Annotated in this window: 54 protein-coding genes and 1 other RNA gene (1 of these 55 running past the window's edge); 38 read left to right on the top strand and 17 right to left on the bottom strand. The window is 32.1% G+C overall.

Annotated elements, in window-relative coordinates:
* The 7 genes from C8N26_RS08675 to C8N26_RS08635 form a co-directional block, all read left to right on the top strand.
* On the top strand, positions 1 to 669 hold the 3' portion of the coding sequence (locus C8N26_RS08675; RefSeq protein WP_120187198.1) for a type I restriction endonuclease. Its footprint begins 408 nt before the window's first position; 669 of the gene's 1,077 nt are visible here — the last part of the coding sequence; its start codon lies beyond the left edge, outside the window; the stop codon is at positions 667 to 669.
* A gap of 35 nt (positions 670 to 704) precedes the next feature.
* Positions 705 to 1,196 carry a thermonuclease family protein gene (locus C8N26_RS08670; RefSeq protein WP_120186956.1) on the top strand — a complete coding sequence of 164 codons (492 nt, stop codon included), beginning with the start codon at positions 705 to 707 and terminating at the stop codon, positions 1,194 to 1,196.
* Positions 1,197 to 1,208: 12 nt separating this feature from the next.
* Positions 1,209 to 1,442, top strand: a complete 234-nt coding sequence (locus tag C8N26_RS08665) for a hypothetical protein (protein WP_038005973.1) — start codon at positions 1,209 to 1,211, stop codon at positions 1,440 to 1,442.
* Between the two features lie 91 nt (positions 1,443 to 1,533).
* The gene (locus C8N26_RS08660) at positions 1,534 to 3,390 is read left to right on the top strand and encodes a DNA topoisomerase IV subunit B (protein WP_120186954.1); all 1,857 of its coding nucleotides are present in this window, start codon (positions 1,534 to 1,536) and stop codon (positions 3,388 to 3,390) included.
* A 433-nt stretch (positions 3,391 to 3,823) separates the two neighbouring features.
* Positions 3,824 to 6,535: a DNA gyrase/topoisomerase IV subunit A gene (locus C8N26_RS08645; protein WP_120186951.1), complete on the top strand. Its 2,712-nt coding sequence runs from the start codon at positions 3,824 to 3,826 to the stop codon at positions 6,533 to 6,535.
* Positions 6,535 to 7,221: an aspartate/glutamate racemase family protein gene (locus tag C8N26_RS08640; protein ID WP_120186950.1), complete on the top strand. Its 687-nt coding sequence runs from the start codon at positions 6,535 to 6,537 to the stop codon at positions 7,219 to 7,221. The genes C8N26_RS08645 and C8N26_RS08640 overlap by 1 nt, the downstream gene beginning before the upstream one ends.
* Positions 7,221 to 8,087: a mechanosensitive ion channel family protein gene (locus tag C8N26_RS08635; protein WP_120186949.1), complete on the top strand. Its 867-nt coding sequence runs from the start codon at positions 7,221 to 7,223 to the stop codon at positions 8,085 to 8,087. The genes C8N26_RS08640 and C8N26_RS08635 overlap by 1 nt, the downstream gene beginning before the upstream one ends.
* Positions 8,088 to 8,097: 10 nt before the next feature.
* On the opposite strand, the gene C8N26_RS08630 is transcribed toward C8N26_RS08635, so the two are convergent.
* The 3 genes from C8N26_RS08630 to C8N26_RS08620 all read right to left on the bottom strand — a co-directional run bounded on the left by C8N26_RS08630 (position 8,098) and on the right by C8N26_RS08620 (position 10,246).
* Positions 8,098 to 9,063: a hypothetical protein gene (locus C8N26_RS08630; RefSeq protein WP_120186948.1), complete on the bottom strand. Its 966-nt coding sequence runs from the start codon at positions 9,061 to 9,063 to the stop codon at positions 8,098 to 8,100.
* Positions 9,064 to 9,198: 135 nt separating this feature from the next.
* The gene (locus tag C8N26_RS08625; RefSeq protein WP_120186947.1) at positions 9,199 to 9,510 is read right to left on the bottom strand and encodes a DUF6787 family protein; all 312 of its coding nucleotides are present in this window, start codon (positions 9,508 to 9,510) and stop codon (positions 9,199 to 9,201) included.
* An 85-nt stretch (positions 9,511 to 9,595) separates the two neighbouring features.
* Positions 9,596 to 10,246 carry a DUF937 domain-containing protein gene (locus tag C8N26_RS08620; protein ID WP_120186946.1) on the bottom strand — a complete coding sequence of 217 codons (651 nt, stop codon included), beginning with the start codon at positions 10,244 to 10,246 and terminating at the stop codon, positions 9,596 to 9,598.
* 121 nt (positions 10,247 to 10,367) lie between these two features.
* Here C8N26_RS08620 and C8N26_RS08615 point away from each other — a divergent pair, with 121 nt between their 5' ends.
* From C8N26_RS08615 to C8N26_RS08595, 5 genes are all read left to right on the top strand, one after another.
* Entirely contained in the window at positions 10,368 to 11,693 is a 1,326-nt protein-coding gene (locus tag C8N26_RS08615) for a dicarboxylate/amino acid:cation symporter (protein WP_120186945.1), read from the top strand.
* A 73-nt stretch (positions 11,694 to 11,766) separates the two neighbouring features.
* Positions 11,767 to 12,798, top strand: a complete 1,032-nt coding sequence (gene gshB, locus C8N26_RS08610; protein WP_028892493.1) for a glutathione synthase — start codon at positions 11,767 to 11,769, stop codon at positions 12,796 to 12,798.
* Positions 12,788 to 13,627, top strand: coding sequence for a sulfurtransferase (locus C8N26_RS08605; protein WP_245962545.1), 840 nt, complete (start codon positions 12,788 to 12,790; stop codon positions 13,625 to 13,627). The genes gshB and C8N26_RS08605 overlap by 11 nt, the downstream gene beginning before the upstream one ends.
* A gap of 7 nt (positions 13,628 to 13,634) precedes the next feature.
* A complete protein-coding gene (locus tag C8N26_RS08600) occupies positions 13,635 to 14,465 on the top strand; it encodes an N-formylglutamate amidohydrolase (protein ID WP_120186944.1) in 831 nt (276 codons plus the stop codon).
* A 26-nt stretch (positions 14,466 to 14,491) separates the two neighbouring features.
* On the top strand, positions 14,492 to 15,649 hold the full coding sequence (locus C8N26_RS08595) for a flavohemoglobin expression-modulating QEGLA motif protein (protein ID WP_120186943.1): 1,158 nt from the start codon (positions 14,492 to 14,494) through the stop codon (positions 15,647 to 15,649).
* 29 nt (positions 15,650 to 15,678) lie between these two features.
* On the opposite strand, the gene C8N26_RS08590 is transcribed toward C8N26_RS08595, so the two are convergent.
* The 3 genes from C8N26_RS08590 to C8N26_RS08580 are packed head-to-tail and all read right to left on the bottom strand — an operon-like array spanning position 15,679 to position 17,508.
* Complete coding sequence (locus C8N26_RS08590) at positions 15,679 to 16,191, bottom strand: DUF7935 family protein (RefSeq protein WP_028892488.1); 513 nt, start codon at positions 16,189 to 16,191, stop codon at positions 15,679 to 15,681.
* A complete protein-coding gene (locus C8N26_RS08585) occupies positions 16,181 to 16,894 on the bottom strand; it encodes a DUF3307 domain-containing protein (protein ID WP_120186942.1) in 714 nt (237 codons plus the stop codon). Before C8N26_RS08585 ends, C8N26_RS08590 begins: the two co-directional genes overlap by 11 nt.
* On the bottom strand, positions 16,891 to 17,508 hold the full coding sequence (locus C8N26_RS08580; protein ID WP_120186941.1) for a SatD family protein: 618 nt from the start codon (positions 17,506 to 17,508) through the stop codon (positions 16,891 to 16,893). Before C8N26_RS08580 ends, C8N26_RS08585 begins: the two co-directional genes overlap by 4 nt.
* A 229-nt stretch (positions 17,509 to 17,737) precedes the next feature.
* On the opposite strand from C8N26_RS08580, the gene C8N26_RS08575 reads away from it, so the two are divergent.
* From C8N26_RS08575 to murA, 3 genes are read left to right on the top strand one after another with little or no spacing between them, the layout of a single operon-like run.
* Entirely contained in the window at positions 17,738 to 20,065 is a 2,328-nt protein-coding gene (locus tag C8N26_RS08575; RefSeq protein ID WP_120186940.1) for an ATP-dependent helicase, read from the top strand.
* Between the two features lie 48 nt (positions 20,066 to 20,113).
* Positions 20,114 to 20,746: a DUF4290 domain-containing protein gene (locus tag C8N26_RS08570; RefSeq protein ID WP_120186939.1), complete on the top strand. Its 633-nt coding sequence runs from the start codon at positions 20,114 to 20,116 to the stop codon at positions 20,744 to 20,746.
* Positions 20,747 to 22,057, top strand: coding sequence for a UDP-N-acetylglucosamine 1-carboxyvinyltransferase (gene murA, locus C8N26_RS08565; protein ID WP_120186938.1), 1,311 nt, complete (start codon positions 20,747 to 20,749; stop codon positions 22,055 to 22,057). It begins immediately after the preceding gene.
* 91 nt (positions 22,058 to 22,148) lie between these two features.
* Here the strand turns inward: murA and C8N26_RS08560 are convergent, their stop codons facing one another.
* The gene (locus tag C8N26_RS08560) at positions 22,149 to 22,328 is read right to left on the bottom strand and encodes a hypothetical protein (protein WP_120186937.1); all 180 of its coding nucleotides are present in this window, start codon (positions 22,326 to 22,328) and stop codon (positions 22,149 to 22,151) included.
* Positions 22,329 to 22,497: 169 nt separating this feature from the next.
* Between C8N26_RS08560 and C8N26_RS08555 the strand changes: the two genes are divergently transcribed.
* The 8 genes from C8N26_RS08555 to C8N26_RS08525 all read left to right on the top strand — a co-directional run bounded on the left by C8N26_RS08555 (position 22,498) and on the right by C8N26_RS08525 (position 31,576).
* Positions 22,498 to 23,058 (top strand): nucleotide exchange factor GrpE, encoded by a 561-nt coding sequence (locus C8N26_RS08555; protein WP_120186936.1) that lies wholly within the window; start codon positions 22,498 to 22,500, stop codon positions 23,056 to 23,058.
* 73 nt (positions 23,059 to 23,131) lie between these two features.
* Positions 23,132 to 24,256, top strand: coding sequence for a molecular chaperone DnaJ (gene dnaJ, locus C8N26_RS08550; protein WP_120186935.1), 1,125 nt, complete (start codon positions 23,132 to 23,134; stop codon positions 24,254 to 24,256).
* 174 nt (positions 24,257 to 24,430) lie between these two features.
* An RNA gene (rnpB, locus tag C8N26_RS08545) (RNase P RNA component class A) lies at positions 24,431 to 24,740 on the top strand.
* Between the two features lie 381 nt (positions 24,741 to 25,121).
* Positions 25,122 to 27,899: a bifunctional aconitate hydratase 2/2-methylisocitrate dehydratase gene (locus C8N26_RS08540; RefSeq protein WP_120186934.1), complete on the top strand. Its 2,778-nt coding sequence runs from the start codon at positions 25,122 to 25,124 to the stop codon at positions 27,897 to 27,899.
* Between the two features lie 105 nt (positions 27,900 to 28,004).
* On the top strand, positions 28,005 to 30,272 hold the full coding sequence (locus tag C8N26_RS08535; RefSeq protein ID WP_120186933.1) for an aconitate hydratase: 2,268 nt from the start codon (positions 28,005 to 28,007) through the stop codon (positions 30,270 to 30,272).
* A 60-nt stretch (positions 30,273 to 30,332) separates the two neighbouring features.
* Positions 30,333 to 30,509: a hypothetical protein gene (locus C8N26_RS13690; RefSeq protein WP_317124624.1), complete on the top strand. Its 177-nt coding sequence runs from the start codon at positions 30,333 to 30,335 to the stop codon at positions 30,507 to 30,509.
* 24 nt (positions 30,510 to 30,533) lie between these two features.
* Positions 30,534 to 31,043 carry a peptidoglycan DD-metalloendopeptidase family protein gene (locus C8N26_RS08530; protein WP_317124623.1) on the top strand — a complete coding sequence of 170 codons (510 nt, stop codon included), beginning with the start codon at positions 30,534 to 30,536 and terminating at the stop codon, positions 31,041 to 31,043.
* A 59-nt stretch (positions 31,044 to 31,102) separates the two neighbouring features.
* A complete protein-coding gene (locus C8N26_RS08525) occupies positions 31,103 to 31,576 on the top strand; it encodes a DUF6495 family protein (protein WP_099216638.1) in 474 nt (157 codons plus the stop codon).
* 15 nt (positions 31,577 to 31,591) lie between these two features.
* Here the strand turns inward: C8N26_RS08525 and C8N26_RS08520 are convergent, their stop codons facing one another.
* Positions 31,592 to 32,275 (bottom strand): SIR2 family NAD-dependent protein deacylase, encoded by a 684-nt coding sequence (locus C8N26_RS08520; RefSeq protein ID WP_028892475.1) that lies wholly within the window; start codon positions 32,273 to 32,275, stop codon positions 31,592 to 31,594.
* A 395-nt stretch (positions 32,276 to 32,670) separates the two neighbouring features.
* On the opposite strand from C8N26_RS08520, the gene C8N26_RS08515 reads away from it, so the two are divergent.
* Together C8N26_RS08515 and C8N26_RS08510 are read left to right on the top strand one after the other, a co-directional pair.
* Positions 32,671 to 33,318 (top strand): hypothetical protein, encoded by a 648-nt coding sequence (locus C8N26_RS08515; protein ID WP_120186932.1) that lies wholly within the window; start codon positions 32,671 to 32,673, stop codon positions 33,316 to 33,318.
* Positions 33,319 to 33,492: 174 nt separating this feature from the next.
* Positions 33,493 to 34,164 carry a TrmH family RNA methyltransferase gene (locus C8N26_RS08510; RefSeq protein ID WP_028892472.1) on the top strand — a complete coding sequence of 224 codons (672 nt, stop codon included), beginning with the start codon at positions 33,493 to 33,495 and terminating at the stop codon, positions 34,162 to 34,164.
* Here the strand turns inward: C8N26_RS08510 and C8N26_RS08505 are convergent.
* On the bottom strand, positions 34,157 to 36,493 hold the full coding sequence (locus C8N26_RS08505) for a type IA DNA topoisomerase (protein ID WP_120186931.1): 2,337 nt from the start codon (positions 36,491 to 36,493) through the stop codon (positions 34,157 to 34,159). The two genes, C8N26_RS08510 and C8N26_RS08505, sit on opposite strands and share 8 nt — an antisense overlap.
* 227 nt (positions 36,494 to 36,720) lie before the next feature.
* Between C8N26_RS08505 and C8N26_RS08500 the strand changes: the two genes are divergently transcribed.
* Entirely contained in the window at positions 36,721 to 37,587 is an 867-nt protein-coding gene (locus C8N26_RS08500; RefSeq protein ID WP_120186930.1) for a DJ-1/PfpI family protein, read from the top strand.
* Positions 37,588 to 37,785: 198 nt separating this feature from the next.
* Here C8N26_RS08500 and C8N26_RS08495 read toward each other — a convergent pair whose 3' ends face one another.
* Together C8N26_RS08495 and C8N26_RS08490 are read right to left on the bottom strand one after the other, a co-directional pair.
* Positions 37,786 to 38,397 carry a hypothetical protein gene (locus C8N26_RS08495; protein ID WP_120186929.1) on the bottom strand — a complete coding sequence of 204 codons (612 nt, stop codon included), beginning with the start codon at positions 38,395 to 38,397 and terminating at the stop codon, positions 37,786 to 37,788.
* Positions 38,398 to 38,625: 228 nt separating this feature from the next.
* Positions 38,626 to 39,654: a DUF6414 family protein gene (locus tag C8N26_RS08490; protein WP_120186928.1), complete on the bottom strand. Its 1,029-nt coding sequence runs from the start codon at positions 39,652 to 39,654 to the stop codon at positions 38,626 to 38,628.
* 308 nt (positions 39,655 to 39,962) lie between these two features.
* Here C8N26_RS08490 and C8N26_RS08485 point away from each other — a divergent pair, with 308 nt between their 5' ends.
* Both C8N26_RS08485 and C8N26_RS08480 read left to right on the top strand, forming a co-directional pair.
* Positions 39,963 to 41,396, top strand: coding sequence for an ATP-grasp domain-containing protein (locus tag C8N26_RS08485; protein WP_038005294.1), 1,434 nt, complete (start codon positions 39,963 to 39,965; stop codon positions 41,394 to 41,396).
* An 11-nt stretch (positions 41,397 to 41,407) separates the two neighbouring features.
* Entirely contained in the window at positions 41,408 to 42,370 is a 963-nt protein-coding gene (locus C8N26_RS08480) for a succinylglutamate desuccinylase/aspartoacylase family protein (RefSeq protein WP_120186927.1), read from the top strand.
* Positions 42,371 to 42,443: 73 nt separating this feature from the next.
* On the opposite strand, the gene C8N26_RS08475 is transcribed toward C8N26_RS08480, so the two are convergent.
* Complete coding sequence (locus tag C8N26_RS08475; RefSeq protein WP_120186926.1) at positions 42,444 to 43,286, bottom strand: DUF2911 domain-containing protein; 843 nt, start codon at positions 43,284 to 43,286, stop codon at positions 42,444 to 42,446.
* 121 nt (positions 43,287 to 43,407) lie between these two features.
* On the opposite strand from C8N26_RS08475, the gene C8N26_RS08470 reads away from it, so the two are divergent.
* The 3 genes from C8N26_RS08470 to C8N26_RS08460 are packed head-to-tail and all read left to right on the top strand — an operon-like array spanning position 43,408 to position 45,324.
* Positions 43,408 to 43,902 carry a DinB family protein gene (locus C8N26_RS08470; RefSeq protein WP_120186925.1) on the top strand — a complete coding sequence of 165 codons (495 nt, stop codon included), beginning with the start codon at positions 43,408 to 43,410 and terminating at the stop codon, positions 43,900 to 43,902.
* A gap of 11 nt (positions 43,903 to 43,913) precedes the next feature.
* Entirely contained in the window at positions 43,914 to 44,579 is a 666-nt protein-coding gene (locus tag C8N26_RS08465; RefSeq protein WP_120186924.1) for an MIP family channel protein, read from the top strand.
* Positions 44,566 to 45,324 (top strand): Rossmann-fold NAD(P)-binding domain-containing protein, encoded by a 759-nt coding sequence (locus tag C8N26_RS08460; RefSeq protein WP_120186923.1) that lies wholly within the window; start codon positions 44,566 to 44,568, stop codon positions 45,322 to 45,324. Before C8N26_RS08465 ends, C8N26_RS08460 begins: the two co-directional genes overlap by 14 nt.
* Before the next feature lie 14 nt (positions 45,325 to 45,338).
* Here C8N26_RS08460 and gldG read toward each other — a convergent pair whose 3' ends face one another.
* Genes gldG through C8N26_RS08435 form a run of 5 tightly spaced genes read right to left on the bottom strand, consistent with a single transcriptional unit; the run spans position 45,339 to position 49,386 of the window.
* Positions 45,339 to 46,979, bottom strand: coding sequence for a gliding motility-associated ABC transporter substrate-binding protein GldG (gene gldG, locus C8N26_RS08455; protein ID WP_120186922.1), 1,641 nt, complete (start codon positions 46,977 to 46,979; stop codon positions 45,339 to 45,341).
* Positions 46,972 to 47,691: a gliding motility-associated ABC transporter permease subunit GldF gene (gldF, locus tag C8N26_RS08450; protein WP_120186921.1), complete on the bottom strand. Its 720-nt coding sequence runs from the start codon at positions 47,689 to 47,691 to the stop codon at positions 46,972 to 46,974. The genes gldG and gldF overlap by 8 nt, the downstream gene beginning before the upstream one ends.
* A 6-nt stretch (positions 47,692 to 47,697) precedes the next feature.
* Positions 47,698 to 48,225 carry a GNAT family N-acetyltransferase gene (locus C8N26_RS08445; RefSeq protein WP_120186920.1) on the bottom strand — a complete coding sequence of 176 codons (528 nt, stop codon included), beginning with the start codon at positions 48,223 to 48,225 and terminating at the stop codon, positions 47,698 to 47,700.
* Complete coding sequence (locus tag C8N26_RS08440; protein ID WP_120186919.1) at positions 48,225 to 48,521, bottom strand: putative quinol monooxygenase; 297 nt, start codon at positions 48,519 to 48,521, stop codon at positions 48,225 to 48,227. Before C8N26_RS08440 ends, C8N26_RS08445 begins: the two co-directional genes overlap by 1 nt.
* A 4-nt stretch (positions 48,522 to 48,525) precedes the next feature.
* The gene (locus C8N26_RS08435) at positions 48,526 to 49,386 is read right to left on the bottom strand and encodes an SAM hydrolase/SAM-dependent halogenase family protein (RefSeq protein WP_120186918.1); all 861 of its coding nucleotides are present in this window, start codon (positions 49,384 to 49,386) and stop codon (positions 48,526 to 48,528) included.
* Positions 49,387 to 49,505: 119 nt separating this feature from the next.
* Between C8N26_RS08435 and C8N26_RS08430 the strand changes: the two genes are divergently transcribed.
* From C8N26_RS08430 to C8N26_RS08400, 7 genes are all read left to right on the top strand, one after another.
* The gene (locus C8N26_RS08430) at positions 49,506 to 50,459 is read left to right on the top strand and encodes a PhoH family protein (protein ID WP_028891157.1); all 954 of its coding nucleotides are present in this window, start codon (positions 49,506 to 49,508) and stop codon (positions 50,457 to 50,459) included.
* Positions 50,460 to 50,503: 44 nt separating this feature from the next.
* The gene (locus C8N26_RS08425; RefSeq protein WP_120186917.1) at positions 50,504 to 51,040 is read left to right on the top strand and encodes a hypothetical protein; all 537 of its coding nucleotides are present in this window, start codon (positions 50,504 to 50,506) and stop codon (positions 51,038 to 51,040) included.
* 109 nt (positions 51,041 to 51,149) lie between these two features.
* Complete coding sequence (locus tag C8N26_RS08420) at positions 51,150 to 52,100, top strand: phosphoribosylaminoimidazolesuccinocarboxamide synthase (RefSeq protein WP_120186916.1); 951 nt, start codon at positions 51,150 to 51,152, stop codon at positions 52,098 to 52,100.
* 101 nt (positions 52,101 to 52,201) lie between these two features.
* Positions 52,202 to 52,663: a (2Fe-2S)-binding protein gene (locus C8N26_RS08415; protein WP_120186915.1), complete on the top strand. Its 462-nt coding sequence runs from the start codon at positions 52,202 to 52,204 to the stop codon at positions 52,661 to 52,663.
* A gap of 12 nt (positions 52,664 to 52,675) precedes the next feature.
* A complete protein-coding gene (locus tag C8N26_RS08410; RefSeq protein ID WP_120186914.1) occupies positions 52,676 to 54,892 on the top strand; it encodes a xanthine dehydrogenase family protein molybdopterin-binding subunit in 2,217 nt (738 codons plus the stop codon).
* 129 nt (positions 54,893 to 55,021) lie between these two features.
* Positions 55,022 to 56,275, top strand: coding sequence for an aminotransferase class I/II-fold pyridoxal phosphate-dependent enzyme (locus C8N26_RS08405; protein WP_120186913.1), 1,254 nt, complete (start codon positions 55,022 to 55,024; stop codon positions 56,273 to 56,275).
* 105 nt (positions 56,276 to 56,380) lie between these two features.
* Positions 56,381 to 57,109 (top strand): DUF4294 domain-containing protein, encoded by a 729-nt coding sequence (locus tag C8N26_RS08400; RefSeq protein WP_120186912.1) that lies wholly within the window; start codon positions 56,381 to 56,383, stop codon positions 57,107 to 57,109.
* Positions 57,110 to 57,671 lie beyond the last annotated feature (562 nt).

Below are 57,671 nucleotides of genomic sequence, written 5' to 3'. Positions count from 1 at the left end.
ATAACGAAATTAAAGGAGCCTACAATAAATGAAATAGTGAAATTTCATAAAACAAAATTTGATATCGATCAAATAGTGAATAACGCAAGTTCTTTAAAGTATTCGAAAGAGATTAAAAAGATTTTTAGTTCACAATTAATAGACCCAGAAAATGATTTTATTCGATTTTTTACTTCAAGAGTTTATTCAGGAAGACAGACAGAAAAAGTATTAGAACAATTTAAAGAGTTAGTATCAAAATCTATTAATCAATTTATTAGTGAAAGAGTAAATGATAGATTACAAAATGCGTTGAACAAAGAAGAAGAGAAAATGGTAGAAGAGCAAAAAGAATCTGAGCCAAAAAGTGAAAGCAAAATAGTAACCACAGAAGAAGAAATGGAGGCTTACAGAATTGTTAAGGCTATTTTGAGAAGAAAAATACCTTTAACTAGAATAGCTTTTAGGGATACACAGTCATATTTTGGAATTTTATTAGATGATAATAATCGTAAACCATTATGCAGGCTTCATCTAAATGGAAAAACTAAATATATAGGACTGTTCGATGTAAATAAAAAAGAAGTAAGAGAAAGAATAGAGAGTATTGATGATATCTATAAACTAGATACCTTACTTTTAAGAACTGTAGATTATTACGAGGAGTCTGAAGTAGAAAAAGTTAATTAAAATCTTAAATTAGGTTCTGAATTATAGATTAAACTATGTACCTAAAAACAATACTATTATTTTTATTAATAACTCTAACAGGGGCAAAAGTACCGAAAGAATTTAGTGCAAGAGTAATTGGAGTAGTAGACGGAGATACCGTAAAAGTACTATATCAAAACAAGCCAATTCAAATTAGACTAGAACATATTGATTGTCCAGAAAAAGGACAAGCTTATAGTACTAGAGCAAAACAATTTGTATCCAACAGTATATTTGGGAAAACAGTTAAAGTAGTTAACAAGGGTAAGTGGCATTGGAAACGTTTAATTGCCGAGATTTATTATGATAAGAATCAAAATCTAAATAAAAGTTTGGTTAAAAATGGGTTAGCAATGCATTTTATAAAGTATTCAAAAAGTAAAGAATATAGTAAGCTAGAACAAAAAGCTAGAATCAACAAAGTAGGAGTTTGGTCATTATCAAAAGTAATAGCTCCTTGGGAATACAGAAAAGCAAAAAAGAATAAAACTTTTATTGAAAAATAAAAAATCAGAATAATGAAATATATACTACTCATATTTGCGACATTAATGTTAATGGCTTTTCAAGAAAAGAAAGATAAAAACGTATTTATTTGTAAAAGTGTAGCAAGTGAACGTTATCATTTAAAGAAAACATGTAGAGGACTTTCTACTTGTAAAACAGAAATAAAAACGATTGTAAGGAAGAAAGCCGAAAGTTATGGTCGGACTCTGTGTAAAATAGAAGCTAAACAATTAAAGGGAAAATAACTCAAACTCTGTTAATAATTAAATTAACAGAGTTTTTTGTTTTTACGTTGTAAACACTATTTTAGCAGAGACTTCAATTGCTTTTATTTTTATGACTCAAGAAACAAAATATACCGAAGATAATATTCGTTCGCTCGATTGGAAAGAACATATCCGTATGCGTCCTGGGATGTATATTGGAAAATTAGGAGACGGTTCTTCACCCGACGATGGTATCTATATTTTGGTAAAAGAAGTACTCGATAACTCTATTGATGAGTTTGTTATGGGTACAGGAAAAACGATTGAAGTTTCAGTACAGGGCGAAAAAGTAATTGTGCGCGATTATGGTCGTGGTATTCCGTTAGGAAAAGTAGTAGATGTAGTATCGAAAATGAATACTGGGGGTAAATACGATTCGCGTGCCTTTAAAAAATCGGTAGGATTAAACGGAGTAGGTACCAAAGCGGTAAACGCCTTGTCTACTTACTTCAGAGTTGAGTCTACTCGTGATGGTAAATCAGCAGCAGCAGAGTTTGAAAAAGGAAATTTAACGAATGAAGAATTTCTTGAAGAAACATCGCGTCGAAGAGGAACCAAAGTAACTTTTATTGCGGATGATAGTATTTTTAAGAACTATAAGTATCGTCCAGAATACATTATTAAACTCCTGAAGAACTACGTATATCTTAATCCAGGATTAACCATTGTTTTTAATGGTGAAAAGTTTTATTCTGAAAACGGATTAAAAGATTTATTAGAAGATAACAACAATCAAGATGATATGTTGTATCCGATAATTCATTTGCGTGGTGATGATATTGAAATTGCGATGACGCACAGTAAAACGCAATATTCAGAGGAATATCACTCATTTGTTAATGGACAAAATACCACGCAAGGAGGTACGCACCTAAATGCTTTTAGAGAAGCAGTAGTAAAAACGGTACGTGAGTTTTTCGGAAAGAATTTTGATGCATCTGATGTGCGTAAATCTATCATAGCAGCGATTTCTATCAAGGTAATGGAACCTGTTTTTGAAAGTCAGACCAAAACTAAGTTAGGTTCTACTGAAATGGGAGGTGATTTACCAACCGTTCGTACTTATATCAACGATTTTGTAAAAACGCAGTTAGACAACTTTTTACATAAGAATACGGAGATAGCTGATAAACTTCAAAAGAAGATATTACAAGCTGAAAAAGAGCGTAAGGAGTTATCAGGTATTCGAAAATTGGCTCGTGAACGTGCTAAAAAAGCAAGTTTACACAACAAAAAATTACGAGATTGTCGCGTTCACTTTGGAGATACTAAAAAAGATGGGTATTTAGACACAACATTGTTTATTACCGAGGGAGATTCAGCAAGTGGATCGATAACTAAATCACGTAACGTAAACACCCAAGCAGTATTTAGTTTAAAAGGTAAGCCTTTAAATTCGTACGGATTGTCAAAGAAAATCGTGTATGAAAATGAAGAGTTTAACTTGTTGCAAGCAGCCTTAAATATTGAAGACGGATTGGAAGATTTGCGTTACAACAATATTGTAATAGCTACCGATGCCGATGTAGATGGAATGCACATACGATTGTTATTAATTACCTTCTTTTTACAATTCTTCCCAGAAGTTATTAAAGAAGGACATCTCTATATTTTAGATACTCCACTTTTTAGGGTTCGAAATAAAAAAGAAACGATTTATTGTTATTCAGAAGAAGAAAAACAAGCCGCAATAAATAAGCTGAGAGGAAAACCAGAAATAACTCGATTTAAAGGACTAGGGGAGATCTCTCCTAACGAGTTTGTCCATTTTATTGGAGATGATATTCGTTTAGATCCGGTTATGCTAGATAAAGAAATGTCGATAGAACAAATGCTAGAGTTCTATATGGGTAAAAATACTCCAGACAGACAAAAGTTTATCATCAATAACCTAAAAGTAGAATTAGACTTAGTGGAAGAAAATTAAAATGAAAGAATTAAAGAAAGTAATTATAATAGTGTCATTGATAATGATTCTCGCAAGTGTTTTAATGATTTATTTTGGTAGTTCATCTAGTCAAAATTCATATATAGAAACATTATTAATACTGATTTCAGCTTTATTATTAGGTTTATCTATGAAATTGTCTAAAAAAGCATCAGATAAATAAATTAGCTTGTAACGAAGTACAAGAAAAAATAATGGATAGAAACAGAAGAGCTAGAATATATTTATTAATAGCATTTTCAATTTTTTTTGTCAATGTATTTAATCTAGATTTTGATAATTTAAGTTGGGAGGAAAATAAGGCGCCTTATATAAATATGATAGTTGCAGCCTTAGTTTTTATAGCTATTTTTTTACTAATTAAGAAGAAACAAAAGGACTCTTAAACGAATAAACGTTTAAACATTCATACATGAGTGAAGAAAACAACAATTACGAACACGACGAAGAATTAACAAATGAAAATCATTCAGAAGTAACCGAAACCATTACTAAGGTAACGGGTATGTATAAAGAATGGTTTTTAGATTATGCTTCCTATGTAATTTTAGAACGTGCAGTACCATCGATTGAAGACGGATTTAAACCCGTACAACGTCGTATTATGCATTCGATGAAAGATTTAGATGATGGTCGTTATAACAAAGTAGCGAACATTGTTGGGCATACCATGCAGTATCACCCGCATGGAGATGCTTCTATTGCCGATGCCATGGTACAAATGGGGCAAAAAGAACTGTTGATAGATATGCAAGGTAACTGGGGTAATATCCTAACAGGTGACCGTGCTGCAGCCTCACGTTATATTGAAGCTCGTTTGTCTAAGTTCGCGTTAGATGTTGTTTTTAATGCTAAAACTACCGAGTGGCAAGCATCGTATGACGGACGTAAAAAAGAACCTGTAAACTTACCTGTAAAGTTTCCACTGTTATTAGCACAAGGAGCAGAAGGGATTGCTGTAGGTCTTTCTACGAAAATACTTCCACATAACTTTAATGAGTTAATAGATGCCTCTATAAAATATTTAAAAGGAAGAAGTTTTACCATCGTTCCCGATTTTTTAACTGGAGGTATTGTAGATGTAACCGATTATAAAGATGGAAAAAGAGGTGGGAAAATTCGTGTGCGTGCTAAAATTTCAGCATTAGATAAAAAAACACTAGTTATTAATGAAATTCCTTTTGGAACGACTACCTCATCATTAATTGACAGTATTTTAAAGGCAAATGAAAAAGGGAAAATTAAAATTAAAAAGATAGAAGATAACACAGCTGCTGAGGTAGAAATTTTGGTGCATTTACCACCTAATGTATCGCCAGATAAAACAATTGATGCGTTATATGCTTTTACCAATTGTGAAAACTCAATATCTCCTCTATGTTGTATTATTGAAGACAACAAACCTATTTTTATAGGAGTAAGTGAAATTCTAAGAAAATCAACAGACTTTACGGTTGAATTACTTAAGCGTGAATTAGAAATTCAGTTACACGAGTTAGAAGAACAATGGCACTTTGCCTCGTTAGAACGTATATTTATTGAAAATAGAATTTACCGTGATATTGAAGAAGTTGAAACTTGGGAAGGTGTAATTGAAGCGATTGATAAAGGGTTACAACCGCATATCAAACATTTAAGACGCGAAGTAACAGAAGAAGATATCGTGCGTTTAACAGAAATTCGAATTAAAAAGATTTCTAAGTTTGATATTGACAAGGCGAAACAATTTATTGAAAGCTTAGAAGAAAAAATAGCAGAGGTAAAGAATTACTTAGCAAACCTTATCGATTTTGCGATTGATTATTTTAAAGAATTAAAAACGAAATACGGAAAAGGTAAAGAGCGAAAAACAGAAATCCGAATTTTTGATGATATTGTAGCTACTAAGGTAGTTATGCGTAATTCTAAATTATACGTAAACAGAGAAGAAGGGTTTATTGGAACATCGTTGAAAAAAGACGAATATGTTACTGATTGTGCCGATATTGATGATGTTATTGTTTTTAGAGAAGATGGGGCAATGATTGTTACAAAAGTAGATTCTAAAACCTTTGTGGGTAAAGGAATTATACATGTTGCTATTTTCAAAAAGAAAGACAAGCGCACTGTTTATAACATGATTTATAGAGATGGAGCTAAAGGGGCTTCCTTTATGAAACGCTTCAATGTAACTTCGGTAACTCGTGACAAAGAGTACAATTTAGCAAATGACGATTCTAAATCGAAAGTATTGTACTTCTCAGCAAACCCTAATGGAGAAGCAGAAGTAGTAACTATTTTACTGCGTGCTGTTGGAAGCATTAAGAAGCTTAAGTGGGATATTGATTTTGCTGATTTAGCAATAAAAGGACGTAGTGTTCGTGGTAATCAAGTAACTAAATATGCGATTAAAAAAGTAGAGTTTAAAGAAGCAGGTGTATCTACTTTAAAACCGCGTAAAGTTTGGTTTGATGATACGGTTCAACGTTTAAATGTAGATGGAAGAGGAGAGTTGTTAGGAGAGTTTAAAGCTGAAGATAAAATTTTAATTGCGACACAATCAGGTAAAATTAAGGCTGTAACTCCAGATTTAGCAATGCATTTCGAAGATGACATGATTGTTTTAGAAAAATGGAAACCTAATAAACCTATTTCAGTAATTTATTTTGATGGAAATAAAGAACGTTATTTTGTAAAACGTTTTTTAATAGAAACTCCAGATAAGGAAGAGGTTTTTATTTCTGAACATGAAAAGTCGAAACTAGAAATTATAGCAACAGATTATCGTCCGATGGCTGAAGTTGTTTTTTCGAAACGTAGTTTGGAAAATATAGAAGTAAATTTTGAAGAGTTTATAGCGGTTAAAGGAATTAAAGCTTTAGGAAATCAGTTAACAGCGGAAAAAATTAAAACGGTTAATTTGCAAGAATCACTTCCGTATGAAGAACCAGAGGAGGATAAAGTAGAAGATATTGAGGTAAATGAAGAGGAAGAAATAGTTGAAGAGTCTTTAGATTTAGATGTTCCTGAGGTAAAAAAAGAATTCGAAGAGTCGAAAGAAGATAAGGCAAAAAAAGCTTTAGAAAGAGCACTTCAAAAGAAGAAAAAAAGTAAAGACGACGAAAGTCAAACAGCATTGTTTTAATGAAAAAAATAGGTCTCATAGGAGGTATTACACCACAGTCAACTATTATGTACTATCAAGTGTTAAATGATTTAGCACAACAAAAATATGGCGGAGGACATACAGCAAAAGTATTAGTGAATTCTGTTGATTTTGGTGAAATATCTGCATTACAAGTAGCTGGTAAATGGGACGTTTTAGGCAATATCATGGCTAATGCAGCTATAAGTTTAGAAAGAGCAGGTGCTAGTTGTATTATAATTTGTGCAAATACAATGCATTTATGTGTTGATGCTGTGAAGAATAAAGTTAGTGTACCCATAATTCATATTGCTGAAGCCACTGCAGAAGCAATTATAGAAAAACAATTGAAAAAAATTCTATTGTTGGGAACTAAATATACTATGGAAAAAAAATTTTACACCGATGTGTTAAAAAGTTTTGGTATTGAGGTAGTTATACCTAATGAAGAAGATAGAGATGTAGTTCATCAGATTATTTATGATGAGTTAGCAAAGGGAATTATAAATAAAAAATCGAAAGAAACATATCTTGCCATAATAAAAAAAGCACAAGCAAAAGGTGTTGAAGGTGTCGTCTTAGGATGCACAGAAATACCTTTATTAGTAAAACAAGAAGATGTGTTAATTCCTATTTTTGATACAACCACAATTCACGCAATCAAAGCATTTAATCTTTCTGTATAATGAAAGAATTGTTAACATATGAGTTCAATTTAAATTCCTTTTTTGGAATTGTAGGGTATATCTTACTTGTAATCCTCATTGCTTGGGGAGTTTCAAGAGTGGTGCGAGCCATAATTTGGCAACTAATCAAACATAAAAAAGAAGATCGCTTTGGTAGAACAAGTATTCAGTTTTTACGTAATTCTGTAACTTTTATCATAGGTCTTTTAACTGTTATATACATTATTATGACAGTACCTGCTTTTAGAAGTAAGGCAACATTAATTTTTTCTGGAGCAGGTATTATTGCGGCGATTATAGGTTTTGCTGCGCAAGCAGCGCTCTCTAATTTAATTGCAGGAGCTTTTATTGTTATTTTTCGTCCGTTTCGAGTTGGTGATTATATTAAATTAGACGAAACACGTGTAGGAATTGTAGAAGACATCACGCTACGTCATACAGTAATAAATAATTTTGAAAATAAACGGTTGATTATACCAAATTCTGTAATTAGTACCGATTCTATCTTAAATCATACTATAGAAGATTCTCATATTCTAAGTTTTAATAATTTTAAATTAGGAATAAAAGCAGATATAGATTTAGCACGAAAAATTATTCAAGATGAGGCGGTAAAGTTACCAACAGTAATAGATTATCGTACACCAGAGCAAGTAATGGCAGATGTAAATCAAGTAGATGTTCGTGTTATTGATATACATCCAGACCATATACATATGCGTGCATACGTATGGTTGAATGAACCTTTTCAGGAATTTAAAACAAAATGTAACCTAAAAGAAGCGGTGCATAAACGTTTTTTAAAAGAGGGAGTAGACTTGCCTATTCCAATCAATATAAATGAAATAATTAACAAAGTAAACTAAGTTTACTTTGTTAATAGACTTCAAAAGTTATAAAAAGCTTTTTATCAGAAGGTTTAGGAACTTCAGAAATTAAACCATAAATACCTTTATCTAGTATTGCTGTAAAATACCCTTTATTTCCTGCAGGCATGTCATTTACACCACCTAAGAAAATTACATCAGAAGGTGCAGGTTCTATTAATCCTTTAGGTTCAGCCCAGTTCATCCATTTTTCTAAATTTTTAAGATCTGTTTTGTTTTGTAGTTTAACAAGATTAATATCGTGTCCAACGAAACTTTCATATACAGTTTGATCTTTAAAAAGAACAGAAAATGTACGTTTCCCTGCAAAAACTGAGTCTTTTAAAATAATCCCTTCAGTACTAGAAATAGTTATATTGGCATCGGCTTCAGGTTCAGAGTTTCCTGAATCTTTATTTGAAACAACAAGGTCTTTGACCATTCCCATAGAAGAGTGAAATACGCCGTTACTCATTTTAACATAGCACTCTAGCATATAATTCCCTGGTTTTAAATACAGGGTTGTTTCACCAGTTTTTTCAGGAGAAATCAGTCCAGTACCTCCTAAAAATAAAACTTGGTTAAACCATTCAGGTAGATTGGCAAATTCAGCATACCCTTCTTTAGTTTTGCCGTCATTGATTAGCTTCATTGCCTTGTCAAAAACAGGAGCTACATATTCTTCAGCATCTTTAGAAGTTTTTCCTTTAGGATATTTGTCTACAAGAATAAAATGTGTTTGGGTAGATTTATTTATGTATTTAAATGTATTCCAGCCAGAAGGAATAGTATCAGTCATCATAAACTCCATGTTTTCTGTAATAATTGTAATGATATTTTCTTTTTTAGCTTTTTGTTCCGTTGGAATAATAGTAGTGTTTTGGTTTTCTTTTTTGTCTGATTTACAGGTGTTAAATAATACAATGAAGCAACCAATTACTATAGATAACAGTATTCTTTTTTTAAGAGTTTTCATACGAAGTTAGGTTTTGTTAGTATTTCTATTAAAGAAAAGGGAACTAATAGAGGAGGTGTTACAAATCTTATCGACGTACGAAAGTAAGAAATTATAAAAAGAAAATAAAAGGTAAAATCCTGATTATTAATGTTTTTAGTTTTGCTTTTTAAAAAGAAAACCTAACCCAAGACGACTTAAAAACTTCTTTTCAAAGTCCCAGAAAAAATTAAATTGACCAAATAACCAACCTAATAAAGGTAAAGTAGTTTGATAAATAGGGAAAATAAGTAAAATTCTTAAAGGGTAATACAACCAAGGAGACATAGTTTCAGGAGACAAACCAAGTAAGCCCGTAATAGGTTTAGCTACCCAAGCAGCAAATGAACCATTCATAGCAAATACAATAAAAATTGCAGCTAAAGACCAGTTATTGTCTACTCCCCAACGTTGTTTTAGTTTTTCCATACAGACTAATAATCGTGGCAAAAGTAATTAAAAGAAAAAGGGCAAACAAATGTTTGCCCTTTGATTCATCATTAAAAGAGAAAGTTTATTTTTTTCCAAAAACGCCACCTAATAATCCGCCTAGTAAACCACCTGAATTTTGTTTACTGCTGCTAGCGTTTCCTAATACCATACCAGCTACATCATCAACAATACTACCGTCACCATCGGCATCTAAAATTTGTTCTAAGAAGCTTTGTTCTCTTTCGTTAGAGTTTCCACCAAGCAAACCACCTAATAAACTTCCTAAGTCACCAGCATTATTTACATTGGTTTCACGTTTTTGTTTTCCTAAAAGACCCAATAAGATTGGAGCAGCTGTTTTTAAGATATCTGCTACAGCATTTGTGTCTATACCTGCTTTTTGACCAATTACTTGTTCAACGCCTTGTTGTTTGTTTCCTAAAACATGTCCTAAAATTTTACTTCCGTCTTGTAAAACATCTGAGTTTACACCGCCATTAAATAAATCACTAAGGTTGTCTAAAATTCCTCCATCATGTTTATTTAATGCGCTCATTAAGCCTTCTGCACCTTCAGAAGAAGAAGCATTACGTTGCATAGCTTTCATTAAAACAGGCAAAGCCATTGTTAATACGCTGCTTGTTTTATCAGTATCTTGACCAGTAGATCCTGCTACACCAGAAACAATTGTTTTACCTAAATCACTGTTTAATAAGTCTAAAATTCCTGCCATTTTTAATTTTATAAGGTTAGTACTAAGTTCTTATTTATTGAGACACAAGTTACAAATTAGAGGTCACTTTTTTTTTCAATATTTCTTTTTACCTTACAGCCTCAAAAAACTAATAGATTACATGAAGAAACTTGCACTACACTGGCAAATTTTAATAGGAATGATTTTAGGAATTTTATTTGGTTTAGCGATGACTTTCGTTGAAGGAGGAGCGTTATTTGTAGCTAACTGGATAAAACCATTGGGAACTATTTTTGTGAAATTATTAAAGTTAATAGCTGTTCCATTAATTATAGCATCTTTAGTAAAAGGGATATCGGATTTAAAAGATATTTCTAAGTTTAAAAATATAGGGCTACGTACCATACTTATATATATAGGTACTACAGTAATTGCAATTACTGTAGGGTTAATGTTGGTTAACATTGTACAGCCAGGAAATGGAATTTCTGAAGATACTATAGCAAAATTAACAGAAACCTATGCGAATAGTGGAGGAGTACAATCAAAAATAGCAGAAGCGAGTAAACAAAAAGCAAGCGGACCTTTACAATTTATTGTAGATATGGTTCCTGATAACGCAATGCAGGCAATGAGTAGTAACAAAGCAATGTTACAAGTAATTTTCTTTACCATTTTCTTAGGAATATCGATGTTACTGGTAGGGGAGAAGAAATCTAAGCCTTTAAAGAAGTTTTTCGATTCTTTAAATGAAGTTGTACTAAAAATGGTAGATTTAATTATGTTGTCTGCTCCGTATGCTGTATTCGCATTATTAGCTAACGTAGTAGTGTCTTCAAATGACCCAGATTTATTATTAGCATTATTAAAATATGCATTAACAGTGGTAGGTGGCTTGTTGATATTGATTGTATTCTATATGATTTTAATAAGTGTATTTGTAAAAAAGAATCCATTTTGGTTTTTACAACAAATTAGTCCAGCACAATTGTTAGCTTTTTCTACAAGTTCTAGTGCTGCAACGTTACCAGTAACAATGGAGCGTGTTGAAGAGCATGTAGGTGTAGATAAAGAAGTGTCGAGTTTTGTATTACCAGTAGGTGCTACTATTAATATGGACGGTACGAGCTTGTATCAAGCCGTGGCGGCTGTATTTATAGCACAAGCATTAAGTTTTGATCTAACTTTTGGAGATCAATTAACCATTATACTTACAGCATTATTAGCATCTATAGGTTCTGCAGCAGTACCAGGAGCGGGTATGGTAATGCTAGTTATTGTATTAGAATCTGTAGGTTTTCCAGCAGATAAACTAGCAATTGGCTTAGCGTTAATTTTTGCTGTAGATAGACCTTTAGATATGTGTAGAACAGTAATTAATGTTACAGGCGATGCTACTGTATCTACTTTAGTAGCAAAATCTGTAGGTAAATTAGGGAAACCACATCCTCAAAATTGGGATGATCATTATGATGAAGTAAAGTAAATGTATAGCATTACTTATATAAATAGATTGAATAATAGTAATTAAAGAAGAAAGAATAAACAAATCAGGTTAAATGAATATTTGTTTTTTAATGTATCCTTGGGAAGAAATAAATCCTGAGAAAGATTCAACTTTAACGTTGATACATGAGTGTGCAAAACGAGGGCATGGAGTAGCAATATGTACACCATCTAACTTAACAATACGAAATAGTGTAACAAATGCTTTTTGTACCATTGTTGGAAGAATGGACAAAGTACCAGCAAGTATAAAATCGTACTATAAAAAAGCAACTACAAGAGAAGAAATGCTTCCTTTAGCTGGATTCGATGCTATTTTCATGAGAGCAAATCCACCTTTAGACCCATTAATGTTGAACTTTTTAGATTCAGTAAAAGATGATGTTTTTGTCATCAACTCGGTTCAAGGAATGCGTGAAGCAAATAACAAGTTGTATACCGCTGTTTTTGAAGATCCAAACAATGAGATAATTCCAGTAACTCACGTTTCTAAAAACAAAGACTATTTGATAAATATTATTGAAGAATCTGAGTCAGATAAAATGATCTTAAAACCATTAAACGGATATGGAGGTTCAGGAGTAATTTTGATTGAAAAGTCGGCAATGGGAAATATTAATTCTCTGTTAGATTTTTATATAAATAAAAGTGATGGATCTTCCGATTATGTCATTCTACAAGATTATATAGAAGGAGCCGATCAAGGTGATGTACGTATTTTATTGTTAAACGGATTGCCTATTGGGGCAATGAGACGTATTCCTGGAGATAAAGATCATCGTTCAAATATTACAGCAGGTGGTAGGGTAGAAAAGCATAAGCTAACAAAAGCAGAAAAGTTATTGTGTGATAAGATTGGTCCAAAATTGGTTCAAGACGGATTGTATTTTGTAGGAATAGATGTTATTGGAGGTAAACTAGTCGAGGTTAATGTGATGAGTCCAGGAGGAATTGTTTACATTAATAAAGTATCAAAAGTCAAGATTCAAGAAAAGGTAATTGACTTTTTAGAGAGTAAAGTTTTAGAAAAAAATGCAGCATTCAGAAGAATGACTGATTTAAAACGTAAAGTAGATGATGCTTAAAGTAACTACACCTCTTGTTTCAGTAGAATGGTTACAAGAGAATTTAGAGGCTAAAAATCTAATTATTTTAGATGCAACCATTCCTAAAGTAGGAGGTACATTAGATATTACAAAAGAAAAACAGCAAATTAAAAATGCTGTTTTCTTTGATTTAAAGAACGTTTTCTTAAATATTGAAGGAGAATATCCAAATACAATTCCGTCGAAAGAACACTTTGAAAAACAAGTTCAAAAACTAGGAATAAACAATAATAGTTGTATTGTGGTTTATGACGATTTAGGGGTGTATTCATCGCCAAGAGTATGGTGGCTGTTCAATGTTTTTGGATTTCAAAATATCGCTGTTTTAAATGGAGGATTACCTGCATGGAAAGAAACAGGATATAGTGTTGAACCTCAGATAGAAAAAGAAATCGAACAAGGTAATTTTGAAGCAAGTTACCAAGAAGATTTGCTACGAGTAACCGAACAAGTTTTGGAAGCTTCCAATAATAAAGAGTTGATTTTGGATGCGCGTTCGAAAGGACGTTTTTACGCTACTGAACTAGAACCAAGAGCCGATATGCGTGGAGGTCATATTCCAAATTCGAAAAGTTTGCCTCACGGAAGATTACAGTCTGATGGGAAAATGAAATCAGTAGAGGAGCTTCAACAATTATTTTTTGAAATGAATCCTAAAAAAGAACACATGACTTTTTCGTGTGGATCAGGAATAACGGCGTGTATTTTAGCTTTAGGAGCGGAGGCGTCAGGATATACAAATTATAGTGTATATGATGGTTCTTGGACAGAGTGGGCAAGTAGATTAGAGTTACCTGTTGAAAAGTAGTTGTATGATGGAAAAACTTTCGATAGCAGAAATTATAGAAAAAATTCAAAAGGAAGAGATTTTTGAAGCCGTATCTAGCGATTACTCCTTTACTATAAAAATAGAAGAGTATGTTCCGTATGTATGTGGAGCTGTTCATGACGGACATCAATTTAGGAAAGAATTATGGGAGAATTGTATCCATACCGAATATGAACGTTGGTACGAGGAAGACCCAGAAACTAAAGCAATGGTACAATCACACCCAATTGTTATTGCGGGGATGGACTCTCGTTTTGAATACGATTTAAACCGTGCTCCTGAAACAGCAATTTATACAGATGCTTGGGGTAAGCAATTGTGGTACAAACCACTTTCTGAAGAAATGACAGCTAAAAGTTTGACTAAGCATGCTAATTTTTACAAAGTTGTTCATGCGTTGATTTCAAAAATTGAAGAAAAATTTAGCTCTTGTATTGTGTATGATATGCATTCTTATAATTGGCAACGTTGGGATAGGGAAGTGCCAACATGGAATTTAGGAACAGCTAATGTAGATAATACTCGTTTTGGCAATGAAATTGAATCTTGGAGAAGTGTTTTAGAAAAAATACCTCTACCTAATAATATTAAATCAACGTCTAAAATCAACGATACTTTTCAAGGAAATGGGTATTTCTTAAAGTACATTACGGAAAACTTTAATAATACTTTAGTATTGGCTACAGAAATAGCGAAAGTATATTGTGATGAGTTAGCACAAATCACATACCCAGAAGTAGTTAATGCAGTAGAAGCTTATTTAAAAAAGGAGTTAAAATTGCATGCAGAATCATTTTATGAAACGCATAAAAAGTAAATTTGTAGTCGCTTTAATAAATCAGAATGAAAGAAATTAATGCTACCGCAGAAGCAATTGCTGACATAGATAAAAGAATAGATAAACTCGTTAAAAAAATTGAGTTATTACGTTATGTAAATCCTACTAATATAGAGGAGGAAAAACAACGTTTTTTTGAGTCAAAATATTTAACGGATCCTGTTTTTGAATATCCAAAGAGAGATTTTGATAAATTTAAACTACATCGAGAGTTTTTTACACTTCCGTTGGAGTTGATTGAAGATGAAAAAATTCGAAATCTATATGAAGAGATTATTTATTATTACTCGGGAATTGTACAGTGTATTGAAACTGTAGGAGAAGGAAAAAAATTCTATTACAACAGTTTGCGTTCTTTTGGAAAACCTACCGAGCAAGATGTGGAGAATGCAAAATTCATTTTACATTTTGATGCTGAAGATACTTCCGAAGAAATATTTCAACCAAAATACTCTATAGAAGAAGCGGAAAAATTATTTAGAGAATACGGAAGTAGGTATGACTTTTCTTTTAATATAAAAGAATCTGATACTATGGGGGCTATTGCTATGGTATTAAATAGTATGCAAACTTTGGTGTTGAACAGTAATCATATCTTTTCAAAAAATGAAATGGGTATTTTAACTAATCATGAAATTGGAGTACATATGGTAACTACAATGAATGGTGTGTTGCATCCACTTAAAATATTTTCTCATGGGTTTCCTAATAATGTTGAGACACAAGAAGGACTAGCTGTTTTTAGTGAATACATGTCAGGTAATTTAACGATTAAACGTTTAAAAGAATTGGCGTATCGAGTAATTGCTGTAAATAGTTTGGTAAAAGGATCTTCATTTTCAAAAACATTTAGATTGTTACATAATAACTATGATTTAGAAAGAGAACAAGCGTTTTATATTACAACGCGTATTCATAGAGGAGGAGGTTTTACAAAAGATTATTTGTACTTAACAGGGTTAAAAAAAATCTATGATTATTTTCATTCTGGTAAAGATTTAAGTGTATTGTTAACAGGGAAAGTTTCGTTAGAATATGTTAATGATATTGAATACTTGATTAATAGAGGTTACGCAGAGCATGCAAAATACATTACGGATTCTTATGTAGCGAATTCAAATACCAATCCTAAGATTGATTTTATACTGAACAATTTAAAATAAAAAAAGCCTCCATTTGGAGGCTTTTTTTATTATATCAGTTTTTTAACTTCTTGTTTTAAAAAGCCAATAGCAGTATTTGCAGGACTTTCTTCTTGAGAGTAATCAATGAGTACATTTTCACGTAAATCTTTTGCAGTACTTACATTATCTGCAGTTGATCGAAGCTTTGCGATAATAGCCAGTTTAGCAGCTAAAACAGCTTTCCAGCTATCTTCAGAAATATATAATTGTTGCACTAGGTTGTGCTCAAATTCTTGTTCAATATTTCCTATTAAAAGTTGTAAATAGTTATCTGGATCATCTCCAATAGGATTTACTCTTAATAATAATTTTGATGGATTAATACGTTCACAAAACAATAACATACGTTCGTATGCTTGTAGTTTTACTGGTAAACTTTCTCGTTTTTTTTCAACTAAGGCGTTAAAGGTTTTTTCTTTGTTGTCTTGTTCTATAAAACGACCTAAAATAAGATAAGCTACACCACCAGTTACTAAAGCAGGTAGGGCGTAGGCTAATCCTTCTATAATTTTATCTTCCATAATGCGAATATACGAGTCCTGTTAAAATTGCCAATCCAAAACTTAATAAAGTTCCGACAAGTACATACTCTGTTAATTTTCTATCTTTTGATGCGGTTAAATCTCCAAACCTGAATATAGATTTTGCTGCGAGTAAAAACCCCACTCCAGCCCATTGATTAATTGCTATAAAAACAAAAACCAATAAACGTTCTAAAAAGCCAATATACTTTCCTGCGTTAGCTAACGATTGTTCTTCTGATTTATTATTTTTCTCAGGATTCCATTTAGAAATCAACGTATTTATAATAATAGATGAGGTAAATGTTACAAAAAGTAAACAACAGGTTAAGAGTAAATTATGCTCACTTGCTATTGCTGAAAATGTAATGTTAAAAGGTTGGGAAATATAAGTGGCTATTCCTATAAAAAAGAGGTGTAAAGCTTGATCTAAAAAGAAAAGCAAACGCTTGTTTTTCTTTTTTTGAAGATAAATTTTACCCAAATCAATTAAAAAGTGAGAAACTATTATTAATAAGAAAACATTCCAATATTGTAAGTTAAACTGTAATAAGATTAATAAGAGAAAAGCATGAACACTTATGTGAGCGTATAGTTTTGTTGATTTGATTTTCTTTTTCTCTTTGTCTTTAACCCAGCTTTTTGGTTGAAAAACAAAATCGCCCAATAAATGAGCTACTAAAAGTTTTAAAAAGAGTATCATAGGTTGGTTAGTTTCTTATTCATAAGAGTTCTATAACGTTTTTCTAACTTCATGATTTCATCAAAACCAGCACGTTTTCTTCGTTCGCTAGCACTACTTTCTGAAATGGCTAATTTTTTAGCAATTACTTTTTGAGTACTTTCAGGGTTTTCTAAATACATTTTTACAAAAGCAGCCGAATTTACTGTCCAATTATCCATAATCAGCAAACTTAAACCTAAAGAAACTTCAAACTCTTCATTAATGTCTTTCCAAGGTGTTTTTAGAGCTAAATTTTGCTTTTTTAATGAATGATCGAAGGCATAACCTGAATTAACAAAAGCTTCACCATTAGCTTCTGTTACTTTATAAGCATCAAAGCTTTTAGTTCCTATACCAATAGCTAAACGAATATCTAAATCTTTTATTTTTTTTATAGTAGTTTTTAATTCAATAGCAAAAAGTAAAGTATCAGCAATATTTTCAATTTCAATTTGAAAACTATCACCGCGAAAAATTTCCCATGTTTTAGGAGTTTCTCCTATTTTGTTAAAGCTTTGCTTTAAAATAGGGAGCCATATTTTAGCTAATACATCTCTAGAATTTATAATATCACCTGTAATTACACTTGTCATACCGCTAAATTTTTAGTAAAAATAAATCTTTATATTCATAAAACAAAATAATTCGGGTTTTAAAACGAATTTGTATTTATTTGGGTTATTAGACGAATTTTTAAATATTCGGTAATTATATCGAATTTTTCAAGAATAAAATTCGTGAATAAAAAATGGTTCAGAATCTTTAATAAACCTAAAAGAATGGTTAATTTTCCATTTTTAAAATCTTTCAATTTATTTTTCATTGAGTACTTATTTAGAGCAACTTAACGAGCCACAGAGAGCAGCCGTTTTACAAAAAGACGGTCCAATGATTATTATTGCCGGAGCAGGATCGGGTAAAACACGTGTATTAACCTATAGAATTGCTTATTTAATGGAGCAAGGAGTAGATGCGTTTAACATCTTGTCACTTACCTTTACCAATAAAGCTGCCCGCGAAATGAAAGACCGTATTGGTAAAGTAGTAGGTTATAGCGAAGCTAAAAACTTATGGATGGGAACTTTTCACTCGGTTTTTGCACGTATTTTACGTTCAGAAGCTGACCGATTAGGATATCCATCAAACTTCACCATTTACGATACACAAGATTCAGTTCGATTGATAACGGCAATTATCAAAGAAATGAATTTGGATAAAGATAGATATAAGCCAAAGCAAATTTTAAGTAGAATATCGTCTTTTAAAAACAGTTTAATTACGGTTAGAGCGTATTTTAATAATTCTGATTTACAACAAGCCGATTTAGAAGCTAGTAGACCGAGAACAGGAGATATTTATAAAGAATATGTAGATAGATGTTTTAAGTCTGGAGCTATGGATTTTGACGATTTACTACTGCGAACGAATGAGTTGTTAGCGCGTTTTCCAGATGTGTTAGCAAAATATCAAGATCGTTTCCGATATATTTTGGTAGATGAGTACCAGGATACTAACCATTCACAGTATTTAATTGTACGTGCGTTGGCAGATCGTTTTCAGAATATTTGTGTGGTAGGAGATGATTCACAAAGTATCTATGGATTCCGTGGTGCAAACATTCAAAACATCTTAAATTTCCAAAAGGATTATCCAGATGTAAAAACTTTTAAGTTAGAACAAAACTATCGTTCAACAAGTAACATTGTACGTGCTGCAAATAGTGTTATTGATAAGAATAAAACGAAGTTAGACAAAGAAATTTGGACAGCAAACGATGCAGGAGATAGTGTGAAAGTGATGCGTACGATTTCTGATGGAGAAGAAGGACGTTTTGTAGCACAATCTATTTGGGAAAATCAAATGAATCATCAGTTAACAAGTGATCAGTTTGCGATTCTATACCGTACCAATGCTCAATCAAGAGCGATAGAAGATGCGTTACGTAAAAAAGACATTAAGTATAAAATTTACGGAGGAATCTCATTCTACCAACGTAAAGAAATTAAAGATTTACTATCATATTTACGAATTTTAATCAATCCGAATGACGAGGAAGCATTAAAGCGTATTATCAATTATCCTGCAAGGGGTATTGGTGCTACAACGATAGATAAGTTAACTATTGCTGCAAATCACTATAAAAAATCAATGTTTGATATTTTAAAGAATATCAGTACGATTGATATCAGTATTAATTCTGGAACCAAAACAAAGTTACAGAATTTTGTAAACATGATTCAGCGTTTTCAAATAGAAGCGCAAACCAAAAATGCTTTTGAAATAGCAGATTTGGTGGTGAAACAAACGCAATTAGTTAAAGATTTACAAAAAGACGGAACTCCCGAAGGAGTGAACAAGGTTGAAAACGTTCAGGAATTATTAAACGGGATAAAAGATTTTATTACTGATAAAATTGAGACAGGTGAGGATGCTTCGTTAACATCTTTTTTAGAGGATGTAGCACTAGCGACTGATTTTGATTCTGATAAACAAGATGAAGAACCTCGAGTTTCGTTAATGACAATTCACTTATCAAAAGGATTAGAGTTTCCATACGTGTATATTGTAGGGTTAGAAGAAAGCTTGTTTCCTTCTGCAATGAGTATGAACACACGTAGTGAGTTAGAGGAAGAAAGGCGTTTATTTTACGTAGCCTTAACAAGAGCTGAAAAAGGAGCCTATTTAACTTATGCACAAACACGTTATCGTTGGGGGAAATTAACTGACGGAGAACCAAGTAGGTTTTTAGAAGAAATAGATGAACAGTATTTAGAGTATTTAACTCCTAAAGTTCCAGAACCTTCTGCAAATAGATTTATTGATGCAAGTTTATTTGATGATACTCCGAAGCAAATTCGTTTTCAAAAGCCTATTCAGAAAAAAAGAAAAGAGTTTTTAGAAAAGAAAGAAAAACCAATGACGATTCCTCCAAAAAGTAAAATGAAAAAGGTTTCGGAAATGAACCAAAAAATGAATTTATTTGATGGAGAAATTACCGTAGGAAATTTAGTAGAGCATAACCGTTTTGGTACAGGAAGAGTAATAGCTTTAGAAGGGAAAGGACCCAATAAAAAAGCAGAAATAGAGTTTAGTACCGTAGGTAAAAAGAAATTATTGTTACAATTTGCAAAATTGAAGGTAGTCGGATAGCTAGTTCGTAAATAATTACCTATTTTGCATGGATAAAAATATAGAGAAATGACGTTTGATTTAGAATACAATTCAGAAAGATCGAAATTAATTATTCCTGAATACGGAAGACATATACAAAAACTCGTAAATCATTGTGTTGCTTTAGAAGATAGAGAAGAGCGTAACACAATGGCTAAGGCAATTATAGACGTAATGGGTAATTTACAACCACACTTACGTGATGTTCCTGATTTTAAACATAAGCTTTGGGATCAGCTACATATCATGTCTAATTTTAAATTAGATGTAGATTCTCCTTATGACACACCTTCTAAAGAAGAGTTGCAAGAGGCTCCAGAAAGAATGGCATATCCTAAATCAGCTTCTAAATATCGTTTTTATGGAACAAATATTCAAACGATGATTGACGTTGCTTTAACGTGGGAAGATGGTGATATGAAAGAAGCGTTGGTTTTTACCATTGCTAATCATATGAAGAAATGTTATCTAAATTGGAATAAAGATACGGTTGATGATAATGTAATTTTTGATCATCTGTATGAATTATCAGACGGAAAAATAGACATTAGAAGTATTGAAGAAGATTTAACAGATAGTAAAAGCTTGTTAAGAAAACGTAGTACCCAAGGTCAGCACAAATCAAAAGGAAAATCAAACACTAAATACAGAAAAAAGTAAATGGCATCATTTAAAATTGAAGGAGGTCACAAATTAAAAGGAACAATAACACCACAAGGGGCAAAAAACGAAGCATTACAAGTAATTTGTGCAGTGTTATTAACTTCAGAAAAAGTAATAATTAACAACATTCCTGATATTATTGATGTCAATAAATTGATTTTCATTTTAGGAGAATTAGGAGTTAAGATTGAAAAACTTTCTAAAAATTCTTATAGTTTTCAAGCAGATGATATCAATTTAAAATATCTAGAATCAGCAGACTTTAAAAGGGATGGAAGCTCACTAAGAGGTTCTATTATGATTGTTGGTCCGTTATTAGCTCGTTTTGGAAAAGGATACATTCCGCGTCCAGGAGGAGATAAAATTGGTCGTCGTCGTTTAGATACACACTTTGAAGGATTTATCAATTTAGGAGCAAAATTCCGTTATAATCGTGAGGAATATTTTTATGGAGTAGAAACTGAAACAGGTTTGGTTGGTACAGAAATGTTGCTAGACGAAGCTTCAGTAACTGGAACTGCAAACATCATTATGGCGGCAGTTTTAGCAAAGGGAACTACAACTATTTATAACGCTGCTTGTGAACCATACATTCAACAATTATCAAAAATGTTGAACTCTATGGGAGCAAAAATCTCAGGAGTAGGTTCTAACTTATTAACTATCGAAGGAGTTGAGTTTTTAGGAGGTTGTGAGCACACTATCTTACCAGATATGATTGAGATTGGTAGTTGGGTAGGTATGGCTGCAATGACGCGTTCTGAATTAACTATCAAAGATGTTAGTTGGGATGATTTGGGGCAAATTCCTAATGTGTTTAGAAAATTAGGAATTCAACTAGAAAAAAGAGGGGATGATATCTTTATTCCTGAACAAGATAGTTACGAGATTCAAAGTTATATTGATGGATCAGTACTAACCGTTGCTGATGCACCTTGGCCAGGGTTTACACCAGATTTATTAAGTATTGTATTAGTAGTAGCTACTCAAGCAAAAGGTACGGTTTTAATTCATCAAAAAATGTTTGAAAGTCGCTTGTTCTTTGTTGATAAATTAATCGATATGGGAGCTAAAGTAATTTTGTGTGATCCGCATAGAGCTACAGTAATAGGTCACGATTTCAAATCGCAATTAAAAGCAACTAAAATGACTTCACCAGATATTCGTGCAGGTATTTCTTTATTAATTGCTGCCTTATCAGCAAAAGGAACGAGTATCATAGATAATATTGAACAAATTGATAGAGGTTACGAGGATATTGAAGCTCGTTTAAAATCTATCGGAGCTAAAATTGAAAGAATTGATTAGATGATAACTAAAATACTATATGAATAAAAAGCAGCTAATTTAATTAGCTGCTTTTTTGTTTAAAATAAAATAAGTATTGTTACATTGTTGATTAACAAGTGTGCTCATGTGGGCAAGCAAAATATAATTCACAATAAATAGGACCAGTTACATTTCCAGCACAATCACATGCACACTTGCTAAGGTCTACTCCAGCACTACCTGTTACATTTTTTAATTGTTCTTTAGAAAGAATTGTAAAATCTGAAATGTTTAAAAATTTCTGTTTCATAATTGAGGGATTTTAAATGTTAATAAATAATCTTATAAATATATGATTATGAATTGGTTAATCAAAATAAAATATTTGATTTGAATAGAGGGGGTGTCAACTTGACATGATTTTTTATTGGCAACATTCTTGTTAATCTAAAGAGAGAAAATAAAAGAAACTATTTACAATGAGTAAAGATCAATATACAAAAGAAGACGAAATTAATGACGCTGTAAAAAGTGGAGAATTAGGTGGAGAGCAAGAAGAAGCTCAAGAAAATAAAGAGGTTGAAGCAAAAGAAGCGCCTACAGCTGAAGAATTAATTCAAGCAGAAAAAGACAAATACTTACGTTTATTTGCTGAATTTGAAAACTATAAAAAACGTACATCTAAAGAGCGTATCGAGCTTTTTAAAACAGCAAGTCAAGAATTAATGACAGCTTTACTGCCAATTATGGATGATTTTGATAGAGGTTTGGCAGAAATTAAAAAGTCTGAAGATTCTGAATTATTAAAAGGAATGGAGCTTATCAATAATAAGTTTAAAAATACCTTAACTCAAAAAGGATTAGTAGAAATTGAAGTAAAGCCAGGAGATGATTTTGATGCTGAAATTCATGATGCAATTACACAAATACCTGCGCCAACAGAAGATTTAAAAGGAAAAATCATCGATTGTGTAGAGAAAGGATACAAACTAGGAGATAAAATTATTCGTCACCCTAAAGTAGTAATGGGGCAAGCGTAAAACAATTATCATTAATACAATTATTGGTTATTGTTTAAAATAACTGTTTACTGATAATTGAACATTGAAAGTTATGGCAAAACAAGATTATTACGAAATATTAGGAATATCAAAATCGGCATCGCAAGCTGAAATAAAAAAAGCATATCGAAAGATGGCTATTAAGTATCATCCAGATAAAAATCCAGATGATAAAGATGCTGAAGAAAAATTCAAGTTAGCTGCAGAAGCGTATGAAATATTAAGTGATGAGAACAAGAAAGCTCGTTACGATCAGTATGGTCATGCTGCTTTTGAAGGAGGTCACGGAGGCTTCGGCGGTGGCGGAATGAATATGGATGACATTTTTAGCCAATTTGGAGATATTTTTGGAGGAGCCTTTGGTGGCGGTTTCGGTGGTTTTGGTGGCGGTGGTCACCGTCAAGCACGAGTAAAAGGTAGTAACTTACGTATTCGTGTAAAACTAACTTTAGAAGATATAGCCAAGGGAGTTGAAAAGAAGGTAAAAGTTCGTAGAAAAGTTCAAGCAGAAGGAGTAACGTATAAAACCTGTTCAACCTGTAACGGTACAGGGCAACAAATGCGAGTTACCAATACTATTTTAGGTAGAATGCAAACAGCTACTACTTGTGGTACTTGTCATGGAGCAGGAGAAATGTTAGATAAGAAACCTAGTGGAGCCGATGCACAAGGTATGATTGTAAAAGAAGAAACTGTTTCTATTAATATTCCTGAAGGAGTTACAGAAGGAGTTCAACTAAAAGTAGGAGGAAAAGGAAACGAAGCTCCTGGTAAGAACTCAATTCCTGGTGATTTATTAGTGTTGATTGAAGAAGTACCACACGATACTTTAAAGAGAGAAGGAAGCAATATTCACTACGATTTATATATAAACTTCTCAGAAGCTGTTTTAGGAACTTCTAAAGAAATAGATACAGTTACAGGAAAAGTTAAGATTAAAGTTGATGCAGGAACGCAATCTGGTAAGATTTTACGATTAAAAGGAAAAGGATTACCTAGTATTGAACGTTATGGACATGGAGATTTCTTAATTCACATAAATGTGTGGACACCACAAGAATTAACAAAGGATCAACGTAAATTTTTTGAGGAAATGCAAGAAGATGAGAACTTTAGCCCAAACCCTCAAAAGTCAGACAAGTCGTTCTTCGAAAAGGTTAAAGACATGTTTTCTTAAAAAAAATATAAAATTTGAATTTTTTTTGATTTAAATTTTTTTAAAACAAAAAACGTTTATATATTTGCAGTGTCTAGGAGACGTTCTAGACACTTTTTCTTTTTCATAGCAATTTTCCCACTCAATTTTTTGAGTGGGTTTTTTTATGAATAAAGATGTGAACTAAAAACATATTAAGCAGACCTATCTTATCGACTTACAGCAAATGTAAGTAGGAAAGTCTGGACACCATAGAGTAGCATAGCGGATAACATCCGTCCGGTGTAAACCGAGGACAAGTGCAACAGAAAGTATGTACAGGTAATGCTGTAGTGAAACCAGGTAAACTCTATGCGGTGCAATGCCATGTACATTAGAGCTCGAGCGCTACTCGCGCGATTCTAAGGGGTAGGCAGATTGATTCCGTTAGTAATTTCGGAACTAGATAAATGATAAGAGCCTCATTTTTGAGGAACAGAATCCAGCTTATGGGTCTGCTTTTTTTCCTATTTAGAATCATTATAGCTTTTTCTGTACTTTACTTAAAATATCTCAATTATCAAATTGATAATTAATTGACTGGTTTTTAAGTGTTTTTTTGAGATATTTTTAAAAACAGCTATTTCAAATTAAATAAATTTAGTATTTCTCCTGTTTTGTTGTTTATTTTTAAAATTGAGGTTAAAATAGTACTTTTGCTAGGCAAAAAAATAACAAGATATACTCGTATGTAAATTTGATATATGTGCTTACATATAACAGTTTTAGATACAAATAAATTAAGAAACAATAAAAGGGAGTTTTTATAAGTCAATTGTATCACAATCAATTTCAATAAATCTTAACTTTTACAGTTTCTTTTCAAATATTAAATAATAAACCTTTTATGAACACATACTCAGATTACCTAAAGGAGATTGAAGTAAGAAAAGGGCAAGGTCTACACCCTAAGCCAATTGACGGAAGTGAATTGTTAACTGAAATTATTTCACAAATTAAAGATGTAAATAACGAGCACCGTAAAGAGTCTCTTAATTTCTTTATTTATAATGTTTTACCAGGTACAACAAATGCTGCTGGTGTAAAAGCTGAATTTTTGAAAGAAATTATTTTAGGAGAGTTTGTAGTAGAAGAAATTACTCCAGCTTTTGCTTTTGAACAATTATCTCACATGAAAGGTGGGCCTTCTATCAAGGTTTTATTAGACTTAGCTTTAGGAAATGATGAAGCGATAGCTAAAGAAGCAGCTAAAGTGTTAAAGACTCAGGTATTTTTATACGAAGCAGATACTGAGCGTTTAGAGGAGGCTATGAAAGCAGGAAGTGCAATAGCTAAAGAAATTATTGAAAGTTATGCACAAGCAGAATTTTTTACAAAGTTACCAGAGGTAGATGAAGAAATTCAAATAGTAACATTTGTTGCAGGAGTAGGGGATATATCTACAGACTTATTATCACCAGGTGCAGATGCACACTCTAGATCTGACCGTGAGTTACACGGACAATCTATTTTTGAGCACAACAAAGAAATGCAACAAGAATTGTTAGCACTAAAAGAACAGCATCCTGATAAACGAGTGATGTTAATTGCTGAAAAAGGAACTATGGGAGTTGGATCTTCAAGAATGTCAGGAGTAAATAACGTTGCTCTTTGGACAGGAATACCTTCTAGTCCTTATGTTCCATTCATTAATATAGCTCCTGTAATTGCAGGTACAAATGGAATTTCACCTATTTTCTTAACAACAGTTGGTGTAACAGGGGGTATTGGTATTGACCTTAAAAACTGGGTGAAGCAAAAAGATACTGAAGGAAATACAGTATTAGATGCTGATGGAGAACCAGTTTTAGAACAAACATATTCTGTTGATACAGGAACTGTGTTAACTATTAACACAAAAACTAAGAAATTATATAACGGAGATAAAGAATTAAAAGATATTTCTGACGCTTTAACTCCACAGAAAATGGAGTTTATCAAAGCAGGTGGTTCTTATGCTGTAGTTTTTGGTAAAAAATTACAAACATTTGCTGCCAAAGTTTTAGGAATTGAAGCTCCACAAGTATATGCAGCTTCTAAAGAAATTTCTGTTGAAGGACAAGGATTAACAGCAGTTGAAAAAATATTCAACAAAAATGCTGTAGGAACTACTCCAGGTAAAACATTACATGCAGGTTCTGATGTTCGTGTAGAAGTAAACATTGTAGGATCTCAAGATACTACAGGATTAATGACTTCTCAAGAGTTAGAAATGATGGCTGCAACGGTAATTTCTCCAATTGTTGATGGAGGATACCAATCAGGATGTCATACTGCTTCAGTTTGGGATGATAAGTCAAAAGCGAATATTCCTAGATTAATGAAGTTTATGAACGACTTCGGTTTAATTACTGGTCGTGATCCTAAAGGAGAGTATCATGCAATGACGGATGTAATTCATAAAGTATTGAACGATATTACTGTAAGTGATTGGGATATCATTATTGGTGGAGACTCTCACACACGTATGTCAAAAGGAGTAGCTTTTGGTGCCGATTCAGGAACTGTTGCCTTAGCATTGGCTACAGGAGAAGCAACCATGCCAATTCCACAATCAGTAAAAGTTACTTTTAAGGGAGACATGAGAAGCTTCATGGATTTCCGTGATGTAGTGCATGCTACACAACAACAAATGTTAAAGCAATTTGGAGGAGAAAATGTATTCCAAGGAAGAGTTATTGAGGTGCATATAGGTACCTTAACAGCTGATCAAGCTTTTACGTTTACTGACTGGACTGCAGAGATGAAAGCAAAGGCTTCTATCTGTATTTCAGAAGATGAAACATTAATTGAATCATTGGAAATTGCTAGAGATCGTATCCAAATCATGATTGATAAGGGAATGGATAATAAAAAGCAAGTATTACAAGGTTTAGTTGATAAGGCAAATACTAGAATCCAAGAAGTTAAAACAGGAAATAAACCAGCGTTAAAACCAGATGCGGATGCTAAATATTATGCAGAAGTTGTAATTGATTTAGATGAAATCGCTGAACCAATGATTGCTGATCCTGATGTAAATAACGAAGATGTTTCTAAACGTTATACGCACGATACTATTCGTCCATTATCATTCTACGGAGGAACTAAGAAAGTAGATTTAGGTTTCGTAGGATCTTGTATGGTTCATAAAGGAGATATGAAAATCTTAGCTCAAATGTTAAAGAACATTGAAGCACAAGAAGGTAAAGTAGAATTCAATGCTCCATTAGTAGTAGCACCACCTACATACAATATTGTAGACGAGTTAAAAGCTGAAGGAGATTGGGAAGTATTACAAAAGTATTCAGGATTTGAGTTTGATGATAATGCACCTAAAGGATTAGCACGTACAAAGTATGAAAACATGTTATACTTAGAACGTCCTGGATGTAACTTATGTATGGGGAATCAAGAAAAAGCTGAGCCAGGAGATACAGTAATGGCTACATCAACACGTTTATTCCAAGGAAGAGTTGTAAAAGATTCTGGAGAGAAAAAAGGTGAATCTTTATTATCTTCTACACCAGTAGTAGTATTATCTACTATTTTAGGAAGAACTCCTACTATGGAAGAATATGAAAAAGCAGTAGACGGTATCGTATTAACGAAGTTTAAACCATCTCAAAAGCAATTAGTAATGTAATCATAGACATTATTTATAATACAAGCCCGAGTTTTAACTCGGGCTTTTTTATTATCCTATTATTTTTTGCTAAATTTAGTACTTGTAATAAAAACTAAACAATACATGGCTTTTGATATTAAAATGATTAAGGAAGTTTACTCAAAATTTCCTGAAAGAGTAGAGGCAGCAAAAAAAGTAACAGGTAAACCTCTTACGTTAGCTGAAAAAATTCTGTATGCACATTTATGGAATGTAAAAGTAGATAAAGCATTTACTAGAGGTAAAGATTATGTTGATTTTGCCCCAGACCGTATTGCTTGTCAAGATGCAACAGCACAAATGGCGTTGTTGCAATTTATGCAAGCAGGAAAAGATAAAGTAGCAGTACCAACAACGGTACATTGCGACCACTTAATTCAGGCAAAAGATGGAGCAGCTACCGATTTAAAACACGCAAATGATGTAAGTAGTGAGGTTTTTGATTTTTTAGAGTCTGTATCTAATAAATACGGTATTGGCTTCTGGAAACCTGGAGCAGGAATTATTCACCAAGTGGTATTAGAAAATTATGCATTTCCAGGAGGAATGATGATAGGTACTGATTCTCACACAGTAAACGCTGGAGGATTAGGAATGGTTGCTATTGGTGTAGGTGGAGCTGATGCAGTAGATGTAATGGCAGGTATGCCTTGGGAATTGAAATTTCCTAAATTAATAGGTGTAAAATTAACAGGTAAATTATCTGGTTGGACAGCACCTAAAGATGTGATTTTAAAAGTAGCAGAAATTCTAACAGTAAAAGGAGGAACAGGAGCTATTGTTGAATATTTTGGACCTGGAGCAACAGCTATGTCTTGTACAGGTAAAGGAACTATTTGTAACATGGGAGCAGAGATTGGAGCTACAACCTCTACTTTCGGTTACGATGAGTCTATGGAACGTTATTTACGTGCTACAGATAGAAATGATGTGGCAGATGCAGCAAATGAAATTAAAGAATACTTAACGGCAGATGCTGAAGTATACGCAAACCCAGAACAATATTTTGATCAAGTAATTGAAATCAATTTATCAGAATTAGGCCCATTATTAAACGGACCTTTTACTCCTGATTTATCTACTTCAGTAGGTAAAGAAATGACAGAGAAGGCTCAAGCAAATAATTGGCCATTACAAGTAGAATGGGGGTTAATAGGTTCTTGTACCAATTCTTCTTATGAAGATTTATCACGTGCAGCTTCTATTGCACAGCAAGCTATAGATAAAGGATTGAAAACAAAAGCAGAGTTTGGTATCAATCCAGGATCAGAGCAAGTACGTTATACAGCTGAAAGAGATGGAATACTGCAAGTCTTTGAAAATTTAAATGCTAAAATATTTACTAACGCATGCGGACCATGTATTGGACAATGGGCTAGATATAGTGATCCTAAAAATGCGCCAAAGAATAGTATTGTTCACTCTTTCAATCGTAATTTTGCCAAAAGAGCTGATGGTAACCCTAATACACATGCTTTTGTTGCTTCACCAGAATTAACTGCAGCAATAGCAATTTCAGGACGTCTAGATTTTAATCCGATGACAGATTCATTAATTAATGAAAATGGAGAAGAGGTAATGTTTGATGAACCAACAGGGTGGGAATTACCACCAAAAGGCTTTGAAGTTAAAGATAATGGGTATTTAGCACCAGAGGAAGATGGAAGTCATGTAGAAATAGTTGTAAACCCTAATTCAGAACGTTTAGAATTATTAACGCCATTTGAGCCAATAGGTAATACTATAAAAGGTGCTAAATTATTAATCAAAGCATACGGTAAATGTACAACTGACCATATATCTATGGCAGGACCTTGGTTACGTTATCGTGGACACTTAGATAATATTTCCAACAACATGTTGATTGGGGCGGTAAACGCTTTTAATAAGCAAACAAATTTCGTGAAAAACCAATTAACAGGTGAGTATGATGCAGTACCTAAGGTGCAACGAGAGTACAAAGCAAAAGGAATTAAAACAATTGTAGTAGGAGATCATAACTATGGTGAGGGTTCTTCTCGTGAACATGCAGCAATGGAACCACGTCATTTAGGAGTAGCGGCTGTATTGGTAAAATCATTTGCACGTATCCACGAAACAAACTTGAAAAAACAAGGAATGTTAGGATTAACATTTGACAACGAAGCAGATTACGATTTAATTCAAGAAGATGACACCTTCAACTTCTTAGATTTGAATGAGTTTTCTCCAAGTAAATCACTAACTATTGAAGTAGTGCATGCTGATGGATCAAAAGATACAATAGTTGTAAATCATACCTATAATGAAGGGCAAATTGAATGGTATAAAGAAGGTTCTGCTTTAAATTTAATTAAGAAACAGAATGCCTAATACATAACTAGTTTTTCACAAAAAGTGCAGTAATTACTGCACTTTTTTTAATTTTTAAATATGATAGATTTTTTAAGAAACATATCCCCAAAACCATTACATGTAGTTGATACGAGTATACCTTTTAGCGAATACATTCCAATTTCAATAGCAGCATCTAACAAAGAATTAAGCTTTGATGTTTCTTCATCAAAAGAATGGGAGGCTTATTTAGAAAATTATTTTTCAAAACATTAAAAAACAGTTGCTTTTGGGGGATATTTGGAAGTAAGAGATATTTATAGTAGAAGTGAGCATTTTAATAAATTATCAGAAGAAAACCAACGAAATATTCATTTGGGAATTGATTTGTGGTGTGATGCAGGTACAGACATTTTAGCGGTATTAGATGGGGAAATTCATAGCTTTAAAAACAATTTAAATTATGGAGATTATGGGCCAACAATTATTGTAAAACATTCAATAGAAGGAAATGAGTTTTATTCATTATATGGTCATTTATCATTAGAATCTATAGAAAATATATCAGTTGGAGCAAAAGTGAAACAAGGAGAGAAGATAGGTACTTTAGGAGGTAGTTCAGTAAATGGAGACTATGCTCCGCACTTACATTTTCAGTTAATGATAGATATTGAAGGTTGTTATGGAGATTACCCTGGAGTTTCTTCAAAAAAGAACCTAGATTATTATAAGGAAAATTGTCCTAACCCTAATTTATTATTAAAATTGCCCCATGAAACCCTTATAGAGGGATTAAGCAAAACAAGATAGCAGCTCTGATTAAAAACATGAATAAAACTAGAGCTAGTTAATTACTAAAATTTAAACGTTTGAAATATAGACAACTTACAAAAGAACAGTTTGAAGGATTACATGAAGAATTTGCTCGATTTTTAGCATCACAAAACATTGATAAAAAAGAATGGGATGAACTAAAAAAAGAGAAACCACATGTAGCTGAAGATGAAATGAATGTATTTAGCGATGTAGTTTGGGATGATGTATTAACTAAAACAGCGTATTTAGAACATTTTTCTCCAAACTTAGTAAACCTATTCAAATGCGAAGAAAAAGAAATACATCGTATTGTAATAAAAATAGAAAAAGACATTAATGTTTTAGAGCAAGAAGGGTTTGAATGGCTACTAAAAAATCCAAATGATGAAGCAATTGAGTTTTTAAGAGGCTCAAAAGCATATCAAGAAGAAAGAAATGTTGAACTTTTTGATTTGATTGAAAAAGGAAGCACAATTTCTAAAGGAGAATTGTATGAGTATTTTGACCGATTAACATCAAATTCATAAAACTTGATACTAAACTTATTTTAGTATAGTAATTAATTTATCAGTACCAGAACTAGCAACGTCTTCAATAATAGTTAAGTTATTGAAGGCGTTTTTATTTACAGCAGGTTTAGGATCTATAAAATAAATAGGTGTATTATGCTGTACATAATTAACCAAACTAGCAGCAGGATATACTTGCATAGAAGTTCCTATAATTACTAAAATATCAGCCTGTTGAGTAATTTCTGCAGCTTTTTCCAAAAGAGGAACATCTTCACCAAACCAAACAATGTGTGGGCGTAATTGAGCATTTTCTTCGCATACATCACCTATAGCAATATCTTTATTCCAATTATAAACAAGATGTTTGTTTTTGGTACTACGAGCTTTTAATAGTTCGCCATGTAGATGTATTACATTTTTGTTTCCTGCTCTTTCGTGTAAATCATCTACGTTTTGAGTAATAATATCAACTTCAAAATCATTCTCTAAAGAAACTAAATTGTGATGTGCTTTATTAGGAGAAACTTTTAAAAGTTGTCTTCTACGTTGATTGTAAAAGTCTAATACCAATTCAGGATTAGCATGAAACCCTTGTGGAGAAGCCACTTCATAAATATCGTGACCTTCCCATAAGCCATCGGCATCTCTAAAAGTTTTAATACCACTTTCAGCACTAATACCAGCACCTGTTAATACAACCAAACGTTTTTTCATAGATAAAATAGAGAAATTAATGATTCTAAAATATGAACTATGCTATTAAAAAAGCATTTCTTTTTCGTTACAAGTTTAAGAAAATAAATAAGAGATTATTGCTTAGTGATTAAAAAATAGGAAAGTCTGCTTTGTATGTAGCATAATTAATTAAAGTTTGTTGACCTGTTTAAGAAGTTTTTTCTGTATAGATAAACTTATTTAACTTTAATCTATCTTTTTTATGTTAGAATCCCTTTAAAACAGATAGTTTTCTACCACTTAAGTAAACTACAGCTGAAAACAGCTTCAGTTATCCAAAGAATTTAGTAACTTTATCTGTAGCCATAAGAGTGTTTTATAAGCTAAAGAAGCTCTTTCAATATTATGAGAAGGAATAACATAAACTAGTAAATATGAAATCATTTATAAAATTAACAGTGCTATTATCAATTATAGTTGTTGCGTTCAATTGTTGTACAACAACTCAATTAGTAGAGTATTGGAAGAACCCAGAAATTGATTCACTCTCATTATCTAAAGTATTAATCATTGGTATGACTCCAAATTTAGAGGCTAGAGATAAGTTTGAAGAATTGCTAAAAAAGGAGTTAGAATCTAGAAACATTGATGCAGTGCCAAGTTTAGATATTTTTGAGCCAAAATTTAGAATGGAAGGGAAAACAGAAGAAGAATTAAAACTTATAGAAAATGTTTTAACAGCAAACTTTTATGATGCAGTAATTTATACTAAGGTGGTAGGTGTGGAAGATAGAAAAATATTCTCAGAAAAATATAAAGAAAAAAAATACCTAGATGTAAAGTTTAAGGAAGATTATTATAATCACCGAGAAATTCTAGAAGACCCAAATTATTATGAAAAGTATAAAACATACAAAGCTGAAACCTCTTTATATTGTATTTGTCCAACAAAAGAACGAGAGTTAATTTGGAAAGGATATATAGATATTATTGATCCTAAGTCTATAGAAGAAACTGTAAATGATTACGTTAATTTATTGGTTCTAGCATTAGAAGAGCAAAAACTTATTAATAAAAAATAAATTTAGCTTTCTCTTCTTTATTCAAGGTCATATTAATTAATAATCCAACAAAGCTAAGATTTATAGTTTACTAGTTATTTTAATTTAGTTGTGCATAGAGTTTACTACCTTTATTAAAAAAGAACGAGTTGTTTAAGCATAAGAGAAAATAGGAAAATTTACTATGTTTGTCGTATGATTGATGAAGGATTATTAGCCTATTTAGAAGGTTACATTACTGAAAAAAGGAAAGATACATTTCACAAAGTTTTGAATGAAAGAACACGTCATTTTACGGTAGTGTTAGAAGATATTTATCAGCCGCATAATGCAAGCGCAGTGGTAAGAAGTTGTGATATATTTGGTATACAAGATGTATATGCCATAGAAAATAAGTTTACGAACAAAGTATCAAGACATGTAGCCAAAGGAAGTCAAAAATGGTTAGACATTCATCGATATAAAGAAGACGGAGACAATACCAAAGCTTGTTTGGAAGATTTACGAGCAAAAGGGTATCAAATTATAGGTACCACACCACACACTGATTCGTGTATTTTACCTGATTTTGATGTTACTAAAAAATCAGCTTTTGTTTTTGGTGCTGAAAAAGATGGAATTTCGGATTACATAAAACAAGAAGCAGATGGATTTTTAAAAATTCCCATGGTTGGTTTTACCGAAAGCTTAAATATCTCAGTAGCAGCAGCAATCACACTACAAGATGTAACTACCCGATTAAAAAGAACAAATTTAGATTGGCAACTATCAGAAGAAGAAAAGAATGTATTGTATTTTAAATGGATAAAAAACACCATTAAAAACCCAGAGAAATTAATAGAATACTATTATAAAGAACTTACTTAGAAGTCAATATTTTATATACTAACTCTTTGGTTAATGGTTGCCCGTTAGCCATTTTTTTGATGTTTTCAAAAGTAAACACAAAGTCACAACCATTTTTATACTCAGAACATCCGTAGGCAGACTTTCCTTTTAAAACAATTCCTTTACTACATTTAGGGCAAGTTATTTTTTCATTGTCATTACGAGGAGTTTGCGACGAAGTAATCTTTTCATTTGTAACAACTCCTTTTTTAGGTTCAAATTTTAAATTGAAATTATCATCAAAACGAACCAATCCTTCATTTTTTTCAGAACCTTGTTTAAACCCTTTTAAATTGGTCGTACATCCTTTGTCAAGCAAACGAATGAATTGACTTTCAGAGATTTTTTTGTCCATAAATTCAAACGGAAGTGTAAAATCACAACCATTTTTATAGGCAGAACATCCATAAGCAGCACTTCCTTTTAGTAATTGTCCGCTGCTACATTTTGGGCAGTTTTTACCTACCACTTCTTTCTTTTTAGAAGTAGATTTTTTCTTAACCTTATTTGTGTTTTCAGAAGTGCTTTTTTCGGCAGATAATCGTACAGATTTGGTATTAGAACGTACCTCGTATACCAAACGGTCTACCATTTTTTTCATTTCATTAATAAAATGAGCAGCACTATACTCACCACGTTCAATTTCTTTCAAACGTTTTTCCCACAAACCAGTTAACTCTGCAGATTTTAGAAGCTCGTTGTCAATTAAATCAATCAGATCAATTCCCGTTTGAGTGGGAATGATCAATTTTTTTTGACGTTCAATGTATTTTCTTCTAAACAACGTTTCAATGATACTTGCACGTGTAGATGGACGACCAATACCGTTTTCTTTCATTAATTCACGCATTTCATCATCATCTACTTGTTTTCCTGCTGTTTCCATAGCACGTAGTAAACTAGCTTCGGTATAATTACGAGGTGGTTTGGTTTCCTTTTCTAAAAAAGAGGGCTCATGCGAACCTTTTTCTCCTTTGGTAAAAGTTGGTAAAACGTCTTTTTCAGTATCTTTTTTTGGTTCTTTTCCGTATTCAAAAACTTCACGCCAACCTTTGGTAAGAATTTCTTTTCCTGTGGTTTTAAACGAAACTTTATCAGCTTCACCAATTACAGCGGTATTAGAAATATCACTATCAGGATAAAATACAGCGATGAATCGGCGAACAATAATATCGTAGACTTGTTGCTGATTATATTGTAGATTGATTTCTATTCCTGTGGGAATAATCGCATGGTGATCAGTTACTTTTTTGTCATTAAATACTTTACTCGATTTACGTATTTTTTTCCCTAAAAGAGGTTGTGTTAATGTTGCGTATTGTTTTAAACCTTTTAAAATATTCGGAACTTTAGGATATATGTCGTTTGGTAAAAAAGTAGTATCAACCCTTGGGTAGGTAACTACTTTCATTTCATAGAGTTTCTGTACAATTTTTAAGGTTTCATCGGCAGAAAACCCAAATTTGTTATTACAATATACTTGTAAGCCAGTTAAATCGAATAGCTTCGGAGCGTATTCTTTACCCTTCTTTTTGGTAACTGACATGATTTCAAAATCACTTTCTTTTACTTTATCCGCAAAAGCTTGTCCTTCTTCCTTCTTCAAAAAACGACCTTCTTCACAACTAAAGAGTGTATCGCGATACAAGGTTTGGAGTTCCCAGTATGGTTCTGGCTTAAAATTTTGAATTTCTTTATAACGATCTACCAACATGGCTAGGGTAGGCGTTTGTACTCTGCCTATAGATAGTACTTGTTTATAACCACCAAATTTTACAGTGTACAAGCGGGTAGCGTTTAATCCTAAAAGCCAATCACCAATAGCACGAGAGTATCCTGCATAGTATAAATTGTTATAATCGTCGTTGTCTTTTAGGTTGTCGAACCCTTCTTTAATAGCTTCTTCAGTTAGAGAAGAAATCCACAAACGTTGAATTTTACCCTTGTAATTTGCCTGATTAATAACCCAACGTTGAATTAGTTCTCCTTCTTGTCCCGCATCCCCACAGTTGATAACCACATCGGCTTTTTCAAATAAGGACTTAACAATTTTGAACTGTTTCTGAATTCCACTATCATTAGTAACTTTTGTGTCAAAACGATCAGGAAGCATCGGGAGATTGTTCAAGTCCCAGCTTTTCCAGTGCGGTTTGTAGTCTTTAGGTTCTAAAAGCGTGCATAAATGACCAAATGTATAAGTAACTGCATAACCATTCCCTTCGAAATATCCATCTCGTTTGGTATTGGCTCCTAAGATATTAGCAATCTCACGAGCTACACTTGGTTTTTCGGCGATACAAACTTTCATGCAAGTAATTTAGAGGGTCGAAATTACTAAATTATTTGTGAATGTTCTATGTTGTTTTTTGAAAGAAGTTTTGATATGTAAATAATAGAATTTGAACATTTAGGAGTACTATTTAAACTTTATGAGTTAATTAAATGTTAGTTTATGAAGTAAGTTTGTAGTATAAATAAAGGTTGTAACTTATAGAGCATTTCGTTAGTAGTATAAAACCAGTAAACTGAATTAGTATGAATCGTATAAAAAGTATGTTAGGAGCAGAACCGAAAGAGGTTTCAGGAAATATATATTCTCCTTCGAAATTAGCTTTAAAACTAGCTGTAGATAAAAAAACAGACTATGATCATTCAGTTTTTGAAGATAAGAATACGGATAAAAACCGAAGAATCTTAGTAATTGGAACAGAACAAGCATTACTTGAAATGAAAAACGGGAAAAATTTTTTAACAGGAAATCATCCTGTAGAAATGTTTGTGCCAATGTTACATTTTATGAAAGCTGGGTTTGAAATGGATATAGCTACTGTAACAGGAAACCCATTAAAATTAGAAGAATGGGCTTTTCCTGAAGAAGACAGGGAAGTAATGGCAATTTATGAGACGTTTAAATCGCAAATTCTTACGCCTTTAAACTTACAGGAAGTAGTTGAAGAATTTGATGAAGAGAGTCCGTATACTGCAGTATATATTCCAGGAGGGCATGGTGCTATTATAGATTTACCTTCAAGTTTAGCGGTTAAAAAGGTAATTGATTGGAGTGTGAAAAATGATAAGTGGATGATTTCTATCTGCCACGGTCCAGCAGCTTTTTTAGCAGCAGCTATTAATGCTTCACCAGAAGAATTTCCATATAAAGGATACAAAGTAGCTGCTTTTCCTGATGGAGCAGATAAAATGCTTCCGTTAACAGGATATATGCCAGGCGCAATGCCTTGGTATTTTGGAGAAAGATTACAAGATTTGGGTGTAACTATTGTAAATAAGATGCCAAACGGAAAAGTATGTCATGATCGAAAACTTATTACTGGTGATAGTCCAAAAGCGGCAAATAAATTAGGAAAGCTAGCTGTAAGGTTAATGCTTTCCGAAACAACGTAAGTAATATTTTATTGAATATAAAGGGATTTATTTAATAGCTAGTCATTAAAACGTAATTCAATTTATAGTGTTGACCATGAGGTTTACATTAGAAAAGTAAGCGTACTAAAATTTTCATTTTTAGTTTTTTTATAGAGGATTGTGAAAAAGCCTCAGAAAAATATTTTCTGGGGCTTTTTAAACATGGTAGAAATAGTTTTATTCTTTGTTTATAAATAATTCATACTCCATTGTAGTCATTATAGTAGATAAATAAGGTACAGGTTCTAATTTATCAGGATTTAAATTTTGAAGTATCTTATCTAGTTTCTGTAAGCTAATTGAGAATGTTTTTTCATGAGGAAAATATATTAACCTTCCTTTTCTAGTAAAGTAAAGATTACTTTTTAACTTAGAAGAGTAGTAATTAACTAGTTGTTTGTTCGATTTTATAAGTTTGAATTCTCCTGACCATTTTTGTGTTTTTACACAACCAGATTCAGTTATGTTAACTTTAATTTTTTCAGGTATTTTTAAAGGAGAACTATTGGGTATTTTAAACTCTAAAATCGTTGTATAGCAATCAGGCGCACTACAATCAAATCCATGCAGGTTAAAAGGTAATTTAAAAATTAAATATTTTTTTTCATTAGTAATAAGTCCTCGAATATAGTGCTCTTCAAAAACAGTATTTAATAACAGTTTATCATTTTTACTATTTAAAAGTTCGTTTCGAAGAGCGTCTTGTTTTTGTTGAAAGTTATTGATAGTGTTTTCTTGTGAAAAACAAGAGAAGGTTAATAAGATAAAAAAATAAAGTAGCTTTTTCATATTGTAAATTTTTAGGTTTTTAAAGAGATTTAATTAAAAACAGCTTCCGTACCATTAGTTATAGGTGAATTTTTAGTTAGTAAATTGTACCTGAAGGTTTCAGTTATGAGTAGTTTCATGGATTTAAACCTAATTTAGCAAATACAAACCGAATAAAAAATTCCATTAGAATTCTAGGAAGTAGGCGAGAATAAGCAATTACTTATAACTATTGTTAGGCAACGTTTTTTATTCTATTATTACTTCTCTATAAATTCCAATTGGACTTATTGCTATTTTTGGGTAGCTGGGTACAAAGAAGAACTTCTCAAAGTTTTCAAAAGATGCAAATATATTCCGAAAAACTTTATCATATACAGCTTCTTCTGACAGTTCCTCCTCATCATAAGCGAGATACTCATCATTTAGATTTACTCTCACATCTTGTTCTTGAGGGCAAGACGTTATAATACCAAAAACTGACAATTTGATATTTGGTCTACTACCATATGTAAAAATCACATTTTCAAAGTCTCCATTCACTAGGTATTGACTTTTTAAGTTGGCTAAAATTTGAAATTCAGGAAAAGAATCGAATGGTGCCAGTCTGAAATTTAATCGGTTTGGTGAAAACGTATCTAAAAATGTATTTACTCTTTCTACAAACGTTTCATCAAGTAACTGCGCTTCTGAATGCTCTTCTATAATTTTATCAAATGATTTTTCAGCTGCTTTTAGTCTATTCAGTTCCTTATGGTTTTGCGATTTTTTAAGTCCTTTTTTTAGGTCGTTGATTTGGTTTTTTTTAGCAATAATTTCAGGATTGTTTTTTAAAGCAGAGGCATAAATCAATCTTTGTATATCGTTGAAATTTGCCATAATTTTTTTAAACCTTCCATAATCTTCAAAAGAACTCCAGCCATTAGCTTTTACGTATGTATATCCTGGGACATTTCCTAAAAAGTCATTAAATGTTTTGCCATCTGTAGTTAAAGCTTGATTTAAATCTTTTAAAAAATTTTTCTTGGTTAACTTAGATTCTACTTCATTTAGTAACTCGTGGTAGAGTTCAATTCTTTCCGTTTTTATGGTTTTTTCGTCCGTTGTTGCTCCAACTTTTGCCTTTAATAATTTTATATCAAAACCAAATTCAGACTGAATACCTCCTTGTTCTTCGATAGCTCTAGTTATTTCACTAACAATTCCACCACTCAACTGACTGTTAAGTGATTTTGCTTTGTCATAATCGAAGTATATTAAGTCTTTTACTGAATTCATATGTTTCTCTTAAAATGTGCCTAACTCGTTTTATGTATTACAAATGTTTTTTTATCCCTCAAATAATAGGGGATAATAATACTTTTTTATATTCTTAAAATAAACATGAAATCCAGAAAGAAAAATCCATAGCCTTTCATTTGCAATTTTTTTTAAGAACTTCTAAAATACATGTTTTTTATAAATCTGACAATAACTAGCATGTTTATAAATTAACATAAATAAGCATATTTTAGTTGTATTTTTTTCTATTTTTAATTTATCAAGAATAGTATTTGTAAGAGAAAAATAAAATAGAGAAACCAAAAATGAAAGCAATAGAGCTTATACAACCCAATACATTTAATAACGAAAACCATTGGTACCCTAAAGCATTGAATGCCACGATTCACCCAATGGTAAATTTCTTTTTAAACCTAGATAAAGAACGAATTATTGCCAGATATTGTCATTTGCATCCCAAAGTAAATGCTGAAAAGTTACGAGAAATTTTGTCGTATGAATGCAAGTATTTTTTGTGGGGAGGCGCCGATTTAATCAACTCAACATCGGCAGATGGAGATAAAAATATGGTTATTATTGAAAATAATTCATGTCCGTCAGGTCAAAAGTCAATGCCTTTATTAGACGATAACAAAGAAGATGGAGCTTATCGTTTATTAATAGAACGAACTTTTAAACCTATTTTAGATAAAAAACGTAAGCTTGTTAAAGATGGTAGGTTAGCTGTATTTTACGATAAAAATTATATGGAAACCTCTGGCTACGCTGCTGTAATTGCAGATGTTTTTAAAGAAGATGTATTCTTAGTTCCGTTTTTTTCAAATAAAGAAAATACACATGTAAAAATAGAAAACGAAATTTTTTATTTAAAACAAAATGAAGAATGGATTCCGTTACGAGGTATTTTTAGGTATGTAACTCAAAAACCATGGAATCGTTTTCCTGTAAATAGTAAAACAAAGATTTTAAATCCGATTATTACGTGTTTAGCAGGAGGTAGAAACAAAATGGTAGCAGCCAAAGCCTATGATATTTATAATACTGAGTTAGAAGAGCATGGTATGAAAATTAACATTCCAGATACTATTTGGGATGTAAGTAAGAATGAGATTCCACTGTGGGTAAAGAAAATGGGTGGACAAGCGGTTATTAAAATACCTTATAGTAACGCGGGTCAAGGAGTGTATACCATTGTAAATGAAGAAGAATTGGAAGAGTTTATGAAGTTAGAAATAGAGTATGAACGTTTTATTGTACAAAGTTTAATTGGTAATTACAATTGGAGCTCGTTAAGTACTAAAGGAAAATACTACCATGTAGGTACAATGCCAAATGCTAAAGGAGAAACTTATGTGTCTGATATTCGTATGATGATTAGTAGTACAAAAGATGGTATTAAGCCTTTATGTATGTATTCGAGAAGAGCATTATTACCTCTGGTAAATGATTTAGAGAACAGCAAAGATTCTTGGCAGATGCTAGGGACTAATTTATCTGTTAAATTGGGAGAGAACGAATGGACGTCAGACACCAATCGTTTGTTAATTATGGATAGAAGAGATTATAATAAACTAGGTTTGGGGATTGATGATTTAATAGAAACATTCATACAAACTGTGCTTTCAACCATTGCTATTGATAAAATGTGTATTAGCTTAATTAACTCTAATAAAAAGTTTAAAAAGAAACTATTTACTTCTTTAAATAACGATAGTACTTTATTAAACGAGTTGTACTAACTATAAGATGTATGGGACACCAAATTGAGTATATAACAGAGTTTGACGTAAATCAAACACCCCAAAATTCTATTAAGAATTATTGGTTAAAAGTAACTTCAAATGCATTAGGAATTGCTACATGTATTCCTATTATAGTTGCCAGAGGAAAAGAAGATGGTATTGTATTGGGGCTTACTGCTGCAGTTCATGGAAATGAATTGAATGGAATATCGGTAATTCAACGATTGTTTAAAGATTTAGATACGAATAATTTAAAAGGTACTATTGTAGGAATTCCTATTGTAAACGTACCTTCTTTTGTTAGAGGAACTCGTGTTTTTAGTGATGGTGTAGACATTAACAGAATTATGCCAGGGAAACACAATGGAAATACTAGTGAAGTATATGCCAATCGTTTTTTGAATTTGGTAGTAAAAAAGTTTGATTACCTCTTAGATCTTCATACTGCTAGTTTTGGTAGAGTGAATTCATTTTATATTAGAAGTGATATGAATAATGAGGTTACTAAGAAATTAGCTTTGTTACAAGATGCAGAAATTATTGTACATACACCACCATCTGACGGAACTTTACGTGGAGCAGCAGAAGAGTTAGGAATTCCGTCTATTACTATTGAAGTTGGAAATCCACATAGTTTTCAAAAGAAAATAATTAAAAGTGGACTAGCAGGGGTACATAATGTACTTACTCATTTAGGAATTACTGATGATGAATATGAAACATCTAAAAGAAATACAGTAGTTTGTAATAAATCATATTGGTTGTATACTCAAGAAGGAGGGCTGTTAACAGTACATGTTGATTTAAGAGATATTGTAGAAGAAGGAGATCATATTGCAACGCTAAGAGATGTTTTTGGGAATACGATTAAGAAATATTACGCGCCAGAAAAAGGAATTGTGGTGGGTAAAAGTGTAAATCCTGTAAATCAATCAGGTGGGCGTATTATCCATTTAGGAATAATGAGGTAAAACGAAAGAACTGCTTCATAAATATTTAGTTTATGAAGCAGTTCTTTTTATTTAATGAAGCTCTTATTGAAAATTACTTCATTTCAGCAATAAACTCTTTATTCATTTTTACATAATCAGCATTTCCAACTTTTTCAGCACCTGATAATGAAGCTTTTGCTGCTTTAATAGCTCCTTTTTTATCTCCAGCTTTAGCTAAGATTAACGATTGTTGACGTAAGTACCAAAAACGAGGTTGATCTTTAGTCATATCTACTGCTTTGTTAATCCATTCTTTAGCTTTATTGATGTCTTTTCCTTCTTGTAAATAGTAAACAGCAGAAGAAAAATAATCGTTAGCAGAAGGACCGCCCATTACTTGTGCAATACTTTCTTCAACAGCTTTGTCTGTTGGAGTATTAAATTTTACACCAACATAAGCATTTTCCCATAAGATACCTAATACAGCAGAATCGTTTGTTAAATCGTCAATAGACATTGTAAACGTTTCAATTTTCATTGGCATAGCTTCAACCTTAGCAGTGGTAGACACAGCTACCTTAGCATCATCCCAATTTTGAGGAGTTCCCCAGTTATTAGTATCAGAATAAAATAATACTTCCCAAGCGTCTTTTCCTGGCTTCGTATATACAGCATACGTTCCTTTTTTTAATGTTTTTCCGTCAATAGTAACGTCGTCGCTAAAAGTAACTTTGGTGTTTTGGTTTGCACCTGTTCTCCATAATTTACCGTAAGGAACTAAATTACCAAAAACGGCTCTTCCTTTCATGCTTGGTCTTGAATATTCAACAGTAACATCGGTTAAACCTACTTTTTGTTCTATTTTAGAAGCAGGACTCGGTGCAGGTGTCTTTAACTGGGCATTGATGTTTGTTGATAAAGCAACAACAAACAAACTCAAAAGTATTTTTTTCATGTTAATAGATTTGTTTTTAATTAGTTTTGTTAAAATTACAAGGAATTCTTCGGATTAATGTTAACAAAAACTTAAAATACGGTAGGATTGTTTTAATAGATATTTGCAGCCAAAGTTAAGAATGACAAAAAAAGGAACACATAGAAATAATGGAGCTATTGGAGCTTTGTTAGATGAATATGAAAAGTCTATAGCAGAGTTTAAGGAGGTAATTAAAGATATTACCTCAAAAGAATTGATTCAAATAGTTGATAGTGAAACTAAAGATGAAGATTGTAAGTCAATTCAAACAATAATAACACACGTAGTTAGGGCAGGATATACCTATGTTATTGAAATAAGAAAGTGGTTAGGAGAAGATATAGTTTATAAAGAAAAAGAGCAACTAAACTCTATTTCGGAGTATAATAAAGCATTAGATACAATGTTCGCTTATAATGAGCAACTCTTCAAAGATTACCCTAATATTAAACTAGAAGAATTAAATCCAAATAAAAAGGTGTACGTGAGGTGGGGACAGAAATATGATGTAGAACAATTATTTGAACATGCTATTGTACATATATTAAGACATAGAAGACAAGTAGAATTATTCAAAGAAAAAATTAGTAGATAGAAACTTATAAAATGAAAAAATATATAGCTGAAAGTATAGGAACTTTTGCTTTAATTTTCTGTGGAACAGGAGCAATGACGGTAAATGAAATTACCAATGGAGCAGATTTGACGCATATTGGGGTTGCAATTACTTGGGGATTGATAGTGATGGCAATGATTTATGCCTTTGGAGAAATTTCTGGAGCACATTTTAATCCTGCAGTCACAATTGCTTTTGCCTATGCCAAAAGATTTTCATGGAAAGAAGTACCTAAATATATCATAGCTCAATTAGTAGGTGCTTTGTTAGCAAGTATTATGCTTTGGGTATTATTTCCTACAAGTGAATTTTACGGAGCAACATTACCAACGGTAGTGCCTTGGCGAGCTTTTATTTTAGAATTGTTATTAACCTTCTTTTTAATGCTAACGATAATAAATGTATCTACAGGAAGTAAAGAAGTAGGAGTAATGGCAGGTATAGCTATTGGTGGTGTGGTTTTGTTAGAAGCTATGTTTGCAGGACCTATAACTAAAGCATCTATGAATCCTGCTCGTTCCATTGCACCAGCGTTAATTTCTGGTCACTTAGAGCATTTATGGTTGTATATATTAGCACCAATTATAGGAGCTTTATTAGCGGTGGTTTCATGTAAAATAGTAAAAGACGATAATTGTTGTAATGAAAAATGTTAGTATTCTAGGTTGTGGATGGTTAGGCAAAGAACTAGGAATATATTTTACAAAGAAGGGATATAAAATAAAAGGTTCAACAACATCTAAAGATAAACTTCAAGAATTAAAATCAGTTGAAATTAAACCTTACTTAGTTAATGTTTCTGACGAACATATTTCATCAGAATTCTTAGATGCCGATGTTCTAATCATAGCTATCACTTCCAAAGAAATAGAAAACTTTAAAAGGTTAATTTCTTTTATAGAGAAATCAAACACAGCTAAAGTAATTTTTATTAGCTCTACTTCGGTGTACCCTAGTTTAAATAAGGAAATGACTGAAGAAGATAAAACAATTAATTCACCACTAGTTGAAATAGAAAACTTATTTAGAAACAACAATAACTTTCAAACAACCATAATTCGTTTTGCTGGATTATTTGGAGGAAAAAGACAACCAGGGAATTGGTTTGCTGATAGAAAAATACCGCATCCAAAAGGCTATGTAAATATGATACATAGAGAAGACTGTATTGCTATTATAGAACAAATAATTGAACAGAATGTTTTTGGTGAAGTTTTTAATGCCTGTGCAAACGATCACCCAACCAGAGAAGATTTCTATATAAATGCTAGAAAAATTCTAGGAAAACCTATTCCAGAATTTGACGACTCAAAACCATTAGTTTACAAAATAATTAGTAGCAAAAAACTTCAAAAAGCATTGAGTTATCAGTTTAAACACAATGATTTATTAAATATTTAAAAGTATTATTAATTCTACTGATACTTCTTCTTCCTCCAGTAATTAAAACCAAAACCAAACAGTGCTAATAGCACTAATGGAATACCAATATTGATAAATTGCCAAAAACGTTTTTCAGCAAAAGCACGTTGCTTATCCAATAAGTTAATTTGAATGGTTTTATTACGCAGTTGAATCAATCCAGAATCATCTAATAAATAGTCAATAGCATTGATTAAAAATTCTTTATTTCCAAACTGTTCTCCCGTCCATTTATCTAAGGACAAATCGTGTGGTTTTCCTTTTAAAATCTGATTTCTACCTACATCACCATCAGCAATTACAATCATTTTATTGTTTGTGCTCTCAGCTTTAAAATCAGGAGTATCAAAAGGTTTTATTCTGTTTTTATATGCAGAAGGAATGTTACCTTCTAAAAGAACAGCCAATAATTGTGGACCTGAAGCAAACTCATTTTCTTTAGGTTCTTTCGCAATGCTTTGTAATTCAATAAAATTAGGAGTTCCTGTTTGTTTGGTAAGCACGGAAGTCACTAATAACGGAGTCTTTTTTAAGTTTCCTTTTAAAGTATCTATTTGAGTAGCAAAACGAAAACGAACAGGTGCTACATTTTTAGTAATCGGATGGTTCGGATTTCCATTAACTAATGGATGATAAAACCAGTTTAAGTGTTGGAACTGTGTTTGGTTTCCTACATTTCCTGTAGCTAATGGAATTTTAGCCGAGTATAAATCTTGAATTAATTTATTATTTACACGAACTTGATAGCCAAACAATAAATCAGTTAAATTTAAATCACGTGGAAAAGCTAACATTTTTCCTTCATTGTACAAACTATCAGTATCCGCATAGTTATTATCTAGCATCCATAAACTTTTACCACCGTTTGCAATAAACTGATCAACGGTAAATTTTTCTTCCTCAGTAAAACGTTCAGTAGGTTTAGCTATAATTGCTAAATCGTAGTTACGTAAATCTTTCAAGGTTTTTTGCGGATTGTTAGCTACACTATCTAATGTAAATTTGGCTAAACGGTATTTTTTACCAACTTCACTTAACAAACTATATTGATAAATATCTTGAAGCTCACCATTACCAGCTAATACCGCTATTTTCTGCCTTTCTTTTAAAGTAACATTATGTAATGCATTAGCAAAAGAATACTCTAATTTTTCAACAGCATTTTGTAGCTGTGCCTCTTGCGTTTTAGCAATAGAGTTAGGAAGTAAAGAAATTAACTCTACTTTTTTACCATAAGTAATTTCTGCCCAAGGAAAAATAATAGCTTCAGATAACTTTCCATCTTCTTCTACAGTTAACTGGCTAGGCATCATTCCTCTTTTTACCAGACGTTCACGAATATTATCAGGATTGATAAATCTGAAGCGGATGTTAGAGTTTTTTGCTTGTAATTCCTCTAAAAACTGGCGTGTTTCTATTTGTAAACGCTTAAATTCCGCAGGAAAATCACCTTCTAAGAATACATGAATCGTTAGTGGTGTATCAATTTTATCAATAAGACTTTCACTTACTTCCGATAAGGTATATCGTTTATCTTGTGTTAAATCAAAACGTTTGTATATAGAGTTAGCCACATAGTTAAGAACTAACAGTCCAATAAGAGCTAATGCGATGTGTTGTAATTTCTTATTCATTTTTTAACTGTTGTTTAGTGATGAATAAAAAGAAGAACGTAACACTGATAAAGTAGATTAAATCACGAGTATCTACTACACCACGACTAATACTTTTAAAGTGTTCGTTAATACCAAATTGTTGTAAGGTATATCCTGAGTTTCCTAAGGAAGATCCGACAGCATCAAACCCGTAGAATAAAGCAAAAGTGATAAATACACTTACAATAAATGCTACAATCTGGTTATTTGAAAGGGTAGAAGTAAATAATCCTACAGCAGTATAGGTTGAAGCTAAAAATAACAACCCTAAATACGAACCAATTGTACTACCTACATCTAAATTTCCAATAGGGCTTCCTAATTGATACACAGTATAAGCATAAGTTAACGTAGGTAATAATGCTATAATAACGAGTAAAAGTGCAGCAAAAAATTTGCCCAGCACAATTTGCCAATCGGTAAGTGGTTTAGTTTTTAAAATTTCAATGGTTCCACTATTAAACTCATCTGCAAAACTTTTCATTGTTATGGCAGGAATCAGGAATAAAAACAACCATGGAGCTAAATAAAAAAAGCTATTTAAATCAGCAAACCCTGCATTTAAAATGTTGAAATTATCTTTAAATACCCATAAGAATAAGCCATTTACAAGTAAAAATACTCCAATAACCAAATAGGCAATGGGAGAGGCAAAAAATGAGTTAAATTCTTTTTTTAGTAGTGGTAGCATAAAATACTATTGTTCGTTTTTAAGAAGTCCAAAAATAACATTATTCTCGAAGTCGTTATCTTTTTTATTGGGACGTAATTTAAAGTTAAACCTTTTTAACAAATTTATAGAACCTTTATTGTGTTTATGAGTATAAGCTTCAATTTCATTCAAGTTAAGTGAACTAAAGCCAAATTGAAGAACTTCTTTTAAAGCTTCACTCATAAAACCTTTTCCGTGAGCGTCAGGATGTAATTCATAGCCAATTTCGGCATAAGACAAATTATCATTAAAATGACGTAAACCAATAGAACCTATAACCTCGTTGTTGTTTTCAATAATCCAGTAAATACCTTCGTTTTTAAGTACTAATTCATCAATTAGTTTTATAAAATCTTCCACATCAGAAATATCACTAGGAATCTTTCTATCAATAAATTTATTGACTACTGAATTCGATCGAATTTTAAAAACAGCCTCTTTATCATTATCAACAAGTTTTCTTAGTACAAGCCGAGGTGTATGTAAAACAGGAAAAGGACTGAATAAACTCATTAAGGTAACGATTCAACTTTATCTACACTCCAAGCAAGAGGCTTATCATTAAATAAAACTTTGGTTTGTGCCCAAACACCTTTAAATAATTCAGAATTTCTGTAGTTTTCTAAATCTTGCTCAGTATCCCAATAGCTATAAGTGAAAAATATATTCGGATTTGTTTTGTCTCTGTATAATTCTAATAAACGGCAACCAGGTGAATTTCGTATAAACTCTTTTTTAGTGTTGAAGTTGTTTAAAAACTCTTCAATTTTTTCTGGTTGAAAGCTCATTTTTACTATTCGTACAAACATATCGTTAATTTATAGGTGTAAATTCTGGTGTAATCGGATTTTCAAACTCAACAGTAATAGTGTCTCTATACTCTAATCCAAGTAGAGTAGAGGCACCTCCAACAGTTTCTAAATTACTTCGGTAAATGGCAATTTCTAAAAAACCTGCAGAGTTAAAAATAGCCAATTTTTCTCCATCATGCTGACCATTGTTTTCAATCGAGTAATCAACAATTTCATTATATCGACTAAAAATTTTTGTAAAGGTATAACGTCTAGCTGTAACTTTAAAATCACGACCTTTCCCAACAGTATTAAATAACTTTTGGCTAATATTAGTAATTACATTACCATAATTATCAATATAAATTACACCGCCAGAAATACTATTTTGTTGTTCGTTTACTTTTGGTTGAATTTCAATAATCTGCTTATAAGAATCAATTTCTCTACCAATAACACTTAAACTCCCACCACGAGCAATGTGGCTAGCAACTTGCACAAACACATCTAGTACAGGAAAACTGCTTTCTACTCGATCATGAATATTGATCTCAAAAATTTTAGTAGGCTTAATTTCAGAAGCAATCATAGAAATTAAACCGTTATCAGGACAAATAAAGTAATGATTGTCTAACTCTAAAGCAATGTGCTTATTTTGAATACTTAACTCAGAATCAACGCCAATTACATGTATAGTTTTATCAGGAAAACTCTTATAAGCATTTTTTAAAATATACGCTGTTTCTGTAATGTTAAAAGGGGAGATATGATGTGTTATATCTACAATCTTAGCATCAGGTAATTCTGAGTATATAGCCCCTTTTACAGCCCCTACAAAGTGGTCTTTAGTTCCAAAATCAGTAGTTAATGTGATAAGAGACATTAAGTTAGGTGTTTGTTAATTAGTTTGTGAAAAATTATGCTGAATTTTTAAACAAAACTACGTAATTCGACAAAAATAATCATTATTTTTAGTGTGAATAATCTTAAAACTTTTGTCATTTGAACGAACGCATAATTGAATTAACAGAAATCAACCCAAATGATTTCTTCGGAGCTCAGAATAGCACAATTACTCAGTTAAAAACATTCTTTCCTAAAGTAAAAATTGTAGCAAGAGGAAATAAATTAAAGATTTTTGGTGAAGCAGAATTATTAGATGAGTTTGAAAAGCGATTAGAAATGCTTATCAAATATTTTAATCGATATAATAAACTTGATGAAAATAGTATTGAACGTATTTTAACATCAACAGGTAAAGAAGAAGAGATTCGTAAATCAGGAAATGCAAAAGATGTTTTAGTGCATGGGGTTAGTGGAAAATTAATCAAGGCACAAACAGCCAACCAACATAAAATGATTGATTTGATGCAAAAAAATGATATGTTATTTGCAGTTGGTCCAGCCGGAACAGGAAAAACATATACAGCAGTAGCATTGGCTGTGAAAGCATTAAAAGAAAAAGAAGTTAGGCGTATTATTTTAACAAGACCTGCAGTTGAATCTGGTGAAAACCTTGGGTTTCTTCCAGGAGATTTAAAAGAAAAGTTAGATCCGTACATGCAACCATTATATGATGCATTACGAGATATGATTCCACACGAAAAGTTACAAGCGTATCTAGAAAACGGAACGATTCAAATTGCACCATTAGCTTTTATGCGAGGTCGTACGCTAGATAATGCCTTCGTGATTTTAGATGAAGCGCAAAATACCACGCATGCACAAATGAAAATGTTCCTAACCCGTATGGGAATGCATGCAAAATTTATCATTACAGGAGATCCTGGTCAAATAGATTTACCACGTAGACAAGTATCAGGATTGAAAGAATCATTATTAGCCTTAAAAGATATCAAAGGAATAGCACAAGTATACTTAGATGATAAAGATGTAATTCGCCACCGATTAGTAAAGCAAATTATAACAGCTTATAAAAGTATAGAAACTGAGTGATTTTTCATAAAAACATATTATTTTCGCAAATCTATTTTTTGCTTATGAAGAATATCGTTTTATTTTTACTATTTGTTTTTTCTATATTATCTTTTGTTTCATGTTTAGATTCAGATAGTGAAGCAGTTATAGTGTTTTCTGAAGGTTTCATAGAAGCTAATATTGGAGGTAGTTTATATAGAGAAAGTTTTAAACTTACAAATTTAGAAGACGCATCAATAGGTAGTGTTAGTTATTATAGTGATAATAACATAGAATTTATTCTTAAAATGAACGATTTAAATGATAGAATATACATAACTATTGATGATGTTAAAGAAGCAGGTGTTTTTGAAATTAAAGGCTATACATCAACAAGTATTAGTTACTATGATGGAGAAGCAGACAAAATATATCATACCAATTATAACTCAAGTTCAGGAATCTCTGTTGGTAAAGTTGTAGTTTCGAAGTTTGATATAGAAAATAAAATAATTGAAGGAACTTTTGAAGGAAGATTGTTAGATGGAGAAGAGCTAGGTAATACAATTCTTATTTCAGATGGAAAGTTCTCTGGTACTTATATTAATATTGGACTTTAAAATATTTAAAATATAATTTAAGAGAGATGTGTTTATAAAAGCACATCTTTTTTATTTAAATAAGTTTTTAACTTACATTTGCGCCACGACAACACAACAAAATAGAAAAATGAATACAATTAACGAAACTAATTTTCAGTTTCCAGGGCAAAAGACAGTTTACAAAGGAAAAGTAAGAGAAGTTTATAATATCAACGACGATTTATTGGTAATGATAGCTTCTGATCGTCTTTCTGCATTTGATGTAATTTTACCACGTCAAATTCCTTTTAAAGGACAAATTTTAAACCAAATTGCTACCAAAATGATGAACGACACTGCGGATATCGTTCCAAACTGGTTATTAGCTAATCCAGATGAAAATGTAGCAGTAGGTCATTTATGTGAACCATTTAAAGTAGAAATGGTAATTCGTGGATATTTATCAGGACATGCTGCTCGTGAATACGCAGCAGGAAAAAGAACACTATGTGGTGTAACAATGCCTGAAGGAATGAAAGAAAATGATAAGTTTCCTACACCAATTATAACACCTTCAACAAAAGCTGATAATGGAGAGCACGATGAAGATATTTCTCGTGAAGATATTTTGGCTAAAGGAATTGTTTCAGAAGAAGACTATTTAGTTCTAGAAGATTATACTAGAAAATTATTCCAAAGAGGAACTGAGTTAGCAGCTAAAAGAGGATTAATTTTAGTAGATACAAAATACGAGTTTGGAAAAACAAAAGATGGTAAAATTGTATTGATTGATGAAATTCATACACCTGATTCTTCTCGTTATTTTTATGCGGATGGATATGCTGAGCGCCAAGAGAAAGGAGAAAAGCAAAAACAATTATCTAAAGAGTTTGTACGTCAATGGTTAATTGAAAATGGTTTTCAAGGAAAAGAGGGACAACAAATTCCTGAAATGTCAGATACTAAAATCAATGAGATTTCAAATAGATACATAGAATTGTATGAGCAAATTACAGGAGAAGCTTTTGTAAAAGCAAATACAGAAGATGTACTAGAAAGAATAGAAAAAAATGTAACTACATTTTTACAAAATAGATAAGTAAGAGAGGCGAAAGCCTCTTTTTTTTATTTAAAATAACTTCATTAACTAAGTGGCATTTATTTTTTTCGTAACTTTTCGAATTATAAAAACTACCTGAAATGCCAAATTATACATTAAAAATTAACGGAAAATCGGTATCCTTTACAGCAGATGCTGATACACCATTGTTGTGGGTTTTACGTGATGAACTCGATATGGTAGGAACCAAATTCGGTTGCGGAATAGCGCAATGTGGTGCTTGTACCGTTCATGTAGACGGAACAGCAATGAGAAGTTGTCAATTACAAGTTTCCATGTTGGATGGTGAAGAAATAACAACCATTGAAGGGTTATCAACTGAAGGCAATCATCCATTACAAGAAGCTTGGAAGGAAGTAGATGTCCCACAATGTGGATATTGTCAAGCAGGACAAATAATGACAGCAGCATCTTTTTTAAAGGAAAATCCAAATCCTTCAAAAGAGGAAATAAGAGAAGCAATGCAAGGAAATATTTGTCGTTGTGCTGCATATAACAGAATAGAAAAAGCAGTTGCTTTAGCTGCTGAAAAAATGTCTTAAAATTTTTCAATCATGAGTACACAAGAAAACAAGTATACCTTTAGTAGAAGAAATTTTTTAAGAGCCTCAGCATTAGCTAGTGGAGGAATCATGATTGGGTTTAATTTATTTACTGCATGTAAACCTAATGTAAAACCATCTGTAGATGTTGAAAATCTGAATTTCAATGATTTTAATGCATTCATAAAAATATCTGATGAAGGTTATGTAACCATTTACTCTCCCAATCCAGAAATTGGACAAGGAGTAAAAACATCAATGCCGATGATTATTGCTGAAGAGTTAGATGTTGAGTGGGACAAAGTACATGTGGTACAAGCTCCATTAGATATTAAAAATTACACACGTCAATTAGCAGGGGGGAGTCAGTCTATTCGCCACGGATGGACGGCTTTGAGACAAACTGGAGCTACAACAAAACAAATGTTAATCAATGCTTCGGCAGTAAAATGGGGAGTAGACGCAGCTACTTGTTCTGCTTCAAAAGGAGTAATTACTAATGCAAATGGTGATAAATTAGGCTATGGAGAAGTGGTTAAAGAAGCAGCAATACTAGAAATTCCTGAAAATGTAACATTAAAAAAACCTTCAGAATTTTCTATCATAGGTAAAGATGTTATAAATGTTGATGTAGATAAAATAGTAACTGGTAAACCATTATTTGGGTTAGATTATAAAGAAGAAGGAATGGTATATGCTGCAGTTGTAAGACCGCCTTCTTTTGGAGAAGAGTTAGTATCATTCGATGCTTCTGAAGCTAAAAAAGTTTCTGGAGTGATAGATGTTGTAACTATTGGAGAAAAAGCAAGAAACTTTATTGAATCTGGTAAAAACAATTGGACTTTCAAGCTGTCAAAATCAGATAAAGTAGTTGTTATAGCAGAAAATACTTGGGCAGCAATCAAAGGATCCAAAGCTATTAAAGCTACATGGAAAGAAGGTTCTCAGCTTGAAGATACAAAACTTCACGATGAAAAATTGTTAAGTTTACTAGAAGGAGATAAATTTGATATAAGAAGAGAAGATGGAGATGTAGATAAAGTATTTTCAGAAGCTGATAAAGTTATAGAACGTACATATCATTCACCTTTCTTACCGCACAATTGTATGGAACCTATGAACTTTTTTGCAAACATAACTGCTGAAAAAGTACATCTGGTAGGGCCGGTGCAAACACCTGAATATGCAGCACAAGTTGCGTCTGAAATGTTAGGACGTGATTTAAGTCAAGTTCATATTGAGATGACCAGAATGGGAGGAGGTTTTGGAAGAAGATTGTATGGAGATTTTGTATATGAAGCTCTTGAGATATCCGATAAAATTAAGAAACCTATAAAAATGGTTTCGACAAGAGAAGAAGATATAACAAGTGGTATTTACCGACCAGCAATTAAATATAGAATTGCAGCATCAATAAAAGACGGAAAAATAACAGGATATCATTTAAAAGAAGCAGCGATTAATGACAATATGTACGGGTTAATTCCAAACTTCTTCCCTGCTGGATGTATTCCAAATTATAAAGTTTCAACAGCTAATTATAAGAGTAATATTACTACAGGCGCTTGGAGAGCACCATATACCAATTTCCTAGGATATGCAGAACAATCATTTTTTGATGAATTAGCACAAGAACTAGAAGTTGATCCAGTTCAGTTACGTTTAGATTTATTAGAGAATGTAAAAGATACTGAAGATAAAAGGATAGAATATTCAGGAAAGAGAATGCAAGACGCAATTCGATTAGCAGCTGAAAAAGGAGAATGGGGGAAAGCCAAAGAAGGAGTTTATCAAGGTTTTTCTGCATATTATAGTCATAATTCACATGTTGCAGAAGTAGCAGAAGTAGAAGTGAAAGATGGAGTCCCTGTCGTAACAAAAGTTGTTGCTGCGGTAGATTGTGGTATTGTTGTAAACCCTACAGGAGCGATTAATCAAGTGGCTGGTGGAGTTATTGATGGTATAGGGCATGCAATGTATGGAAATTTAACTTTTGAAGAAGGGAAACCTTCTAGTAGAAACTTTGATGGTTATAGGTTAATACGAATGAATGAGACTCCAAAAGTAGAAGTTTACTTTGTTCAAAATGAGTTGTCTCCAACAGGTTTAGGAGAACCAGGTTTACCACCAGCAGGTGGGGCTGTGGCTAATGCTATCCATAAAGCTTTAGGAAAAAGATTATATAAACAGCCATTTATAGAAGAATTAAAATCAAACGTTTTAGGATAAAATAAAAAGAAGTAAAAGGTGTCTAATTAGACACCTTTCTTCATTATATAATAATTATGCTACATACAATTTTTTGAAAATCTGTTAAAAAAGCACTATTTTCGCAACCTATAAAAATCAAAAATAATAATGGTTAAAGATTTATTTGAAAGAATTAAGGGAGATAAGGGACCTTTAGGAAAATGGGCAGATAAAGCGGAAGGGTATTATGTATTTCCTAAATTAGAAGGACCGATTTCTAACCGTATGTCTTTCAATGGAAAAAAAGTAATTACTTGGAGTATCAATGATTATTTAGGATTAGCAAATCATCCAGAAGTGTTAAAAGCTGATGGAGAATCTGCAGCAGCAGATGGTTTAGCATACCCAATGGGGGCTCGTATGATGTCAGGTCATACAAAATACCATGAGCAATTAGAAAAAGAATGTGCAGAGTTCGTTGGTAAGGAAGCTGCTTATTTAGTAAACTTCGGATACCAAGGTATGGTGTCAGCGATTGACGCTTTAGTTTCTAAAGACGATATTATTGTATATGACGTAGATACACATGCATGTATTATTGACGGTGTTCGTTTGCATGCAGGTAAACGTTTTGTATACCGTCATAACGATATTGAAAGTTGTGAGAAAAATTTACAACGTGCTACTAAAATGGCAGAAAAAACTGGTGGAGGAATTTTATTAGTTTCTGAAGGAGTTTTTGGTATGCGTGGTGAACAAGGGCGACTAAAAGAAATAGTAGCCTTAAAAGAAAAATACAATTTCCGTTTATTAGTAGATGATGCACATGGGTTTGGAACTTTAGGTGAAGGAGGAAGAGGAACAGGATTCGAACAAGGAGTACAAGACGGAATTGATGTCTATTTTGCTACTTTTGCTAAATCTATGGCAGGTATCGGTGCGTTTTTCGCAGGAGATAAAGATGTAGTGCAGTACTTACAGTACAATATGAGATCTCAAATGTTTGCAAAATCATTACCAATGCCAATGGTAAAAGGTGCTTTAAAACGTTTAGATATAATTCGTACACAACCAGAGTTAAAAGATAAGTTGTGGCAAGTTACCAATGCTTTACAATCAGGTTTACGCGAAGCAGGGTTTGATTTAGGAACTACTGAAACATGTATTACTCCTGTATATTTAAAAGGAGATATTCCAGAAGCAATGGCTATGGTGAACGATTTAAGAGAAAACCATGGGGTTTTCTGTTCTATCGTAGTGTACCCAGTAATACCAAAAGGATTAATTATTTTAAGATTGATTCCAACTGCACGTCATACAATGGACGATGTAACTGAAACAATAGAAGCATTTACAGCGATTCGTGAAAAATTAGAAAACGGAACGTACAAAAAAGTAGCTGAATCAATAATGGCAGAATAGTATAAGCCTGAAATAAAACAAAAAAACTCATGAAATTTTTCATGAGTTTTTTTGTTTTAAAACAGAAATGATACATTTGGAATCCTTTTTGTACATAAAAATTAAATGAAAAGAATACTTTGCTTATATATACTATTAGCGACTACTACAATTAGTGCTCAACTTAAAGATAGTTTGCCAAACTTTAACGATGAATATATTTTAGTTAAAGTAGGAGATAGTTTAATGATAAGGTTAAACGAAGTAACAGTGTTGCCAAAACATAAGTTTAAAGAGAAAAACGATATTTTATATTATTATTGGTTGCGAAAAAAAGTATTCAAAGCATATCCTTATGCAACTCTAGCTGCAAAAAGAGTAGATAGTGTGAATTCTCGTTTGTCGAGAATTAAATCAAAAAGCAAAAAGAGGCAATATGTAAAGCGTGTTCAAAAATACCTCGAAGAAGAATTAACAGCACCATTAAAAAAACTAACAAGAACAGAAGGGAGAGTATTGTTGAAGTTAATTCATCGTCAAACAGGAAAAACAGCCTTTGATAATGTGAAAGAGATTCGAAGCGGATGGAAAGCTTTTTGGTATAACACTACGGCAAACATGTTCAAGTTATCCTTAAAGTCAGAATACGTTCCAGAGAGCAATAATGAAGATTATTTGATAGAGGATATATTACAACGAGCTTATATAGATGAGAAGTTGGAGTATCAGGAGCCTAAATTAGCGAAGGACTATACGAATATTGTATTGAAGAGTAGGGGATATATGGATGTATCGGAGTACAAAGAGTACTTTAAGAAGCTTCGTAAGAAAAGAGATAGGAAGAAAAAGCGCTAAATTTTCAATTAACGATACTTAACAAATAAGTTTTTTAGAATTTAACTCTTTTTAAAACTCAGATAAACCTCAGTTTTTAAGAAGGAGTAAGGTTGTTCGTACTGCTGAATAAAGGACAATCTCCACAGAATAGCAAATAAGAAAGCAACCAAAAATGATATCGAAATAAAAAACTTTTGCTTATAAAGTATTAAGGTTTAAGGTATTAAAATTTAGGTTTTAAAAAAGGCAAAAAAAGTCATTGTTGTATTGAAAAAGGGTTCTATATTTGCACCCGCAAACGGAGAAGCGTTAAGCTAAGAAGTTAGTAAGAGTTCATTAAAATAGGATGTAGAATAAGTAAAGAAAAGGTTAAAAAATAGTTTAACATTTTCTTGTTTTATTTAAAGTAAAGGTAGTATCTTTGCAGTCCGATTTTAACGGAGACAGTTCATTAAAACAGCGAAAAACAGGCTAAAAAAAACTTTAAAAAAGTTTTTGTCAGAATAAAAACAGTTTGTATGTTTGCACCCGCTTTAAGAAAGCGATACGATCACAGGAATTTTGGAAAGCGATCAGCTAC

The sequence above is a fragment of the Tenacibaculum lutimaris genome (assembly GCF_003610735.1).
In the GTDB taxonomy this organism is placed as follows: Bacteria; Bacteroidota; Bacteroidia; order Flavobacteriales; family Flavobacteriaceae; genus Polaribacter; species Polaribacter lutimaris.
This window is presented reverse-complemented; position numbering and strand designations above follow the sequence as displayed.

Bases quoted from the DNA above. Each gene is read 5' to 3' on its own strand.
- C8N26_RS08670 (WP_120186956.1), top strand. From the start codon at position 705: ATGTACCTAAAAACAATACTATTATTTTTATTAATAACTCTAACAGGG.
- C8N26_RS08665 (WP_038005973.1), top strand. From the start codon at position 1,209: ATGAAATATATACTACTCATATTTGCGACATTAATGTTAATGGCTTTT.
- C8N26_RS08660 (WP_120186954.1), top strand. From the start codon at position 1,534: ATGACTCAAGAAACAAAATATACCGAAGATAATATTCGTTCGCTCGAT.
- C8N26_RS08645 (WP_120186951.1), top strand. From the start codon at position 3,824: ATGAGTGAAGAAAACAACAATTACGAACACGACGAAGAATTAACAAAT.
- C8N26_RS08640 (WP_120186950.1), top strand. From the start codon at position 6,535: ATGAAAAAAATAGGTCTCATAGGAGGTATTACACCACAGTCAACTATT.
- C8N26_RS08635 (WP_120186949.1), top strand. From the start codon at position 7,221: ATGAAAGAATTGTTAACATATGAGTTCAATTTAAATTCCTTTTTTGGA.
- C8N26_RS08630 (WP_120186948.1), bottom strand. From the start codon at position 9,063: ATGAAAACTCTTAAAAAAAGAATACTGTTATCTATAGTAATTGGTTGC.
- C8N26_RS08625 (WP_120186947.1), bottom strand. From the start codon at position 9,510: ATGGAAAAACTAAAACAACGTTGGGGAGTAGACAATAACTGGTCTTTA.
- C8N26_RS08620 (WP_120186946.1), bottom strand. From the start codon at position 10,246: ATGGCAGGAATTTTAGACTTATTAAACAGTGATTTAGGTAAAACAATT.
- C8N26_RS08615 (WP_120186945.1), top strand. From the start codon at position 10,368: ATGAAGAAACTTGCACTACACTGGCAAATTTTAATAGGAATGATTTTA.
- gshB (WP_028892493.1), top strand. From the start codon at position 11,767: ATGAATATTTGTTTTTTAATGTATCCTTGGGAAGAAATAAATCCTGAG.
- C8N26_RS08605 (WP_245962545.1), top strand. From the start codon at position 12,788: ATGATGCTTAAAGTAACTACACCTCTTGTTTCAGTAGAATGGTTACAA.
- C8N26_RS08600 (WP_120186944.1), top strand. From the start codon at position 13,635: ATGGAAAAACTTTCGATAGCAGAAATTATAGAAAAAATTCAAAAGGAA.
- C8N26_RS08595 (WP_120186943.1), top strand. From the start codon at position 14,492: ATGAAAGAAATTAATGCTACCGCAGAAGCAATTGCTGACATAGATAAA.
- C8N26_RS08590 (WP_028892488.1), bottom strand. From the start codon at position 16,191: ATGGAAGATAAAATTATAGAAGGATTAGCCTACGCCCTACCTGCTTTA.
- C8N26_RS08585 (WP_120186942.1), bottom strand. From the start codon at position 16,894: ATGATACTCTTTTTAAAACTTTTAGTAGCTCATTTATTGGGCGATTTT.
- C8N26_RS08580 (WP_120186941.1), bottom strand. From the start codon at position 17,508: ATGACAAGTGTAATTACAGGTGATATTATAAATTCTAGAGATGTATTA.
- C8N26_RS08570 (WP_120186939.1), top strand. From the start codon at position 20,114: ATGACGTTTGATTTAGAATACAATTCAGAAAGATCGAAATTAATTATT.
- murA (WP_120186938.1), top strand. From the start codon at position 20,747: ATGGCATCATTTAAAATTGAAGGAGGTCACAAATTAAAAGGAACAATA.
- C8N26_RS08560 (WP_120186937.1), bottom strand. From the start codon at position 22,328: ATGAAACAGAAATTTTTAAACATTTCAGATTTTACAATTCTTTCTAAA.
- C8N26_RS08555 (WP_120186936.1), top strand. From the start codon at position 22,498: ATGAGTAAAGATCAATATACAAAAGAAGACGAAATTAATGACGCTGTA.
- dnaJ (WP_120186935.1), top strand. From the start codon at position 23,132: ATGGCAAAACAAGATTATTACGAAATATTAGGAATATCAAAATCGGCA.
- C8N26_RS08540 (WP_120186934.1), top strand. From the start codon at position 25,122: ATGAACACATACTCAGATTACCTAAAGGAGATTGAAGTAAGAAAAGGG.
- C8N26_RS08535 (WP_120186933.1), top strand. From the start codon at position 28,005: ATGGCTTTTGATATTAAAATGATTAAGGAAGTTTACTCAAAATTTCCT.
- C8N26_RS13690 (WP_317124624.1), top strand. From the start codon at position 30,333: ATGATAGATTTTTTAAGAAACATATCCCCAAAACCATTACATGTAGTT.
- C8N26_RS08520 (WP_028892475.1), bottom strand. From the start codon at position 32,275: ATGAAAAAACGTTTGGTTGTATTAACAGGTGCTGGTATTAGTGCTGAA.
- C8N26_RS08515 (WP_120186932.1), top strand. From the start codon at position 32,671: ATGAAATCATTTATAAAATTAACAGTGCTATTATCAATTATAGTTGTT.
- C8N26_RS08510 (WP_028892472.1), top strand. From the start codon at position 33,493: ATGATTGATGAAGGATTATTAGCCTATTTAGAAGGTTACATTACTGAA.
- C8N26_RS08505 (WP_120186931.1), bottom strand. From the start codon at position 36,493: ATGAAAGTTTGTATCGCCGAAAAACCAAGTGTAGCTCGTGAGATTGCT.
- C8N26_RS08500 (WP_120186930.1), top strand. From the start codon at position 36,721: ATGAATCGTATAAAAAGTATGTTAGGAGCAGAACCGAAAGAGGTTTCA.
- C8N26_RS08495 (WP_120186929.1), bottom strand. From the start codon at position 38,397: ATGAAAAAGCTACTTTATTTTTTTATCTTATTAACCTTCTCTTGTTTT.
- C8N26_RS08490 (WP_120186928.1), bottom strand. From the start codon at position 39,654: ATGAATTCAGTAAAAGACTTAATATACTTCGATTATGACAAAGCAAAA.
- C8N26_RS08485 (WP_038005294.1), top strand. From the start codon at position 39,963: ATGAAAGCAATAGAGCTTATACAACCCAATACATTTAATAACGAAAAC.
- C8N26_RS08480 (WP_120186927.1), top strand. From the start codon at position 41,408: ATGGGACACCAAATTGAGTATATAACAGAGTTTGACGTAAATCAAACA.
- C8N26_RS08475 (WP_120186926.1), bottom strand. From the start codon at position 43,286: ATGAAAAAAATACTTTTGAGTTTGTTTGTTGTTGCTTTATCAACAAAC.
- C8N26_RS08470 (WP_120186925.1), top strand. From the start codon at position 43,408: ATGACAAAAAAAGGAACACATAGAAATAATGGAGCTATTGGAGCTTTG.
- C8N26_RS08465 (WP_120186924.1), top strand. From the start codon at position 43,914: ATGAAAAAATATATAGCTGAAAGTATAGGAACTTTTGCTTTAATTTTC.
- C8N26_RS08460 (WP_120186923.1), top strand. From the start codon at position 44,566: ATGAAAAATGTTAGTATTCTAGGTTGTGGATGGTTAGGCAAAGAACTA.
- gldG (WP_120186922.1), bottom strand. From the start codon at position 46,979: ATGAATAAGAAATTACAACACATCGCATTAGCTCTTATTGGACTGTTA.
- gldF (WP_120186921.1), bottom strand. From the start codon at position 47,691: ATGCTACCACTACTAAAAAAAGAATTTAACTCATTTTTTGCCTCTCCC.
- C8N26_RS08445 (WP_120186920.1), bottom strand. From the start codon at position 48,225: ATGAGTTTATTCAGTCCTTTTCCTGTTTTACATACACCTCGGCTTGTA.
- C8N26_RS08440 (WP_120186919.1), bottom strand. From the start codon at position 48,521: ATGTTTGTACGAATAGTAAAAATGAGCTTTCAACCAGAAAAAATTGAA.
- C8N26_RS08435 (WP_120186918.1), bottom strand. From the start codon at position 49,386: ATGTCTCTTATCACATTAACTACTGATTTTGGAACTAAAGACCACTTT.
- C8N26_RS08425 (WP_120186917.1), top strand. From the start codon at position 50,504: ATGAAGAATATCGTTTTATTTTTACTATTTGTTTTTTCTATATTATCT.
- C8N26_RS08420 (WP_120186916.1), top strand. From the start codon at position 51,150: ATGAATACAATTAACGAAACTAATTTTCAGTTTCCAGGGCAAAAGACA.
- C8N26_RS08415 (WP_120186915.1), top strand. From the start codon at position 52,202: ATGCCAAATTATACATTAAAAATTAACGGAAAATCGGTATCCTTTACA.
- C8N26_RS08410 (WP_120186914.1), top strand. From the start codon at position 52,676: ATGAGTACACAAGAAAACAAGTATACCTTTAGTAGAAGAAATTTTTTA.
- C8N26_RS08405 (WP_120186913.1), top strand. From the start codon at position 55,022: ATGGTTAAAGATTTATTTGAAAGAATTAAGGGAGATAAGGGACCTTTA.
- C8N26_RS08400 (WP_120186912.1), top strand. From the start codon at position 56,381: ATGAAAAGAATACTTTGCTTATATATACTATTAGCGACTACTACAATT.